Genomic DNA, 55,775 nt, shown 5'->3' with positions numbered 1-55,775 from the left:
ACCGCCCGATGGTCGGCCACTTCACCGACGCCGACGTCGTCCTCGAGTTCCTGGCGCACGCCGAGCACCCCCGTCTCGGCGAGCTGGGCACGTCGTGCCCCGACCACTTCCTGCGCACCAAGGTCAAGCCGCTGGTCCTCGACCTGCCCGCCTCCGCCTCGGTCGAGGAGAGCATCGCCCGGCTCCAGGAGCTCGCGGTCTCCTACCGCGAGGACTACCAGGGCTACTACGACCGCAACGCCACGCCCGACAGCCCCGCGATCCGCGGCAAGGACCCGCTGATCGTGCTCGTGCCCGGCGTCGGCATGTTCAGCTTCGGCAAGGACAAGCAGACCGCCCGCGTCGCCGGCGAGTTCTACGTCAACGCGATCAACGTGATGCGCGGCGCGGAGGGCCTGTCGTCGTACGCCCCCATCGACGAGTCGGAGAAGTTCCGCATCGAGTACTGGGCGCTCGAGGAGGCCAAGCTCCAGCGGATGCCGAAGCCCAAGCCGCTCGCGACCCGCGTCGCGCTCGTCACCGGCGCCGCGTCGGGCATCGGCCTGGCCACCGCCAAGAAGCTCGCGTCCGAGGGCGCCTGCGTCGTCATCGCCGACCTGTCGCTGGAGAAGGCGCAGTCCGCGGCGGCGGAGATCGGCTCGACCGACGTCGCCGTCGGCGTGCAGGTCGACGTCTCCGACGCCGCCGCCGTGCAGGCCGCGGTCGACGCGACCGTGCTGGCCTTCGGCGGTGTCGACCTCGTCGTCAACAACGCCGGCCTGTCGCTGTCGCGCTCCCTGCTCGAGACCACCGAGCAGGACTGGGACCTCCAGCACGACGTGATGGCCAAGGGCTCGTTCCTCGTCGCGAAGGCCGCGGCCAAGGCGATGATCGAGCAGGGGATGGGCGGCGACATCGTCTACATCTCCTCGAAGAACTCGATCTTCGCCGGCCCCAACAACGTCGCCTACGGCGCCGCCAAGGCCGACCAGGCCCACCAGGTGCGGCTCCTGGCCGCTGAGCTCGGCGAGCACGGCATCAAGGTCAACGGCGTCAACCCCGACGGCGTCGTGCAGGGCTCCGGCATCTTTGCCTCGGGCTGGGGCGCCAACCGCGCCGCGGTCTACGGCGTCGAGGAGCAGGACCTCGGCAAGTTCTACGCGCAGCGCACGATCCTCAAGCGCGAGGTGCTGCCCGACAACATCGCCAACGCGGTCTTCGTCCTGTGCACCGACCAGCTCAGCCACACCACCGGCCTGCACATCCCGGTGGACGCGGGCGTGGCGGCGGCCTTCCTGCGATGACCCAGCCTGCGCTGACCCTGCGCGTCGCGGCCGTCGACCTCGGGGCGACCAGCGGTCGCGTGATGGCCGCGCGCGTGGGGCCGGGGCACCTCTCCCTGAAGGAGGTGCACCGGTTCCCCAACGGCGGCGTCCCGGTCGGTGGCTCGCTCTTCTGGGACGTCCTCGGCATCCACCGCGAGGTGCTGGCGGGCGTCGCCGAGGTGGCGCGCACCGGCGAGCTGCACGGGATCGGCATCGACTCGTGGGCGGTCGACTACGGCCTGCTCGACCGCGACGGCGAGCTGCTCGGCAACCCGTACAGCCACCGCGACCCGCGCACCCGCGACGTCCCCGAGCTGGTCGCCAAGACGGTCAGCGTGCAGGAGCAGTACGCCGTCAACGGCCTGCAGCAGCTGCCGTTCACCACCGTGTTCCAGCTCGCCGCTGCACGTGGCACCGCGGCGCTCGAGTCGGCCCACTCGCTGCTCCTGCTCCCCGACCTGCTCGGCTACTGGCTGACCGGCGAGGTCGGCGCCGAGCGCACCAACGCCTCGACGACGGGCCTGCTCGACGTCGGGACGGGGGAGTGGTCCAGCGAGCTGGCCAGCCGTCTGCAGCTGCCCTGGTCGATCCTGCCGCCGCTGCGCGACGCCGGCTCGGTCGTCGGGCCGCTGCGCGCCGAGGTCGCCGCCGACCTCGGCCTGTCCCCGGACGTGCCCGTCGTGGCGGTCGGCTCCCACGACACCGCGTCCGCCGTCGTCGCCGTACCCGCCGAGGCGGGCACCTCCTTCGGCTACATCTCCTCGGGCACGTGGTCGCTCGTCGGCCTCGAGCTCGACGCGCCGGTCCTCACCGAGGAGGCCCGCGAGGCCGACTTCACCAACGAGGGCGGCGTCGACGGCACGGTCCGGTTCCTCAAGAACGTGATGGGCCTGTGGGTGCTCTCGGAGTGCCTCAAGGCGTGGCGCGACCGCGGCACCCCCGCCACCGACCTCGCCTCCCTGCTCGCCGACGCCAGCACGGCGGCGCCGCTGCGCACCGTCGTCGACATCAACCACCCCTCGCTGCTGGGCCCCGGCAGCGCCACCGACCCGATGCCGGAGCGCGTCGTACGACTGGCGCGCGACGCCGGCGAGCCGCTCCCGCAGACCCCCGGCGAGATCACCCGCTGCATCCTCGACAGCCTCGCGCTGGCCTACCGGCGCCACCTCCGAACCGCGGCCCGGCTGGCCGGCCGCGACCTCGAGGTCGTCCACGTCGTCGGCGGCGGGTCGCACAACCACCTGCTCTGCCAGCTGACCGCCGACGCCCTCGGCGTCCCGGTGCTGGCCGGCCCGGGCGAGGCGGCCGCGCTCGGCAACGCCCTCGTCCAGGCGCGCGCCCTCGGCGCCGACCTGCCCGACCTCGCCGCCATGCGTGCCCTCGTCCGCGAGACGCACGACGTACGACGTCACGACCCCCGCCCCGGCCTCGACTGGGACGCCGCCGACCGTCGCGTCGGACCCGCCACCACCTGATCGACCGCCTGATCGACCGCCTGACCCCACCGCCTGACCCCCCACAGGAGCTCTCGATGGACCAGCACGGCCCGACCCACCTGACCCGCCGCACCCTCCTGGGTGCGTCCGCCGCCGCAGCGGGCTTCGTGGCCGCCGCATCGGCGACGCCTGCGGCCGCCGCTCCGGGTGGCGCCTCGGCCGCCACCCAGTGGCTGCCCAAGGACCTCGTGCGCCGCTTCGCCTCGCCCGGCACCGCGACCGCGGCCGGCTTCCGCTGGTGGTGGCCGCACGGCCTCGTCGACCCCGTCGAGATCGCCCGGGAGGTCGACCAGGTCGCCGACGCCGGCTTCGGTGTCCTCGAGGTCGCCGACGTCACCCACAGCCTCCGCGCCCGCAACATCACCATCGACGTCGGCACGCACGGCTGGGGCACCGCACCCTGGGTGGCCGGCGTCAAGGCCGCCCTCTCCCGCGCTGCGGTGCGCGACGTGCGCATCGACATCACCGTCGGTCCCTCGTGGCCGGCCGCCGTCTCCACCATCACCCCGGACGACGACGCCGCCTGCACCGAGCTCGCGCACGGCCTGGCCGACGTGGCCGCCGGGGCGACGTACGACGGGGTGGTCCCCGAGGCGGTCCTGCACCCCGAGGGCGCGGTCACGAAGCAGACGCTGGTGGCGCTCCAGGCGCACCGCTACACCCCGTCGACCAACACCCGCGTGCTGCCGCAGGTGGACCCCGACTCCTACGTCGACCTGCTCGACCAGGTCGTCGACGGCCGCATCACCTGGACGGCGCCGTCCGCGCCGGCCGGCGGGTCGTGGGTGCTGCTGTCGTTCTGGCAGCGCGGGTCCGGCCAGGAGCCCGAGGCCGCGCCGCACACCTCCCCGCGGTCGTACGTCGTCGACCACTTCAGCGCGCTCGGCTCGCAGGCCGTGGTCGACCTGTGGGAGGACAAGGTCCTCGACCGCGAGCTGCGCAGCCTGCTCGGCCGCGCCGGCGGCTACCTCTTCGAGGACTCGCTGGAGATCGAGACCGAGGCGACCATCTGGACGCCGAGGATGTTCGAGGAGTTCGAGAAGCGCGCCGGCTACGACCTGCGCCCGTGGCTGCCCGTCGTGATGGAGCTGAAGGAGAAGTACCTCTACGACCTCGGCACCGGCGCCAACGCGGCGACGACCGACAGCCTCCGCACCAACCAGGTCCGCGACGACTACAACCAGGTGCTCTCCGACCTCTACCGCGACCACCACCTGCTCCCGCTCAAGGCGTTCGCCCGCACGCTCGGCATGGGCCTGCGGGTCCAGCCCTACGGCCTCGAGACCGACACCGTGGAGCACGCGGCGCTGCTCGACATCCCCGAGACCGAGTCGCTCGGCTTCAAGAACCTCGACGACTACCGGGTGATGGCGGGCGGTCGCGACATGGCCGGCCACACGATCCTGTCCTGCGAGGCGATCTGCTACAACGGCGCGGCCTACAACACGATGCTCGGCGGCAACAGCGCCAGCCCCACCCAGCAGAACCAGGCGCTCTTCACCCTCAACAGCATCTTCGCCGCGGGCGTGAACCAGGCGATCATCCACGGCTTCCCCTACGCCGACGCGCCCGACGTGACGTGGCCCGGCTTCGCCGCCTTCTCGCCCTACTACAACGGCGCGATCGGCTTCGGCGAGGCGTGGGGGCCGCGCACGCCGCAGTGGCAGCACATGCCCGACATCGCGGCGTACCTCTCCCGCACCCAGCTCGTCCTCCAGACCGGCACGCCGAAGTACGACATCGTCTTCCTGCGGCAGAAGGGCTGGACCTCGACCGGCATCGGCGCCTTCTGGGCCACGAACGACGGCATCCCGCTCGGGTGGACCCACTCCTTCGCGACCCCGGCGCTGCTCGACCTGCCGCTCGCCAAGGTCCGGGATGGCCGGCTGGCTCCCGACGGCCCGGCCTACAAGGTGATGATCGTCGGCACCGACCAGTTCCGCGGCCAGGTCGCCACGATGGCGGTCTCGACCGCGCGCAAGGTCCTCGAGCTCGGGCGCGCCGGGCTGCCGATCGTGTTCGTGCGCGACTGGTCCGACCCGCGCCCCGTCGGTCTCCCCGAGGGCGCGCCCGAGACCGTGGAGCTGCGTGACCTCGTCGCGCAGATCAAGGCGCTGCCGACGACCCGCACGGCCGCGGCCGACGCCGACATCCCCGGTGCGCTCGCCTCGCTCGGCATCACGCCCGACGTCGAGCACGAGCGGTCGACCGTGATGACCCTGCGGCGGGTGGTCGGCGACGTCGACCTCTACTACGTCGCCAACGCGCGGCACGCCGAGAACCGCCGGCTCAACCGCGTCACCCAGGACGTCTGGCTGACCACCACCTCACCGCGCGCGGTGCCGGTGGTGCTCGATTCCTGGACGGGTGAGACCCGCCCGGTCGGCCTCTGGGAGCGCCAGGCCGACCGGGTGCGGGTCCGCGTCGACCTCGCGCCCGGCCAGTCGACCGTGATCGCCTTCGCGACCCCGCAGTCGGCCGACCCGGCCCAGCTGCACGCGATCGCCACCACGGCCCTCGACGTGCTGCGCGAGCCCGGCAAGCTCGTGGCCCGCGCCGGCACCGCCGGCGACCACACCGTCACCCTCGGCGACGGCCGCACGGTCGCAGCGAAGGTGGACCGGGTCCGCGACCCGGTCGTGCCGGCGTCGTGGCGGCTCGAGGTCGAGGACTGGCAGCCCGGCGCGACGGCCACCGAGACGATCAAGCCGGTGCGCAGGGCCGAGCTCACGACGCTCGTGCCGTGGAGCCAGGTCCCGGGGCTGGAGGACGTCTCGGGCGTCGGCCGCTACACGACCGAGGTCGACCTGGGCTCCGACTGGACCGACCGCGACGGCGCCTGGCTCGAGCTCGGCGAGGTCACCGACACGTTCCGGGTGAAGGTCAACGGCACGGCGGTGGGCGGGTGCGACCCGCTCTTCCCGCGGGTCGACCTCGCTGGCCTGCTGCGTCGCGGGCGCAACGTGATCGAGGTCGAGGTGGCCTCCACCCTCCTCAACCGGCTGCGAACGGTGACGCCGGCCGTCTACGGCGTCGCCCAGCGGCAGGCGTACGGCCTCCTCGGGCCGGTCCGACTGGTGCCCTACGTCGACCAGCCGGTCCGCCGCTGACGATGGACGACAGTCCGGTGCCCCTCGGCCACGACGAGCTCGTCGTGCTGCGGCTCATGGCCGAGGGGCACACGGTCGAGGCGGTCGCCCGCCGCCTCGACGTCTCGGAGCGCACCGTGCGGCGCAAGTCCCGCGCGGCGTGCGAGGCCGTCGGTGTCGACACGACCATCGAGGCGATCGTGTGGGCCGTGCGGCGCCGGCTCATCTGACCACCCGCCCGCCCCAGCAACCACCGCCCAGCACCGTGGAAGGATGCCAACCGTGAGGGTCGCCCTCCAGATCACCTGCGTCAACGACGCCATGTTCCCCGACACGGGGAAGGCCGTCGTGCGGCTGCTGCGCCGTCTCGGGGTCGACGTCGACTTCCCGAGCGCGCAGACCTGCTGCGGGCAGCCGATGGTCAACACCGGCTACCTCGACGAGGCCGTCCCGGTGGTGCGCGCCTTCACCGACGCGTTCGCGGGGTACGACGCCATCGTCACGCCGTCCGGCTCGTGCGCCGGGTCGGCCCGGCACCAGCACTCGATCGTCGCCGAGCGCTCCGGCGACCCTGCCCTGGTGGCGGCCGTCGCGGAGACGGCGCCGCGGACCTACGAGCTCACCGAGTTCCTCGTCGACGTGCTGGGCGTGACCGACGTCGGCGCCTACTTCCCGCACCGGGTGACCTACCACCCGACCTGCCACAGCCTGCGGATGCTCGGCGTCGGCGACCGGCCCCGGCAGCTGCTCGAGCAGGTCCGCGGGATCCAGCTCGTCGAGCTGCCCAACGCCACCGAGTGCTGCGGCTTCGGTGGCACATTCGCGCTCAAGAACGCCGACACCTCCGTCGCGATGGGCGCCGACAAGGCGCGCCACGTCCGCGGCACCGGCGCCGAGGTGCTGGTCGCCGGCGACAACTCCTGCCTGATGCACATCGGCGGGATGCTCTCGCGCCAGCGCGCCGGCGTACGCGTCATGCACCTGGCCGAGATCCTGGCCGCGACGGAGAGCACCGAGAGCGACGCCGAGCCGAACAACCCGCTGGTCGAGGAGGTCGCGCAGCGACCGTCACGAGACCGAGGCATCCGATGAGCGGCACCTTCGTCGGCATGCCGGCCTTCCCGACCGCCGCGCGCGAGGCGCTCGGCGACACCCAGCTGCGCCGCAACCTCGCCCACGCCACCCGCACCATCCGCGACAAGCGTGCCGCGGTCGTGGCCGAGGTGGAGGACTGGGAGGAGCTGCGAGTCGCCGGCGCCGCGGTGAAGGAGGCCGCGCTGCGCGACCTCGCCACCCACCTCGAGACCCTCGAGGAGTCCCTGACCCGCGCCGGCGCGACCGTCCACTGGGCCCGCGACGCCGAGGAGGCGTGCGCGATCGTCGCGCAGGTGGCCCGCGACCACGACGCCGACGAGGTGGTCAAGGTCAAGTCGATGGCCACCGGCGAGATCGGCCTCAACGAGGCCCTCGAGGCCGAGGGCATCGCCGCGTGGGAGACCGACCTGGCCGAGCTGATCGTGCAGCTCGGCGAGGACCTGCCGTCCCACATCCTCGTGCCCGCGATCCACCGCAACCGCGCGGAGATCCGCGAGATCTTCCGCCGCCGCATGGGCGACGTCGGTCGTCCCGCGCCCGACGCGCTGACCGACGAGCCGGCCGTGCTGGCCGGGGCGGCGCGCGAGCACCTGCGGGAGAAGTTCCTCCGCGCCAAGGTCGCCGTCAGCGGCGCCAACTTCGCCGTCGCCGACACCGGCACGCTGGTCGTCGTCGAGTCCGAGGGCAACGGCCGGATGTGCCTCACGCTCCCGGAGGTGCTGGTCAGCGTCGTCGGCATCGAGAAGGTCGTCGCCACCTGGTCCGACCTGGACCCGATGCTCCGCCTGCTGCCGCGCTCGTCGACGGGGGAGCGGATGAACCCCTACACCTCGACCTGGTCGGGCGTGACCCCCGGCGACGGGCCGCAGGAGGTGCACGTCGTCCTGCTCGACAACGGCCGCAGCCGCGCGCTCGCCGACGACGTCGGCCGCCAGGCGCTGCGCTGCATCCGCTGCTCGGCCTGCCTCAACGTCTGCCCGGTCTACGAGCGGGTCGGCGGCCACGCCTACGGCTCGGTCTACCCGGGCCCGATCGGCGCGATCCTCAACCCGCTGCTCAACGGCGTCTCCGACGAGCAGACCGCGTCCCTGCCGTACGCCTCGTCGCTCTGCGGGGCCTGCTTCGAGGTCTGCCCGGTGCGGATCGACATCCCGTCCGTGCTGGTCGACCAGCGCGCAGCGGTCGTCGACTCCCACCGCGACGACCGCGTGCCCAAGCCCGAGGCCGTCGCGATGAAGGCCGCCGCCTGGACCTTCGCCGACTCCCGTCGCCTGCGGTGGGCCGAGCGCGCCTCCGGCCTGGCCGGCCGGGTGCTCAGCCGCTTCTCCCGTACGACGCTGCCCGGCGGCCGTGCCGCCGCCGGCCGCCTGCCGGGGCCGGCCGCCGGATGGACCGGTGCGCGCGACCTGCCCGCCCCGCCGACCGAGTCCTTCCGCGAGTGGTGGGACCGCACCGACGGGGGCCGATCATGAACGCGCGCGACGAGATCCTCGGGCGTGTCCGCTCGGCGCTGTCCGGCGTGTCGCCCGCCGTGGACCTTCCTGCGGCCCCCCGCGTCCCGGACCGCGGCGACCTCGTCGCCCTGTTCGACGAGCGGGTCGCGGACTACCGCGCGGTCGTCACCCGGTGCGCGACCGACGACCTCGCGTCGGTGGTCGCCGAGGCGCTCGGCGGCGCGCGCGCCGTCGTACCTCCCGGTCTCGGCCTCGACGTGCCCGGCTCCGTCGTCGACGACGGCCTGACCGCTGCCGAGCTCGATGCGATCGACGCCGTCGTCACCCGCGCCGCCGTCGGGATCGCCGAGACCGGCACGATCGTGCTCGACCACCAGCCCGACCAGGGCCGCCGCGCGATCAGCCTCGTCCCCGACCTCCACGTCTGCATCGTCGACGCGAGCCAGGTCGTCGCCGACGTACCCGACGCGATCGCCGTCCTCGACCCCGCCCGCCCGCTGACCTGGATCAGCGGCCCGTCCGCCACCAGCGACATCGAGCTCGATCGGGTCGAGGGCGTCCACGGCCCCCGCACCCTCCACGTGGTGCTCGTCGGCTGAGGTCGCCTGTCGAGCGGTGAGTGACGCAGCTTTTCGGCGCTCAGAACATGTCTCACTCACCGCTGGGGGCATCGAGCGGCGCGCCACCCACATTCCGCGAGCGGGAATTGTGGCTGAGCCACCGCTGCGGAGCGTCGCCCACGGCTCGCCGGCCCGGCGGTGAGCCACGCAGCTTTTCGGCGCTCGGAACATGTCTCATTCACCGCTGGCGCCCAGGTCGCCCGACGAGCGGTGAGTGACGCAGGTTTTCGGGCCGCAGAACATGTCTCACTCATTGCTGGGAGTCGCGCCGGAGCGGCGGTGACACGAGGCGGCCTGTCCGGCATACGCCGCTGAAACGTTGCACGGCTCGTGGCGGTCGATGGCGGCGCAGGCTTGGCCGCTTCCGGACAGTCGTCCCGGAGTGTGTTGACGGTCACACGTCAACGGGGGACGCTGTCCGCGTTGAAACGAATCATTCTCGGGCAGTCGAACCGCTGAGGCGCCTGCCGTACCCGATCGGAGACCGCATGAACCCGAAGTCACCACCCACCCGCCTCCGCGGGAGGAGGGCAGTGACGGCCGTCGCGGCGACCCTGTCCCTCGGGGTGTCGACCCTCGCGCTCGGACTCGGGGCGAGCCCCTCGTCGGCGGAGCCCTCCGGCGCCTCGTCACCGGCCTCTCCCGAGGCGAAGAGCTCGACGTTCGCCCAGCAGCTCGAGAGCAGGTACGTCGATCCCGACCGCGTCTACAGCACCGACGTGCGGTGGTGGCTGGGCTCGGCGTCGCACACCGACGAGACGCTGCTCGAGGAGATCCAGGCGCTCTACGACGGCGGCTTCCGGGGTGCGGAGCTCGCGATGCAGGACGACGGCGAGGCCAATGACGAGGACTACGCCTACGGCTCCCCGATGTGGGCGCACAAGTGGAACCTCATGATGAACAAGTTCCTCGACCTGGGGATGGGGGTCTACCTCACCTCGGGGACGAACTGGGCGACGTCGAACGTGCCCGGACTGGACCCGGCGAGCCAGGCCGCCATGCAGAACCTGACCATGGCGACCTCGGTCGCCGCGGCGGGGGAGCAGGTGACGGTCCTGCCGTCCCCCACGACCAAGAACCGGCGCAACGGAGCCTCGTTCGTGTCGGCGTACGCCTACCGGGTCACCGACGGCAACACCGTCGACCCGGACAGCTTCGTCGACCTCACGTCCCGGGTCACCCAGGGTGCGGACGTCTGGACGCAGCAGCTGGCGTGGGACGCGCCCGACGACGGGCAGTACCGCGTCTTCGCGCTGTGGACCCAGGGCACCTACCAGCGTGCCAACCCGTCGTCGCAGGACAGCTACACGACGAACTACTTCGACGAGCGCGGAGTCGACGCGCTGAAGGAGTTCTGGCAGGAGCACTACCTCGCCGACCCGGAGCTCGCCGCGAAGATCAAGGAGGGCGACGTGCAGCTCTTCATGGACTCGCTCGAGATGAGCAAGGGCAACGGCGGGATGACGTGGTGGGCCGAGGACATGGCCGCGCAGTTCCGGGAGCGCAAGGGCTACGACGTCACGCCGTACCTCTTCCTCGTCGACGGGATCGGCAACGACTGGAACAACCCGTACCACTCGGTCGTCAACGCCGGCAAGTACCGGCTCGACGGCGCCGAGGACCTCCGCCAGCGGGTCGTCAACGACTACCAGGACGTCCTGACCCAGCTCTACCGCGAGCGGATGCTCCAGCCGCTGAAGGAGTGGCTGAACTCCGTGGGGATCGAGACGCGCGCGCAGATCTCCTACGGGCAGCCGCTCGAGATCTCGGAGCCCGGGATGGACGTCGACTACCCCGAGGCGGAGAACCGCAACCAGTACAACCAGATCGACCTCTTCCGGTACTGGACCGGCGGGGCGAAGCTCGAGAACAAGGTGCTCTCCAGCGAGACGACCTCGCTCGAGTTCGGGGCGAACGCCACCCAGCAGATGCGCCTGGAGGACGCGTACTCGCAGTTCGCGTCCGGCATGCAGCGCACGATCTGGCACATCTGGAAGGCGGGCTACGGCTACGGCCGCTGGAACTGGCCGGGCTACGACCCGAGCTTCGGCTCGTCATTCGCGCTCATGGCCGACCGCTTCCCTGCGGCCGCGACGTACGACGAGCTGAACGCCCACCTCGGCCGCGTCCAGCAGCTCATGCAGACGGGCGTGGCGCGCAGCGACATCGGCTTCATCAACCAGAAGTTCGTGCACGGCATGCGGCTCGGTGGAGGCGTGGGCAGTGACAACGCCGGCATGAACTGGCAGAAGGCGCACCAGGGAATCCAGTACCGCTCGACCGAGCTGCAGGACAACGGGTACACCTATGACTACTTCAGCCCGCGGTTCCTCTTCGACGACGACGTCCGCTTCGACCAGCAGACCAAGACGATCGAGAAGGCCGGCTACAAGGCCGTCGTGCTCTACCAGGACTGGCTCGACATCAACGGCGCCCGTCGCCTGCTCAGCTGGGCCAAGCGTGGCCTGAAGGTCGTCGTCCTGGAGGACGCCGCCTCCCGTACGCCGTTCAATGACGGCAAGGACGGCGCGCTCAAGAAGGTGATGGACGAGATGAAGACCCTGCCGACCGTGCGGCAGGCCACTGTCTACGACAACATCGACTACCTCAGCGCCGAGCCCGGTGGCTACGACGACAACGTCATGGAGAAGCTCCAGGAGCTGGGCGTCGAGCCGTACGCAGGCTACGCCGAGCCCAACCAGCAGCTGCTGAGCCAGACGCGCGAGGACGGCGCCGGCAACCGCTACCTCTACACCTACAACTACGACGACGGCTCCTACCGCGACAAGAGCCTGCGTCCGGAGGTGCGCAACGCGCCCAACCCGGGCACCAACATCAAGACCGAGGTCGAGATGGACGGTCAGTACGTGCCGTACGCCATCGACGCGTGGACCGGTGCGGCCACCGAGCTCGCCGACTTCCGGTGGGAGGACGGGCGGACCGTCGTTCCGATCGACCTCGACTACAACGACATCTCGCTGATGGCCTTCGAGAAGGTCGACCAGGCGCCGCTCCACGTCACCGCGACGGACGCCGACAGCTCGTACGCCACCGACGCGGGTGTCGCCGTCCGGGTCGGCGAGAGCGGACAGGTCTCGACCACGCTGAGCAACGGCAAGCAGTTCACCGACGACGTCACGGTCCCCGAGCCGTACGACATCACCGACTGGGACCTGACGGTCGAGTCCTGGCGCCCGGGTGAGGCGGGTGACCTGGTGCGCACCGAGACCGTCGACGGGGTGACGACGACCAACCGCAAGACCTCGACCGCGGTCACGCCCATCGAGGTCGAGCTGGACCAGCTGACCACGTGGGACGAGATCCCCGAGGTCGGGAAGGCTGTCTCCGGCACCGGCCACTACGAGGCCACGTTCGTGTGGGACGCCGACAGCGCCTCCGGCGCCTACCTCGACTTCGGCGACGGGCTCGAGGAGAGCATGGAGGTGCGGATCAACGGCCGCAAGGTCGGCGGTGCGGTCTCCACCAACCCGACGAAGGTCAAGCGCGACGTCGGCGGTGTCGGCAAGCCCACCATCGACGACGGCACCGGCACGCAGGTCCCGCTTGTGGGTGAGGACCTCTACACCGGTGGGGTGAACTGGATGGTGCCGGTGGCCGACGTGAGCGACTACCTCGTCGACGGCGAGAACGAGATCGTCATCGACTACAAGTCGGCGCTGGCCAACGTCCAGCTCGACCGCGGGGTCTTCACTCCCAAGCAGAACGTCGCCGGCTGGTGGGGCTACGACATCGAGTACCTCCAGAACGGACCGCGCCAGGCGAAGCTGGTGCCGTTCGTCGACCTGGAGTACTCGACGACGCCTCCCACCACTCCGCCGACGACCCCGCCGACGACAGCACCTTCGACATCGCCCACGCCTTCGCCGACGACTCCACCGGGCGCGACGAGCTCGAAGGTGGTCGCGAAGAAGAAGGTGCGGGCCGGTGCGAAGCTCAGGATCGTGCTGCGTGACGTGCAGGAGCGCAGGGTCGAGCTCACCCTGGGTGGGCGCACGCTCGGCTCGGCCAAGGTCGATGGTGACCGGGTGAAGGTGTGGAAGAAGGTCCCCGGCCGCCTCGCGGGTAGGAAGGTCCTCCGGGTCCTCGACCGCGACGGTGACCTGCTCGCTCACACCACGGTGCGGGTGCTGAGGAAGAAGCGCTAGCTGCCGGCGCTTCATCTGCAGGGGGCCACGCCGTTGCGGCGTGGCCCCCCCATTCCTTGGAGGTCCGTCGACGAGCGGTGAGTGACGCAGGTTTCCGGCGCTCAGAACATGTCTCACTCACGGCTGCGGGCGACGAGCGGTGCGCCAGCCACATTCCGCGGCTGGGGAATGTGGCTGGGGCACCGCTCGTCGGCCCGGCTCGGAGACCACTCGCCCCTGGCGCGGGTGGTCCCCGAGAGTCCGTGGTCCTACGGGATGGGCCTGACGTGGTCCCAGTCCCGGGTCTGCCCGTTCCAGCGCTCCAGCACCCACGGCCACTGCTCCTGCAGCTCCGGGGGACGCTGCCGGTTGCGGCTCGCGGCCCACTCGCCGGCGGCCTTCTCCGCCTCCCGGCCGGTCACGGCGGTGAAGTCGCGCAGGGTCCGGTCGCGGTCGGGCGGGTCCTGCGGCCCGGGCGCATAGGCGACGCGGTACATCACGTACATGAGCCCCTCCTGAGTCTTTCCTCCACCTGTTCAGGAGGGCACGGGCGGGACTTTGATACGCGCCGCCTCGTCGGGGCGCTGGCGCAGGACGTCGGGCAGCAGGTGCTCGAGCATGCCGACCTCCTCGACGTTGTGCCTGACCCACGCCTCCGCCATGGCCTCGGGGAAGACCCGCGAGGTGAGGTAGCGGTTGACCGGCGCGAACGCGCGGAGGCGGGACCCGAGGTCCATCACGCTGACGTAGTGCGTCCCGTCGGGTCCCCACGACCAGGTGTGCTCGAGCTGGAAGATCCGCACCCCCGCGAGGCGGCGCACGAGGCGGATCCCGGTCTCGTCGAGCTTCTCGACCCTCTCGACGGAGTCGACCCGGAAGCGCTCGTCGCGGCCGAACGCCTCGACGATCCGGTAGCTCGCTCCCTCGTCGGCACCGCCGCTCGGCGCCGGCCGCGCCAGCTCCCACGTGATGTGGTCGAGCGGGTGCCACGCGAGGTAGCCCGACATCCGCTCGCCGGCGTACTCGATCTCGTCCCCGATGTGGCGGAACCACCACAGCAGCATCGGTGGCGTGATGCCGGCCAGCGGCTGGTGGTCGATGGTCACCCGCATCCGGTGGTGGGACAGCCGGCGGACCGAGCTCCGTGCCGAGTCGGTGGTGCGCAGCGGGTGGACCACCGGTCGCGGCTCGGGCAGGGGCATCGGTCGGGCCACGGTCGTCACCTCCGGTCGGCGGGCTCCCACGGTAGGCGTGGGGCGGCCGTGCGGGCCAGCCTCTCGCCCGTCGGTGGGAGGCGGCGGCTTGTCGGGGCTGTGAGACTCGGCCCCATGGAGCACCGCACCCTCGGAAGGACCGGCCGCGAGGTCTCGGTCGTCGGTCTCGGCACCTGGCAGCTCGGCGCCGACTGGGGCGACGTCAGCGAGGCCGACGCGATGGCCGTGCTGGAGGCGTCGGCCGAGGCCGGCGTGACGTTCTACGACACCGCGGACGTGTACGGCGACGGGCGGAGCGAGAAGCTCGTCGGCCGCTTCGTCGCAGCCCACCCCGGCGCCGGCTTCATCGTCGCGACCAAGATGGGCCGCCGCGCCGACCAGGTGCCGGCCAGCTACGTCGAGCAGAACTTCCGCGCGTGGCTCGACCGATCCCGCCGCAACCTCGGCGTCGACACGATCGACCTCGTGCAGCTGCACTGCCCGCCGAGCGAGGTCATCGACGCCGCCGCGACGTACGACGTCCTGGACCGACTCGTCGACGAGGGCGTGGTCGCGGCGTACGGGGTCAGCGTGGAGACCGCCGCGCAGGCGCTCAGCGCGATCGCCCGGCCGAACGTCGCCAGCGTCCAGATCATCCTCAACGCCTTCCGGATGAAGCCGCTCGACGAGGTGCTCCCGGCGGCGGCCGATGCGGGCGTCGGCATCATCGCCCGCGTGCCGCTCGCCTCGGGGCTGCTGTCGGGCAAGTACGACCTCGGCACCACGTTCGCGGAGGACGACCACCGCACCTACAACCGCGACGGCAGCGCCTTCGACGTCGGCGAGACCTTCTCGGGCGTCGACTACGCGACCGGGGTCGAGGCGGCGCAGGAGTTCTCCTCGCTCGTGTTCGACACGGGGCTCGACGTCACGCCGGCGCAGGCGGCGATCGCGTGGATCGTGCAGCAGCCGGGCGTCTCGACCGTCATTCCAGGCGCGCGCAACGTCGACCAGGCCGAGTCGAACGCCGCGGCCGGGCTCGTCGGCGACCTTCCGCCCGCGTTCCTCGAAGCCGTGACCGACCTCTACGACCGGCGGATCCGGGAACAGGTCCACGCTCGCTGGTAGGGCGGATCGCTGCCACAATCCGTTGCATGACGGGACGGGCGCATCCGGGGGTCGACGACTACATCGCGAGGCTGCCCAACTGGCAGCAGTCGATCTGCGAGCGCCTGCGCGAGATCATCTGGGCCACGGACCCCGAGATCGAGGAGACGATCAAGCGGACGGTCCAGCCCTACTTCGTCCTGAAGGGCAACGTCTGCGCGCTGCTGGCGACGAAGGACCACGTCAACCTGTTCCTGTACGACCCGACCGTCAGCGACCCGGCCGGCGTCATCAACCAGGGGCACGACAACCTCACCGCCCGGTCGATCCAGATCTACCGGGACGACGAGATCGACAGCGAGGCGATCACCGGCATCCTGGCCGAGATCGTCGAGCACAACTGGCAGGGCGGCTGGCGCCGGCTGGGCCGAGGCTGACCACGCGGCACGTCGCTGGTCTGATCCACGTCGACCGGAGGGGCCCACTGCGGTTCCATGGCTGGCATGGCCGACATCGTCCTGGGCGTCCTCGCCATCATCGCCGGGGGCGTCATGCTCGTCGCCGGCCAGTTCGTGCTGCGATTCGTGATCCCCGTCTGGGGCTTCTTCGCCGGCTTCGCCTTCGGCGCCGGCCTGGTCGCCGGGATCTCCGACGTGCGCTTCCTCAGCACCGCGCTCGGATGGGTGCTGGGCCTGCTCTTCGCATTGATCTTCGCCGTCCTGGCCTACCTCTACTACTACGTCGCCATCGTGCTCGCGATGGGCGCGGCCGGGTTCGCGATCGGCTCTGGCCTCATCGTCGCCCTGGGGATCACCTGGAACTGGCTGGCCGTCCTGGTCGGCCTGGCGGTCGGCCTCCTCCTCGGCCTGGTGTCGGTGTTCACCAACGTGCCGATGATGCTGCTCGTCGTCGTCGGCTCCGTCGCCGGTGCGGTCGGTGTGACGGGTGGCCTGATGCTGCTGGTGGGCTCGCTGAACTCCACCGACTTCAGCCGGAGTGACTTCACCGACCGCGTCTCGAGCAGCTTCGGGTGGACGCTGCTCTTCCTGGTGCTCGCCCTGGCCGGGATCGTCATCCAGGGCATGCAGCGGGCGCTGAGGACCCAGACCATCCACGAGGCCTGGTACGTCGAAGCCCGCTGACGGCTCGCTTTTCCCGAGGGGTTCGGGACTGCCGTCCCGTGTGTCCGGCGCGAGAGGCGCCCATCCTCGATGGCATCCGATGCCGTGGAGGGAGACGGGACATGGACACACACGCAGACACAGCTCGGCGGTCGAGGAACGGGTGGGTGCTCGCCGGCCTGGCGCTCGTCGCGCCGCTGCTACCGGCCGTGCCGGCGACTGCCGTCGCCGGCACGTGCGACGGCAGGCCGGCGACGATCCTCGGCACCGCGGGGGACGACGTGCTGAGAGGGACGAACGGCGACGACGTGATCGTCGGGCTGGGTGGCGACGACACGATCTACGCGTTCCTCGGCAACGACGTCGTCTGCGGCGACGAGGGGACGGACCGGTTGTGGGGCTACGCGGGCGACGACCGCATCTTCGGCGGGTTCGACAGCGACGCCGGCGGCGACGTCATCTGGCCGGGAGCGGGCAACGACTTCGTCGACGGCGGCCTCGACCCGCTGACGCGCGACGACTACTCCGTCCCCGCGGACACGTTGTCCTACGCGGACCTCCTCGGCGCCGGCTTCCCGGGCGGCATCAGGGCCGACCTCACCCCCGTCGGCGGACTCGGCTTCGTGGCCGAGCCGTCCGGCACCGACCAGGTCGTGGTGACCGAGGCCCTGGGCATCGCCGGCACGCGCTCCGCGGACGTGATGGTCGGATCGCCGTACCTCGACGTGCTGATCGGTGCCGGCGGCGCGGACCAGCTCGACGGCGCGGGCGGCAACGACACCCTTGCCTCCGACTTCAGCGACAGCGACCTCGACCCGGCCGCCGACGCCCCGGACGACATGGACGGAGGGCCGGGCACGGACTGGATCGTCCTGGGGAAGGCGGGAGGTACGGCGCGCGGCGGGGACGACATGGACCACCTCGAGGCCCACCCGGAGACCGCCCCGGCCGTCCTGCGCGGCCAGGACGGGGACGACCAGCTCCTGGCGCAGGCGGTGGAGGACCTCGACATCGACGGTGGCAAGGGTCACGACGACATCTACGTCAGGCTCACCCGCGCCTCGCGCGGCACGTCCGTGGACGGAGGCGACGCCAGGGACCTCGTCACCATCGACGTGCGCAAGGCGGGCTTCGGCAAGGGCTCGCCGATCACCGTCGACCTGGGTCGCCGCGTGCTCCGGACCACGGCACGGGTCGGTCGGGTGCGCAGCCTCGAGGTCCTGTGGATCCGGGGAGAGGACGCACGCTGGCGGGTGCGTGGCACTCCTCGCAACGACGACGTGATCATGCAGGGAGGGCGCAGCCTGGAGGCCGTGATGCGCGGCGGCCGTGACTCCGTCGTCGCCACCCGGGGGTCGGACCTCCTGGACCTGGGAGCCGGTCGCGGCGACTTCGCGAACGGTCGCATGGGGAGGGACACCTGCCTCGGCGCCGAGCGGGTCAGGAGCTGTGAGGAGCGGACCGCCGGCCGGTCGAGGGCCGCGCGGGATGCCGACGCCCGTGCCCGGGCCACCCTCGATCGAGTCCGAAGCGGCGCGCAGGTCGTGCCGCGTCGGCCGCTCGCGGACATCGGGCCCGGGTCCGGTTCGTGAGCTTGGCTCCGGACGCTGGATCGAACATGTGTTCTATTGTGTACGAGTGCCCCGACAACCTCCGTTCCACGTCTGGGTGGACCTGACCGGCACGTGGTCCGTGCCGGCGCCGGGCGTCCTGCTCGCGTGGCGCCGGTCGGACCGTCGCGGTTGGGAGGCATGGGTCGTCCGCGCGGAGTCGTACTCGACCGGTACGGGATCCGAGGTGCTGATCTCCCAGGCCTGGGTGTCGGCTGCACTGGTACGACCGGCGGACGGCAGGACGTGAGCCCACGCCACTACCGTTGAGGCCAGCAAGCCTGCCGACGCCGACCCCGGCCACAGCTCAGAGGAGACCCATGCGCAGCGAACTGTTCGGAGAGAACATCGAGTCGACCGGCACCGACCGGTTCGCGTTGCAGAACGCACGCCTCCTCCGGGTCGCCCTCGACGGAGAGGTGATGGCGCGACAGGGCGCGATGGTCGCCTACCAGGGCCAGGTCGACTTCGCCTACCAGGGCTCCGGCGGCATGGGGAAGTTCCTGAAGAAGGCCTTCACCGGCGAGGGCATGCCGTTGATGAAGGTCTCGGGGCGAGGGGACGTGTTCTTCGCCGACGACGCGATGGAGGTCCACCTCGTCAGGCTCGAGAACGACTCCCTGACGGTCAACGGCAGCAACGTGCTCGCCTTCGACTCGAGCCTCACCTGGGACATCAAGCGGGTGGAGGGGGCGTCCATGATGGCCGGCGGCGTCTTCAACACCACGTTCACCGGCACGGGCACGGTCGCCATCACCTCGCACGGCAGCCCGGTCGTCCTCGACGTCGACGCGCCGACCTACGCCGACATCCAGGCCGCGATCGCCTGGTCGACCTCGCTGACCACGACCGTACGACGGACTGCCGGCGCCGGTGCGCTCATCGGTCGCGGGTCGGGCGAGGCCTTCCAGCTCGGCTTCAGCGGCCAGGGGTTCGTCGTCGTCCAGGCCAGCGAGGGACGGGTCGTGGTCCCGCACAGCCACTGACGGCGGCGCGCTACCGGCGTACCTCGCACTGCCGCAGCTGCTCGCCGCCGATGCACCGGTCCCGTCCGCGACCACCGACGAGCTGGTCGCGACCGGGACCGCCGTCGAGGAGGTCGTTGCGCCGACCGCCGACGAGGATGTCGGCGCCGCGCTGCCCGTACGCCTTCACCTGGATGCTGTCGCTCACCGACAGGCGGTCGCGCCCGGCGCCGCCCAGGTAGGTCAGGTTGCCGGCAGGCCCGGAGAAGATGAGGCCCTCGACGCCCTCGTAGCGCGCGCGCTTCACGCCGCCGACCGTCACGCGCTTGCGCGGCACGTCGACGACGTACCTCGACCCGCGCGGGAAGTCCGACTTCGGTGCCCGCAGCAGTACGTCGTCGCGTCCGCCGCCGCCGTCCACCTCGACCCGGGTCCTGCGGGTGAGGTCCGCCTGGATCTCGTCGTTGCCCGCACCACCGTGGGCGCTGGCCCCGTCGCGGGCGAAGAGGAAGTCGTTGCCGTCGCCGCCGCCGATCGCGCTGCCGCGTCCGTGCGCCTCCACGCCGTCGTTGCCGCCGTCGCCGTAGAACCGGTCACGCCCCCTGTCCGGCGACTGGATGAAGTCGTCGCCGTCACCGCCGCGCACGACGTCGTCCCCCTTCCCGGGCTCTATTTCGTCGTCACCTCCGAGCCCGAGGATGCGGTCGTCGCCCGTGCCGCCGTCGAAGCGGTCCGGGCCGTTCGAGCCGGTCAGCACGTCGTCGTACGCCGAGCCGACGATCCCGCCGGAGTAGGCCGGCACCACGATCGTGTCGTTGCCCTCGCCCGTCGCCGTGCCGGCCGAGAGGTCGACGCTGACGGGACCGGGCGCGCCGTCGAACCACACCGTGTCGTACCTGGCTGGCCGGTCCACCTCGTCGACGCTCGCCGACGCCGGGTCGTCGCCCAGGTCGATGAAGTCGTTGCCCGGACCCGGCACGAGGATGTCGCCGGCGTAGCCGTCGTCGGGGACGTAGTAGTCGTCGAGGCCGCCGAACAGCCGGTCGTCGCCCGGCCCGCCGACCAGCGTGTCGGCGTTGCCGAGCCCGCAGATCGTGTCGTTGCCCGCACCCCCGTCGATCCGGTCCTGGGCGAACGAGCCGAGGATGACGTCGTCACCCGGCGTGCCGGTGGTCGGCGTACCGGGGACGACGACGATCGTGGGCGCCTTCCCGTCGCAGGTCGTCTCGGCCGCCGCGGGACCAACCGCCAGGCCCACGACGCCGAGCGGCGCCAGGGCGATCAGCGTGACAGTGATGGGCATGCGTCGCATGGCTCTCCTCCGATCGGTCGACCTCGTCTGCGGGCCGTGACATGTGTGACGCACGGACCCGGCCGGGAGTTGCGGAGCTGATTCCTCATGGTGGGGAGGTACGCCGGCCCGGGGAGGCCCCGGGCCGGCGTCTGGAGAGAGCTCAGCGGGAGGTCAGCCGTTCCCGCCCGCCCGGAAGTCCTGCCAGGCGTCGCTCATCCGGTCGGCCTGGCCCTGGGTGAACATGTCCATGCAGGAGTCCTGCGTGTAGTCCATGAAGTTGTGGATCGGGTCCACACCGGGGGCGTCGCAGGTGTCCGCTCCGACCGGGCAGTCGAATTGCGGGTACGCCTCGCGCGGCGTGTCCGCCACCCCGTCGTTCACGGCGCTGCAGCCGTGGGCGAAGGTGTGCTCGAGCATCAGCCAGTGTCCGACCTCATGGGTGAGGGTGTCCCCGAGGCCGTACTTCCACGGCAGGCCCGTGTCGGGGTCGACACCGCCCGGCATCGACTCGTCGAGGATCACCACGCCGTCGATGTAGTCGCGCCCGTTGTTGTAGCCCTTGGGGAAGTAGGCCCAGCCCAGCAGGCCGCCCCCGATGTCGGCGGCGTAGACGTTGAGGGTCTCGGAGTCGCCCACGTGGAGCGCTGCCTTCATGTCCCGCTCCGTCTTGCCCGGCGCGACGTTGGCCCACGCCTGGTTCGTGACGAAGTTGGTGGCCGTCAGGTCGAACCGGAACGGCGTGTCGGCGGCGTCGGGCGCCGTCGCACCCGAGTAGGAGTCGTTGAGGACCTGCACCTGCGCATTCACCATGTTCTGGAGCCGGGTGCGCTCGGCGGCTGTCGGTGCCGTTGACGTGATCACGTGGAAGACCGTCTCGATGTGCACCGAGCCGGCGGGCAGCGTCGGGAGGTCGGTGATCAGGCCGTACTGCTTGGCCTGGTTGTCGGGGTAGAGCTTCGGCTCCTTCGCCGCGGCGCCCTCACGAACGCGCGCCGCGGAGCCGGTGTCGTGACACTCCTGGGCGGCTGGCGAGGCCGTCGCCGTCGCGGGTACGGCGGCGGTCGCCGCCAAGGTGGTGGCCACCAGTGCCAGCGAGCCGGCCAGGGCGGCGGATCGGAGCAGTCGAGTGGGTCGCATCGGAGCACCTTTCCGGAATGGGTCCCGTGTGGGGCCTGGGGCAACGTACGACGCAACGACTCGTTGCACCAGACCCGTGAGGGGCCGAGAACAGATTGGGGATCTGCGCGCATCGGCAGGCCGCACCTGCGCGTCGACAAGTTCTGCGAAACTCGAGGGATGGCGCCGCCCGCTGATGACGAGGAGTGGCTCGTAGTCGACGGCCGGCGCTGGCGGCGCCCCGACCCGACAATCCCGGCCGCCGCGCACGACGACTCCGGACGCCGGGACCGGGAGTGGTAGATGGACCTCCAGGACTACCGAGATGCGCGCCACCGGCGACTCGTCGAGATGGCGATCGAACTCGGCGTGCCGGCGGATCGCGCCGAGGCGGTGGTCGATCGCGTCATCGAGGGCCAACGGCGCCGCATCGTGCGGTCTGCCGACCCTGACGAGGTCGTCGTTCCCGCGCTGCGCGAGGAGGTGCTCGGCGGGCGGTCTCATGGCCCCTCGCTCGCCGTGTTCGTGCTTGTCACCGTCGTCGCGGCGGCGTTCGCGGTCGCCATGGTGACGGGTCCACCCGACCGTGGGAAGGGCGAGCGGAGGGCCGCGACGGTTCCCGCCCTCGTGGGCCTGACCTCCACCGAGGCCGTCAGCGCGCTGGGCCGCGCCGGCATCGCGACACGGGTCGATGCGGTGCCCCAGTGCAATCCGGCCGGGCAGGTGCTGGGGTCCGTGCCGCCCTCCGGCGACACGGTCCGGCCCGGCGAGGTCGTGGTCGTCATCGCGACGGCGACCCCGTCGTGGAGCTGTCCTGCTGACGCCGCCGTCCACGTCCAGGCGTGGGCGTTCCTGCGCTTCCTCGTCTCCGGTTCGGCCCGCCCGCACCTGGCGCCCGAGGTGCGGTTGTACGTCGACGGCGAGGCGGCCGGGACGGCGGACGGGACCCACTCGGCCACTTCGCCCGACTGGCGGTGGCGCGTGCGCGACCCCGTCGTGGCCTACGCGGTGCGTCCTGTGGCCAACGACCTGGGTCAGCCGGTCGTCTCGATCACGCGTGGATCGCCACCGCCCAAGACCTGCGGCATCGCCACGCCGAACCCGTCCGGTGTCGCCGGGACTTCTACCCGCGTCGTGCTCACCGCAAGCGCCGCAGGAACCGGCGACGAACCGGGCGACGGGCCTGGGCTCGAGTGCCAGCTCACGATCGACCTGTTCGAGGACGACGACGGAGCCATCGCGGTTGTCGCCGTGACCGTTCCGGGCGGCCGGGGTCTCGGACCGCCGCCTTGGGTGCGTACCCGCGACGACCGGGACGCACTCGAAGACTGATTGCTGGGGCGGTGTCCGGTGATGGAGTCTGGTCCCGGATGGTCCGCGAGCTGCTCGAAGCAGCCCGCCACGTCGCGCGTGTGTTTGGAGACTGGTCCAGTGGCAATGGGCGCTCAGGGGAAGTCGAGGATCGCAATCGGCAGGCGCCGGCGCCCCGAAGGGTACGCGGCGGAATGACGCACCGATTGCGGTCGATCTGGTTGGACCCTGCACGCTCGGCGGCGTCTGAGCGGCGTTTCCCGTCGCGCTACTCACTGGTGGCGTGAACCTGTGCTCCCGCTCGCGTCGTGTTTGGCCATGCGTCCGAGTGTGGCGGGCACCTCCGACAGCAAAGCCGGGAGTACGTGGGAGCCTTGAGTTCTCGGCACGGTAACGGCATGCCTGGCCGGGAGCACGCTGTCCGGCGCACACTCGACGCATGCACACCAGCCGGCCTGCGAGCGGTCGTGGTCGTCGGGCCGCGGTGGCGCTCGCGACCGTTGCGACCCTTGTCTCGTGGGCTGGGTGTGACACGTCCGGCTCGGAGGCGGGTCGTTCCGCCGACGCACCGCACGAGGAGCATCGCTCGTCCGATGCTGCCCCGGACCCTGAGGCCGAGACCGCTACCGACGGCGAGATGCCTGCCGAGGTTGAAGCCACCACGTCCACGCCAGCCGGCTACCGGCCGTGCCCGTCACAACCCTGGAGTGCGTGGATCACCGTGGACCGCACGACCGAGGACTACTCATGGGCCGACCTCGGGGACCTGGTCGTCGACCAGGACGGCACCGCGACGCTGGCCATGAATGAGTGGGTCGGTGGACTGTTCAACGCCCGCACCCTCAGCGTGCCCGCTGCCGCAGGTGACCCGCAGAAGCTCCCCGGCCCGCCGCCGAACATGCAGCCAGTCCCGGACGGGTCCGGGGTGTCTGCAACCTTCCCTGACGGCAGCACCCACCTCGGCGTCGACGACGCGGGCACCCTGACCGCCATGTTCGTCCAGGACATCCGCCGGCGCCGCGGCATGGGATCCGAGACCTACGACCTCGTGCTCTCCGACAGACCGGTCGGACGGTCCTGGCCACCGGTTCCGCACGTCGCAGGTACCGCCTTCCTCCTGAGGGGCCACCTGGCTGTCAACGCCTCCGGCGCAGCGGTCGTGGCGTGGCAGGGCGTCGAGGCGCCCCTGCGCCTGAGCTACCGGCCTACCGCCGGCGCCGCTTGGGGACCCGCGCAGCCCGTCACACCAGACGCCGAGTTCGTGATCGACCTCGGCATCGACGACGCCGGAAGAGTCGTCATGCTCTACGACAACCGAGACCAAGGGATCGTCGCTGTCAGGGGCACCCCGGGCGCCGGCTGGAGCCGACCTACGCCACTCGCCGGCAACGACCACCAGCTCGAAGTGTCTACGGGCGGTGCCGCGCTCGTCACCGCTGGCCGCGGGTTCCCCAACACCCGCCACTACACGTACTCGATGTCCCCGACTGGAACTTGGGGTCCCGCCGTACGGCAGCCGGACACCCGCAGCCTCCAGCCCGTCATCGCCATCGACGGCGCTGGCCGCAACGCCTACATGTACTGGCAGAAGCGGCGCCTGATGGTCCGCAGCGGACGCAGCGGACGATGGCGCAGACCGTGCGTCCTCACCGACCGCGTGAGCGAGCCCCTGCGCTACAACGAGGACTCCGTCCACGTCGACGTGAACGGTCGCGGGGACGCCGTCGTCGCCTACCGCACCAGGGGGAAGAATCCGCAGCGACTGTGGGCCCGTTACAAGCCTGCCGGCCAGCCTTGGACCGAGCCGATCGAGGTGACCGCCGGAGCTCCCGGTCGGCAACGTGCCTTCCGCGCCGCCATCGGATCGAACGGCGACGTCGCCATCGCCTGGGTGACGCCGAACTTCAAGCAGATCGACCTCGTCCGCATGGCGCCCGCAAGCTGACCAACGCCCCCGGCCGTCGAACGGGTAGCCCGACCGCGGACGCATGCCAGTCGACGCGAGTGAGATTCCCGGTCTAGGCGGGACTGCAGCCCCGGGCACAGGCAGCGCGGGAAGCGCACACTCGACCCATGAGCACGAGGCCGCGCGACAACCGAGCGACTGGCTCGGGGCACGGGATGACCAGACGCACCCGTCTCGCAGCCTTCGAGGTGTCTCTGGCGGCTCTCCTTGCGGCGCTGGCGGCCTGCAGCACGGGCGAGTCGCCAGGTCCAACAGCTCCGACGGCGTCGGACAGTCCCAGCGCCGACACAGGTGCGGTCGAGCCGTTCGAGCCAGTCGACCTGCACGCCTCGACGTCCACCCAAGGCGTCGCACCGTCCAGCGCTCCGCGCGCGCCCGCTCCCTGCCTCACCGGTCGGCCCCGTGCGTGGACCCTCGAGAAGCCGACGACGGTCGCCGGTCGGATCAGCTCCGCGGACTACCTGACACAGACAGACATCATCGTCGCCCGCAACGGGACAGCGACGGTCGCCTATCAGGGCGCGGGCAACGTGGCGCGCACTGCGGACGACCCGCCAGTCGCCGGGGACCCCATGGCCCCCTCAGGCGGCCGCCAAGAAACATGGCTGGAGTCCGGCGACCACCTGGGCGTCGACGGCAACGGAACCCAGACGACGGTCGTCCAGGAACCGGTGCGGTTCAACTCGAACACGTTCAGGGAGTTCTATGACCTGGTCGTCGCCGACCGGCCGGCCGGGGGCAGCTGGTCGACTGCCCCGGTGACGGCGCAGGACGAGGAGATCAGCGGAGGAGTTGACGTGGCCGTCAACGCCGCGGGCGCAGCGGTCCTCGTGTGGTCTGGAGATACCCGCTACCGAGCCGTCTACCGCCGCCGGTGCGCCGTGGAGCGTGCCAGAGCGCATACCCGTCGCTCGCGCGTACGACTTCGATGTCGACATAGACGACGCCGGCCGCATCGTCCTCGCCTACGACCGCCCCTACGCCAACCCTCCGGGTGTCTACGCCATCCGACGATCTCGCGATGGCCGGTGACACGCAGCAAACAACTCGGCGGCCGGGACTCCGAGTTGTTTGCGATGGCGTTGAACTCCGACGGTGTGGCCGTGGTCAGCCACGGACCAACGGACGACGGCACGCCCTTGGGCCGCCTGTACACCTCACGGATGACCGCCGACGGCACATGGCAAGCACCCGTCGAGCAACCCCACTCCCTTGGACTGCACGGCGTGAGCGTCGACGATCGCGGGCGCGCGCTCGTCGGCGGCTGGGACCGCAGCCGCCTGTGGGGCCGGTCGAGTCGTCCTAACGGTACCTGGCGCGAGCCGTTCGCCCTCGCAGCGGACGTCGAGGAGACCGGCCGGTGGGGGCTCGACCCGCGCGTGATGGCGAACGGGCGCGGCGACGCGCTCGCCGCATGGGGCATCAAGACCGGTGCCGGCGACCTGCGCGTGTGGGCGCGGTTCGCCGCGGCCGGCCGCGACTGGACGAAGCCGCAGCGCGTCACACCGAAGAACCATCAACCAACCCGGTTCGACGCCGCCATCGGCGAATGCGGGCAGGCCGCCTTCGCCTGGACTCCCGCCGGCAAGCCCCGCCGGTTGCACATCCAACGAGCCACACCATCCGGCGACAACGGCAGGCCGGGGCATGTGACGCGACGATGAAGGGCAGGCGGACACAGGTTCACCAAGCCGTTCCCTGGGCCGCGTCAATCTGCCGCGAGTATCCTCGCTCGAGGCGGTCCAGTCCCTGGGTGCGGGATTCAATGCGGTGCACCCGTGGCAGGCGTGCGTAGACGGCCGGGTCCGACACGATGAGTCCGTCGGTGTGGGCTTACATGAAGTAGCCGCGCACGGCGTGCATCGAAGTGACGACCGAGGACGCAATCAGCCCGGCTTGTCCGAGGTGTCGGATGTAGAGCTCGACGTGGGCTCGCCGGATCCCGACAAGCGGATCGAGGGCGTTGCTTTCGCACCAGGCGAACCAGCGCCGCAGCTGGGAGGCGTACAACGTGTGGGTGTGCCCGGAGTAGCGGGCGAGGTACGAGACGACCGCGAGCTGGGCTGGCGTCATCGCATCGGGCTGGAACGGCAGGAGGGTGTTCATCGGTCTCACCTGGCGGAGTCGGGAAGCCCCGACCTGGTCCGCCGAACGAGGACGAGGCACTTTCCTGGGCTAAGGCCGCGGCGTTGCCCGAAAGACAGGTCTCGACAGGCATCGCGGCGGAGCGGGTCACTCATCGCAACAGGCCGCGAGCGCGGCACGCACGACATGGAACTGGCGCCCACTACGCGGCATCCATCCGACCGCTGCATGGCCGCTGTCTCCAAGCGCGATGGTGTAATCCGCTGGAGGACTGCCTCCGCCCGTCACGTTCAACGGCGGGGTCCACCCTTGTCCGGCTTGCTTGTACCTGGCCCGCAACTGCGCCTTCTCGCCTTTGGCCGCCCACACCACTAAGACGTCGCCGCGCCGGTTCACTGCGAGTTGCGCGTCGGGATTCACCGAACGGGGGCGCGTAACGCCGACGGCGAGGATGCAGGGGCGGCGCCATCCGCCATCCGGGCGACTCCACCTGACCAACAGGTCGCCACCGTCCCACCACCCCATCAGCGCTCGCCCATTCGCATCCGTGCCAACGGGATTCCAGAAGAACCCATCACTCGGGGCCGGGTGCCGGACTGGAGACTGCCAGCGGCCTGAAGGGGTCATCCGCACAGTGAACTGCGAGCCAGGCACTGGGTCCCCTTCGTAACCAGTGCGATCACGCAGCACCACCGCGGAACCGTTGGGGCTGACGGTCAAGTCGCGACCCAGGAACCCGCCGCCGGGGAGACGTTCCGGGGAACTCCACCCACCCTCGACAGTGCGGCGGACGGCGTACAAGCGTTCGCGCGCGTTGTTCCCGCGGCTAAACAGCAACACGACCCGTCCTGCGTCGTCGATCCCGGCCTCCTGCAACGACGCGTCCTTCGCTACCAGCTCCGCAGGCGCCCATCCTGCGCCGGCGGCCGGACGGTAGGCGGCGTACAGGCGCTGGCGACGCCCCTCGAACTGGTCCCAGGTCATGAGAGCGGCGCCGGACGGGTTCACCGCAAGCGCATGACTCGAGACGAAGCCGGCTCCCAGTACCGTCGGCGAACTCGACCACGCGCCGCCGGCCGGTCCCCGGTCCGCGACCGTGACCTCGAAGATCTCGTTGAACTGCGACGGTCCGCCGGTGTAGCCGAGTCCATCTGAGAACCACACCAGCGTCTGCACACCTGCTGCGTCCGCAGCCAGGACGTCGTGAAACCCAGAACCGTGGAACACCTGGCGGTGCTCAGGGTCCGGAGGCCCCGCGGGTGACTGAGGGTCACCGGGCCCGGCCGGGACATCCATGGTTCGAACCTCGCCGGCGTCCAATGAGACGGTCCACGCGACCGTCGCCGTTCCGGTGCGATTCACGAATACATCGTCGAGCGTTCCGTACACGGGTAGACGGTGAGTCACGGTCGCGCCCAATCTCTGCAAGCGCTCTGGCTCCGACGGACACGGCGCCGACCCCTCGTCGGCAGTTTCTTGAAGCCTGCCAACCTCACTTGCTGTCTCGGCGGTAGCCGCTGCCTTTGCGGATGGCTCGCCCGGGGACTCAGACGAATCCTCTGCCGCACAAGCAGTTGCGCTGACCAGCAGCAGCCACACCACCGCCAGGTTCTGAGCGGCGCTCAGTCCGTGGATGCCCATACGTCGAGTGTGCGCCGCCCATCGCGCTTCCGCCCAGGGCTACCGTCCCGATCAGGTCAGGAATCTCAGGCACGTGCTCAACGGTATGAGCGTCGCTCCGCGGGCGCATGCAGGCGGCGGGGTGCCGCGGGTCTCCAGTCAGTGGCGCAAGTGCGCAGGGCCGATGCCGGAGGATGTCCTCGTGACCCGAGACCCGAACCGCGACGTGAGCTTCGGCCAGATGCCAGACGGACGCGACGTCCGCCTGCTGACCATCGGCGCGGAGCCTGGCCCGTTGGTCGACGTCCTCACCCTCGGCGCAGCAGCGCACCGGCTGGAGATCGCGTGCGGGGATGGCGAGCGGCGCAACGTCGTACTGGGGCATCCGGACGTCGAGGAGCGGCTGGCGAGTGGGGACTACATCGGCGGCATCATCGGGCGGTACGCCAACCGGATCGCTGACGGCAGGTTCGCGCTCGACGGGCGGGACGTCGTGGTGCGCACCCACGACCGGGGCAACAGCCTGCACGGCGGGCCGGAGGGGTTCGACGTACGGCTCTGGGACGTCGAGTCGCACGAGGCCGACGAGCTGGTCCTGAGCCTCACCAGCCCGGACGGCGATCAGGGCTTTCCCGGCACCGTGACAGCCAAGGTCCGATACAAGGTCGAGGACGACACCGTCCGCGTCACACTAGAGGCGACCACCGACGCCACCACCGTGGTCAACCTGACCAACCACGCCTACTTCAACCTCGACGGCGAGGGCGCCGGCACGATCGACGGCCACGAGCTATTGGTCGAGGCCGACGAGTTCACGCCCATCGACGCGACCGGCATACCGACCGGCGGCCACGACCCCGTCGAGGACACTCCCTTCGACTTCCGCACCCCGACGCAGATCGGCCCAGCCATCAGGACCGAGCACCCGCAGGTCGCCGACGCCCGCGGCATCGACCACAACTTCGTCATCCGGGGCGGCGGCCTGAGGAGAGCCGCCGCCCTGCACAGCACGAAGACCCGCACCACCGTCGAGCTCTGGAGCGACCAGCCGGGCCTGCAGGTCTACACCGGCAACTTCCTCGACGGCACCCGTCGCTCGACCAGCGGCAGGCGCTACCGCCAGGGCGACGGCGTCGCGCTCGAGCCGCAGCTGTTCCCGGACTCGCCCAACCGGCCCGAGTGGCCGTCGGCGACGCTGCGGCCGGGAGAGACGTACGCCGCCCACCTCGAGTGGCACTTCGGCACGACGTCCTGACCGAGGAGGCATAGTCGGCGGGGTCCGTACGTTGGGGCCCACGAAGACGTCCCCGACGAAGGAGAAGCGCGATGCGTGCCGTGGTCTACACCGAGACAGGCGACAGCTCGGTCCTCGAGGTGGTCGAGCGCGAGGCGGCCGAGCCGGGGCCCGGGGAGGTCCGGGTGCGGATCGTCCGGGCCGGCGTCAACCCGACCGACTGGAAGTTCCGCGCCGGTGGCATGGGCGAGCTCGCCTTCCCCGAGGTGGTGCCCGGCCAGGACGGCGCGGGAGTCGTCGACGCCGTCGGGCCCGACGTCAATGGCCTCGCGGTCGGCGACCGGGTCTGGACGATGCTCGCGCAGCACAAGCGTCCCGGCGGCACCGCGCAGGAGCTCGTCGTCCTCCCCGTGGGTCACCTGACCGTGCTGCCCGAGGGGGCGTCGTACGACGTGGGCGCCTCGCTCGGCGTCCCGGCGATCACCGCGCACCGGGCGCTGACGACGTCCGAGGACGGGCCCGGCCGGCTCGCACCGGGCGCCCTCTCCGGTCGGACGGTGCTCGTCGCCGGTGGGGCGGGGGCGGTCGGCAACGCCGCGATCCAGCTCGCGCGCTGGGCGGGCGCGACCGTCATCGCCACGGTCAGCAGCGACGAGAAGGCGCGCCTCGCGACCGCCGCCGGCGCGCACCACACGGTCAACTACCGCGAGGGCGACACCGCCGCGGCGATCCGCGACCTGGCGCCCGACGGCGTCGACATCGTCGTCGAGGTGGCCCCGGCGCAGAACCTCGGGCTGGACGTGAGCGTCATCAAGCCGCGCGGCAGCATCGCGATCTATGCCAACAACGGCGGCGACGAGGTGAGCATCAGCGTGCGTGAGACCTTCTCGACCAACGCCCGCTTCCAGTGGGTGCTGCTCTACACGGTCGGCGAGGCCGCGCTGCGGGCAGCGGCCGACGACGTCGCGGCCGCGGTCGCCGACGGGGCCTTCGGCATCGGCGAGGACCACGGGCTGCCGGTGCACCACTACCCGCTCGAGCGGACCGCCGAGGCGCACGCGGCCGTCGAGGACGGTGCCGTCGGCAAGGTGCTGATCGACGTCAGCGACGCCTGACCAGGGCCGCGCCGGCGACGCAGAGCAGGGCGGCGGTGAGCGCCGCGCCTGCTCCGCCGGCGACGTCGAGCCACGCGTCGAAACCGACCGCGCCGGCCGCCTGGCCCACCGCCAGTGCGACGAAGAGGGCCGACGTCCCGCGGCCCGCCGCCTCGGGCCACACGTCCCGCGCCCACAGGATCAGCACGCCCGACAGGCACATGTAGCCGGCGCCGAAGCCCGCCATGGCGACGTACGCCGGCCAGGCGACGCCGAGGGCGACCGCGCCTGCCAGCGCGGCGGAGGCGGCGGCCACCGCGCCGACGGTCAGGGCCCACGCGCCCGCCAGGCCGCGGCGCTCGACGAGCCGGCCGGTCAGCGGGCCGAGGAGCCCGCCGAGCCCGAGCGCGATCCACAGGAACCCGACGGTGCCGTCGTCGACCGCCCCTGACCCGGTCGCGACGAGCGGGCCGTAGGACCACAGCAGCGCCGAACCCGCACCGACGACCGCGGCCGCGATGGCCGGGGTCACGAGGGGGCGCCAGTCGTACGACGCCCCGCCGGCTGCCGCGGTCGGCTCCCCGCCGCGTCCCCGGGCGAGGAGCAGCACGCCGCCGGCGGCGAGAGCGTTGAGCCCCGCCATCGCCCACCAGGCCCCGGCGGTGGACGGGACCGCGAGGGCGAGCGCGCCGGCGACGACGACGCCGACCGCCGTCCCGGTGTTGACGAGCGACTGCGCGGTTGCGGCCGCGCGGGACGGCGTGACGGCGTCGACGAGCCGCACGAGGGCGGGGGAGGCGAGGCCCGCGCCGGTGCCGCCGACGAAGACGAGGACGACGAACCACGCCGGGGACGCGGTCGTCGCGACGCCGATGCAGCCCAGCGCGGCCGTCGTACCCGCGACCAGGACGGTCGCGCGGGGCCGACGGTCCGAGACCCGGGCCGCCACCGCCGCCGCGACGGCGTACGACACGAACTGGGCCGCGGCCGCCCAGCCGACGACCGGCGCCAGCTCGGGGCGCTCGTCGACGAGGCGCGGCGCGAACAGGCCGACGCCGAAGCGCGCCATGCCGTACGTCGCGGCGATGAGCAGGGTGCCGGCCAGCGCGACGGCGATGCTCCGTGCGGGTGAGCGCTGCTCGACGCGCGTGTTCGGGGCCATAACGACCGTTCTACCATAACGAGCGTTATGCTGACGTTCGTGGCCAGGACCGAGACGCGCGCGCGCATCCTCGACACCGCTGAGCGGCTCTTCTTCGTCGACGGCATCGGCGTCACCGGCGTCGACCGGGTCGCGTCGGAGGCCGGCGTCGCCATCGCCACGCTCTATCAGCACGTCGGCAGCAAGGACCGGCTGCTGGCGGCCGTGCTCGAGCGCCGGCTGGCGGCCTGGTCCGCCCAGTGGGAGGCCTCGATCGAGGCAGCGAGCTCCCCGCGCGACCGGGTGCTGGCGCTCTTCGACGCGCTCGTGGAGTTCCGCCGCTCCTCGGGCACGACCCAGTGGTGCTGCTTCCTCGCGACGGCGTCCGAGCGCCCGCGCGGCGTCGACGACCCGGTGCTGGGCCTGGTCGAGGCGGACACCACCGCCCTCGTCACGCGGCTGCGTCAGCTCGTCGACGACCTGGGCGTGGCGGACCCGGCGACGACGGTCGCCCGGCTCCTCCTGGTCTACAACGGCGCGCTGGCCAGCCTGCTCCGCGGTGCCCCGGCCGACCCGCTGACCGAGGCCCGGGCGGTCGCCGACGCCCTCCTGCCGGTCTCGTGACGGGCGCAGAGCGCCCTCCTCGACCAGCGGCTCAGCCTCAGAACACCTGCGGCACGAAGGTCTGCTCGTGGGCGGGCGGGCGGACGTAGGGGATGTCGCGCACCTCGGGCAGCTCGACGCGCGGCGGCGCCACGTCCTCGTAGTCGAACTGCGAGAGCAGGTGGGTGATGCAGTTGAGCCGCGACGCCCGCTTGTCGTCGGAGGGGACGACGTACCAGGGCGCCTGCTTGATGTCGGTGTACTGGAAGGTGGTGTCCTTCGCCATCGAGTAGCGGACGTAGAGCTCGCGCTCGGCGAGGTCCATGTCGGACAGCTTCCAGTGCTTGAGCGGCTCGTCGTTGCGGGCCTCGAAGCGGCGCCGCTGCTCCTCGGCGCTGACGGAGAACCAGTACTTGAGGACGACGATGCCCGACCGCACCAGCATCCGCTCGAACTCCGGGCAGCTGCGCAGGAACTCCTGGTGCTCCTCCTCGGTGCAGAAGCCCATCACCCACTCGACGTTCGAGCGGTTGTACCAGCTGCGGTCGAACAGGACCATCTCCCCGGCGGCCGGCAGGTGCTCGACGTAGCGCTGGAAGTACCACTGCGAGCGCTCGCGGTCGGTCGGCCTCGGCAGCGCCGCGATCCGCACGGTGCGCGGGCTGGTGCGCTCGGTGATCCGCTTGATCACGCCGCCTTTGCCGGCCGAGCCGCGGCCCTCGAAGATCACCAGGACCTTGAGGCCCTGCGTCTGGATCCAGTACTGCAGCAGCACCAGCTGCTCCTGCAGCCGCTCCATCTCGGCGTCGTACACCGACCCGCGCAGACGCCCCTCGGAGTTGTAGCGCTCGTCGTCCCCCATGGCCCCTCCGCCCGTTCGTCCGCGTGGCTCCGAGACTACGGCTTGTCGGCGCTCGACGGGATCGGCCAGATTGGGGCCATGTCACCCGACCTGCCCGACCTCCCCGGAGGGGCCGACCACCTCGAGCTGTGCCTGCGACTGGCCGAGGAGGCGCTCGCGGACGGCGACGGCGCCTTCGGCTCGGTGCTGGTCGACGCCTCTGGATCCGTCCTGCGCACCGGCCGCAACCGCGAGGTCTCCGGCTCCGACCCGACCGCCCACCCGGAGCTCGAGCTGGCCCAGTGGGCCGCCGCCCACGTGCCCGAGGAGGAGCGCGCGGGCTGCGTCGTCTACACCTCGGGCGAGCACTGCCCGATGTGCGCCGCCGGCCACGCCTGGGTCGGGCTCGGGGCGATCGTGTACGCCGCCTCGTCCGCGCAGCTGTCGCAGTGGCGGGCCGGCTGGGGACTGCCGGCCTCGCCGGTCGCCGCCCTGCCGATCGAGGACGTCGCGCCCGGCGTGCGCGTCCACGGACCGGTGTCGCCGTACGACGACCGCGTCCGCGAGCTGCACCGGCGCGGGCTCGACGCCGGCTGAGGCTCAGCGCCCGGAGCCCAGGTCGCGCAGCGTCCGGCGCGCGTCGGCGTACGTCGCGAGCAGGTCGGCGTCGCGGCCGGCCTCGCGCGCGTCGGCCCAGCGGTCGAGCGCCACGCGCACCGTGAGCCCGCTGACCTCGATGGCGAGCCGCGGGGCGAGGTCGTCGTCGAGCCCCAGCGCGGCCGTCGTGCGGGCGACCAGCTCGTCGACCCGTTGCGCGTCGATCGTGGCGGCCGCCTGGCGAAGCGCGGGCTCGGCCAGCATCAGGCGCCGCACCCGCAGCATCAGCCGACCCGCGTCGCTCCGGCCGTCGTCGAACGCGGTGAGGACCTCGCGCCACACGTCCTCGAGCTGGTCCAGCAGCGGGCGGTCGGGGCCGATGGCGGCGAGCATCTCCTCGACGGTGGCGTCCAGCTCGACGTGAGGCGCGAGGGCGGCGACCTCCTTCGTGGCGAAGTAGCGGAAGAAGGTGCGCGACGACACCCCGGCGGCGCGGGCGATGTCGTCGACGGTCGTGCCGTCGACGCCGTGGCGCTCGAAGAGGTCGAGCGCCGCGTCGCCGATCTCGCGCGCGGTCTGGCGGCGGCGACGCTCGCGCAGGGCAGGTTCGGTCGACACGGGTCCCACTGTAGGGAATGTCGACGCGTTCCGCCTTGTTGGCAGTCACTGACACAATTCCACGACCGCCCACCGACCGCGAGGACCCCACCGCAGTGACCACCACCGTCGACCCGACCGCCGAGCGCACCACCTCCGGAACCGGAGGGCATGGCCGGCTGATCGCCCTGCTCGTCGCCTCCGCCTTCGTGGTGATCCTCAACGAGACGATCATGAGCGTCGCGCTGCCCGACCTGATGCGCGAGTTCTCGGTCGAGGCCACGACCGCCCAATGGCTCACCACGGCCTTCCTCCTCACGATGGCCGTCGTCATCCCCATCACCGGCTGGCTGCTCACGCGCTTCCCGCTCCGCGCGGTCTTCGTCGCCGCGATGGCGTCGTTCAGCGTCGGCACCCTCGTCGCCGCCACGGCCCCGGTGTTCCCGCTGCTGGTCACCGGCCGCGTCGTCCAGGCCGTCGGGACCGCGCTGATGATGCCGCTGCTGATCACGACCATCCTCAACGTCGTCGACGAGCACCGGCGCGGCCAGATGATGGGCACGATCTCGATCGTCATCTCCGTGGCGCCGGCCATCGGCCCGACCGTCTCCGGGCTGGTGCTCGACCAGCTGTCGTGGCGGTGGATGTTCTGGATCGTGCTGCCGATCGCGCTGCTCTCGCTCGCCCTGGGGTCGGCCTGGGTGCGCAACGTGACCGAGCCGCGCGCCGTACCCGTCGACGCGGTCTCGGTCGTCCTCTCGGCGCTGGCCTTCGGCGGTCTGATCTACGGACTCAGCAGCATCGGCGAGAGCGCGTCGGGCCACACGCCGGTCCCCGTCTGGGTGCCGCTCGTGGTTGGCGGCATCGCGCTCGTCGCGTTCGTCGCGCGCCAGCTCCGGCTCGGCGACCGGGCCCTGCTCGACCTCCGCGCGTTCCGTGTGCGGACCTTCACCATCGCGGTGCTGCTGGTGGCGGTGAGCATGATGGCGCTCTTCGGGACGCTCATCCTGCTGCCGCTCTACCTCCAGAACGTCCTGGGCCTCTCGGTCCTCAACACCGGGCTGCTGCTCCTGCCGGGCGGGCTGACCATGGGCCTCCTCGCGCCGGTCGTCGGCCGCCTGTTCGACCGGGTCGGCCCGCGGCCGCTGGTCGCCCCGGGAGCGGCGGTCGTCAGCGTCGCCCTGTGGGGCATGACGACCTACGACACCGCCACGAGCCAGGCCACCGTCGTGGGGCTCCACGTGCTGATGAGCGTCGGCCTCGCGTTCATGTTCACCCCGCTGATGACCTCGGCGCTTGGCTCCCTGCCGCCGCAGCTCTACTCCCACGGCAGCGCGATCGTCTCGACGCTGCAGCAGGTCGCGGGGGCCGCGGGCACGGCGCTGTTCGTGACGGTGATGACCCGGGTGACCGTGGCCCGCGCCGGGGAAGGCGTGTCCGTCGTCGACGCGACGGCGTCCGGGATCCACGCCGCGCTGATGTACGGCGGCGCGATCTCCGCGGTCGCGGTCCTGGTCGCCCTGCTGGTTCGTCGCCCGGCGCCGCGCCCCGAGGTCCCCGCGGCCGGCTGACCGCGTCGGCTCAGGGCAGGATCGCGTCGACGTACCCGCCGTCCACCCGCACCGCGCCGCCCGTGGTGGCGGAGGCGAGCGGGGAGCTGAGGTAGGTCACCATCGCGGCGATCTCGTGGGGCTCGATGAGCCGCTGCAGGAGCGACTGCGGACGGTGCTTCACCATGAACTCGCGCTGCGCCTCCTCCCACGGCAGGTCGTCGCCGACCAGGCTCCGCACGAAGTCCTCGACGCCGCCGGTGTGGGTCGGGCCGGCGATGACGGAGTTCACCGTCACGCCCGTCCCCGCCGCCTCCTTGGCGAAGCCGCGCGAGACCGCGAGCAGCGCGGTCTTGGACATCCCGTAGTGGATCATCTCGACCGGCGTCACGACGGCCGAGTCGCTGGCGATATAGAGCACCCGGCCCCAGCCGCGCCGCGTCATCTCCGGCAGGTGGTGGCGCGTCAGCCGCACGCCCGCGAGGACGTTGACCTCGAAGAACCGCCGCCACTCCTCGTCGGTGATCTCCAGTGCCGGCCGGCTCTCGAAGATGCCGAGGTTGTTGACCAGCACGTCCACCTCGGGCATCGCCTCCACCGCCGCGGCGAAGCCGTCGTCGGTGGCGACGTCGGCCACGACGCGCACGACGTCCGCGCCGGGCACGGCGGCCCCGAGCTCGTCGACCGCCCGGTCGACAGACTCCTCGGAGCGCCCGTTCACGCCGACCCGGGCGCCCGCGGACGCCAGCCCCTCGGCGATCGCCAGGCCGATGCCCTGGGTGGATCCGGTGACGAGCGCGCTCCTGCCGGCGAGGTCGATCTGCATGCGCTCGACCGTAGCGCGAGCCGGCGGCCTGCCACGATGGGCGCCATGCCGGACACCGTCCTCACTGGAGCACGCGTCTTCAACGGCTTCCGCCAGCTCGGCGACGTCGGCGACGTGCTCGTGCGCGACGGCCGCGTCGTCGCGGTCGGCGGCTCGCTGCGCACGCCCGGCGCGGAGGTCGTCGACTGCGGCGGGGCGCTGCTGCTGCCGGGCTTCACCGACGCGCACGTCCACCCCGTGCAGGGCGGGCTCGAGCGGCTGACCTGCGACCTCAGCGCCCTGCCGATCGACCGCACCGCCTACCTCGCGCACGTGGCGTCGTACGCCGCCTCGCGCCCCGACCTCGACTGGGTGCAGGGCGGCGGCTGGGCGATGGCCGCGTTCCCCGGCGGGCTGCCGACGGCCGCCGAGCTCGACACGGTCGTCGCCGACCGCCCGGCCGCGCTGGTCAACCGCGACCACCACGGCATGTGGGTCAACAGCCGCGCGCTCGAGGTCGCCGGCATCACCCGGGACACCCCCGATCCCGCCGACGGCCGCGTCGAGCGCGATGCCTCGGGCGAGCCGACCGGCGTGCTGCACGAGGGCGCGATGGACCTCGTGCTCGCGGTGCTGCCGACACCGACGGCCGACGAGCAGTACGCCGGCCTGCTCGAGGGCCAGCGCCACCTCCTGTCGCTGGGCATCACCGGCTGGCAGGACGCGATCGTCGGGGCGTACGCCGGCATGCAGGACACCGGTCCGACCTACCTGCGCGCGGCCCGCTCGGGCGACTTGCTGGCGACGGTGGTCGGGGCGCTGTGGTGGGAGCGCGAGCGAGGTCCGGAGCAGGTCGCCGAGCTCGTCTCGAAGCGAGAGGCCTACACCCACGGGCGGTTCGCGGCGACCTCGGTCAAGATCATGCAGGACGGTGTGGCCGAGAACGGGACCGCGGCCCTCGTCGAGCCCTACCTCGACCGGTGCGGTCACGCGACGACCAACGCGGGCCTGTCGTTCGTCGACCCGGTCGCGCTGCGCGGCATCGTCCGCGCCCTCGACGAGGCGGGTTTCCAGATCCACGTCCACGGCCTCGGCGACCGCGGCGTCCGCGAGGCGCTCGACGCGCTCGAGGGCACCGACCCGGTCCACCGGCACCAGGTCGCGCACCTGCAGCTGGTGCACCCAGACGACGTGCCTCGCTTCGCCGAGCTGCAGGTGGCGGCCAACATCCAGGCGCTCTGGGCCTGCTACGACGAGCAGATGGTCGACCTCACCATCCCGTTCCTCGGCGCGGAGCGCGCGGCGCGGCAGTACCCCTTCGGCGACCTCCACCGCGCCGGCGCCCGCCTCGTCGCCGGCAGCGACTGGCCGGTCAGCACCCCCAACCCCCTCGAGGCGATCCACGTCGCTGTGCACCGGATGGCGTACGACGACCCGGGGCGGGCGGGCACCGAACCGTTCCTCCCCGACCAGGCGCTGTCGCTCGAGGTGGCGCTCGCTGCGTACACCTCCGGGTCGGCGTGGGTGTGCCACCGCGACGACGCCGGGATGGTCAAGCCCGGCGCGGTCGCCGACCTCGTGCTCCTCGACCGCGACCCCTTCGACGCCCCCGACGAGATCGGCGCGGCCGAGGTCGAGCGGGTCTGGATCGGGGGAGAGGTGGTCGCCCCGTGACCTCCCGCCTCGCCGGAGTCCTCTGGGACATGGACGGCACCCTCATCGACAGCGAGCCGATCTGGATCGCCGAGCAGTTCGTGCTGGCCGAGGAGCACGGCGGGACCTGGTCGCAGGAGCAGGGACTCGCGCTCGTCGGCGCGGACATGCACGACACCGCGGTGGCGATGCAGGCCGCGGGGGTGGACATGGAGGCGGCCGCGCTCGTCGCGACGCTCGAGCGGGCAGTGATCGACTCGCTGCGCCGGAGCGTGCCGTGGCGACCCGGAGCGCGGGAGCTCCTCGAGGAGCTGAGGCTCGAAGGCGTCCCGTGCGCCATCGCCACCACCTCGTCCCACGAGATGGCGTCGCTCGTCGCCGCGGCCGCACCCGATGGCACGATCACCGTGGTCGTCGGGTCCGAGGACGTCACGCAGACCAAGCCGTCGCCCGAGCCGTACCTCCGCGCGGCCGAGCTGCTCGGCGTACGCACCTCCGACTGCGTCGCGATCGAGGACTCGGCCAACGGGCTCGCGTCGGCCATCGCGTCGGGGGCGAGGAGCATCGCGGTGCCGAACGACGCGGTGCTGCCGGAGCGCGGTGACTTCGTCGTCTGGCCGACGCTCGCGGGCAGGACCGTCGCCGACCTGCGGGCACTCGTGCGCTGAGTGCTCCCCGTCGGTGACCGGCGAGCACCATGCAGGCAGTTCGCGCTCCCACCGGCGGACGCCACGCTCAGACACGGCCACGGCGGCTCGAACTGCCTGCATGGTGCACCCGAGGTCGAGCAGGCACCGGTCGCTAACCTCGAACCCATGGCCCCGGAACATCGCGACGAACACCGAGGTCGGGCTCGACGAGCTGCTGGAGTTCGTACGCCCGCGCCACCGGATGCTGCTGATCACCGAGCGCGCGGACGGCAGCCCGCAGGCCTCGCCGGTCAGCGGCGGGGTCGACGACAGCGGCCGGATCGTCGTCGCCACCTACCCCCAGCGCGCGAAGACGAGGAACGCGCGGCAGCGGCCGGGCGTCTCGGTCGTCGTCCTCTCCGACGAGTGGGACGACGCGTGGGTGCAGGTCGATGGCACCTGCGAGGTGCTCGACGCCAGCGAGGGTGGGGAGGCGCTCGACGCGTTCGTCGAGTACTTCCGCAACATCGCCGGCGAGCACTCCGACTGGGACGAGTACCGCCGGGCGATGGTCGACCAGGGCAAGTCCCTCCTCCGGATCACCCCCACCCGCTGGGGCACCGTCTCCACCGGCGGCTTCCCGCCCGAGGTCGCTCCGCGCTAGATATCTGAGGACGTCATGAACGGATAGGTGGCCCCTATGCGTCCGCCACGTCCTCAGATATCCCGTTTCGCGCCGGATGTCACGATGAGTGGCATGCAGACCGTCACCGCCCGCGAGCCCGCCTGGAAGGGCGCCGCGCTCGTCACCGGCGGGTTCGTCGTGCTGCTGTGGGTGCTCGAGATCCTCGACGCCGCGACGGGCCACCCGCTCGACGCGTACGGCGTCCAGCCGCGCAGCGAGGACGGGCTGGTCAGGGTGGCGCTCGCGCCGACCCTGCACTTCGGCTTCGACCACCTGGTGAGCAACACCGTGCCGGTGCTCGTGCTCGGCTTCCTCACCCTCGCGACCGGCCTGGCGCGCGGGCTCGCCGCCACCGCGATCATCTGGGTCGTCGGCGGACTCGGCGTGTGGCTCTTCGCGCAGCCGGGCAGCAACCACGCCGGCGCCTCGGTGCTGATCTTCGGGTGGATCGTCTACCTGATCGTCCGCGGCTTCCTCAACCGTCGCACCGTCGAGATCTTCATCGGGGTCGCGGTCTTCCTGCTCTACAGCGGCGCGCTGCTCGGTGTGCTGCCCGGCCAGCCGGGCGTCTCGTGGCAGGGCCATCTCTTCGGCGCCGTCGGCGGCTTCCTCGCCGCGCGGCTCCTGACCACGCGTCGGCGCAGTGAGGCGAGCATCACGTACTGATCGGTAACAAACCGCGGACGCGTCCGCGGCGCGGCTCCTAGCCTGCCGGTCATGCGCGCTCCCACCTTCCGCCCCCTTGTCCCTGCCGCACTCCTCGCCGCCCTCCTCCTGCCGGGACTGGCCGCCTGCGGCGGCGGTGCGGACGCCACGACGAAGGCGTCGGGGAACGGTGCGGCGGACGACGCCCTCGCGGACTGGGAGGCGGCGCTGCAGGACGAGCTCGGCACCGGCACGTTCGACTTCGCCTCGATGCGGCAGGCCGCGGCCGCCGACTGCGTCCGCACCGACGCCGCCGACTGGACGATCGAGCTGGCGCTGAGCGGCGACCTGTCCACGTCCACGCTCACCCGTATCGGTCTCGAGCACGCCTGTGCCGAGGTGGTGCCGGCGTTCGACGAGGCCGTGAGGACCGTCGAGCAGGCGGCCGACCCGCTCGACCTGGTGTGCGGCCCCGACGTCGAGCTCTCCGCCGAGGCGGCCCTCTCCGCCGACCTGGTCTGCGCCAACCGCTAGGCGTCGCGCGAGCGCTTGACGAGCGGCCTGGTCGCAGGACCCTCGAGCACCTCCCCGTCACGGGCGAAGCGCGACCCGTGGAGCGGGCAGTCCCAGGTCTCCTCGGCGTCGTTCCACTTCAGCAGCCCGCCGAGGTGGGTGCAGACACCGATGACGCCGCACTCGTTGGCCTGGGCCGGCCCGGCGTTGCCGGGCAGCCGCTCGCGGGCGGTCCGCACGGCCCCAGCGACGACCGCGGCGCCGACCCCGAGGTTGATCCGGGCGATCTCGCCGGCGTTGGACGCCGACGGCGTCCGGCCGCTGAGGGTCTGCGCCCACGGCGGCATGTCGCCGAGGATGTCGGAGGAGATGGCGCGGGCGGCCACGACGGCGTTGGTCATGCCCCACTTCTCGTAGCCGGTGGCGACGTGGATCCGGTCGCCGCCGCGGCGCAGGGGTCCGACGTACGGCACCCCGTCGGGGCTGCTGTAGTCCTGGGCCGACCAGTGGTGGGTCTCGGTGGTGGCGGGGTACCACTTCGCCGTCCACGCGCGCAGCGCCTCGAGGTGGGCGAGGTGGGAGTCGGTACGCCCGACGACGTGGCCTGCGCCGCCGACGACGAGCGTCCCGCCGGGAGCGTCGCGCACCGAGCGGGCGTCGGAGCCGGCGGAGAGGTACATCCCGTCCATCGGCCCGGCGCCGTCGAGGGCGATCACGTAGGAGCGCTGCGGCTCGAGCCGGGCGAAGTGCAGCCCCCGGTCGAGGATCGGGGTGCCGGTGGCGAGCACGAGGTGGTCGGCCGTCAGCGTCTCGCCGCCGTCGAGGCGAACGGTCGGCCGGCCGCCCTTCGACACCGACCGCACCCGGTGGCCCTGGTGCAGGGTCCCGCCGTGCGAGCGGAGCTGCTCGGCGAGCGCGGCGAGCACGTCCATGGAGTCGAGCTGGGCCTGCTCGGCGAGCGTCGTCGCGGCCACGTGCGGGAACGGCACGTCGAGGGTGTCGCGCCACTCGACCGTCAGGCCGAGCGCGGAGCCCGCCTCGTGCTCCTCCTCGACCGACGAGCGCTCCTGCTCGTCGGCGGCGTACGTCACCGCGGTGCGGCGCTGGTAGGGGACGCCGTGGTCGTCGCAGAAGCGGAGCAGCCACTCCATGCCCTCGCGGTTGGCGTCGACGTAGGCCGCGGCGACGTCCTGGCTCTGGTGGCGTCGGATGCGCGACAGGTGCGTGCCCTGCAGCAGGGAGACCTTGCCGGTGGTGCGGCCCGTGGTCACGGCGCCGACCTGGCGGGCCTCCACGCACGCCACGCGCATCCCGGAGCGCGCGAGCAGGAGGGCGGTCGTCAGGCCGGTCAGCCCGGCCCCCACCACGATCGCGTCCAGCGCGACGCCGGACCCCGGCAGCGGGTCGTCCGCGACGGGTGCCGCCCGGTCGAGCCAGAGGGACGTCACGACTCGTCCTCCGAGCCCGGGGCGGGGGCGGGGTCGGCGCCGGCACTCGACTCGTCGGACGCAGGCTCGTCGGACGCAGGCTCGGCGTTCACCGGATCGGTGTCGAGGTGGGTCTGCGGGTCGGTCCAGGGGTCCTGCGACCGGTCGTCGGACTGACTCATCTCTCCTCCTGGGGCGGGATGGGGGATCGGGCGTGGGTGCGATCCCCGTACCCCGTCCACCGGCTCTCAGTCGCAACCCCGACAACAGACGGAAGGGGGGCGTATGGACTCCACCCCTGAGGGGTACATCCCAGTCACGCCGGGGTCGTCCCGCCACGACTTCGGCGGCCAGCGCGAGACCCGCCGGTCTTGACCTCCCGTACGCCGTGTGAGGTGACTCCGGCGGGTTTCGTATGTGTCCTGCCGCAGCGGGTACCGCGGCACATGTCCACCGACCAGAAGGACCTCACCTGCCTCGTGCTCACCTGCACCCTGAAGCCGTCGCCTGCCGACTCGAGCTCGGAGCTGCTGGGCTCACAGGTGCTCGACGCGTTCGCCGGGCTCGGGGTCCAGGGATCGATGGAGCGCGTCGTCGACCACGACATCCGCTTCGGCGTCACGACCGACGAGGGTGACGGCGACGAGTGGCCGACGCTGCGGGAGAAGGTGCTCGCGGCGGACGTCCTCGTGATGGTCACACCCATCTGGATGGGACAGCCGGCCTCGGTGTGCAAGATGGTGCTCGAGCGCCTCGACGCCGAGCTCGGCGAGACCGACGACGAGGGCCGGCCGATCATGTTCGGCAAGGTCGCAGCCGTCGGCGTCGTGGGCAACGAGGACGGCGCCCACCACGTGTGCGCCGAGCTGTTCCAGGCCCTCGGCGACGTCGGCTTCACGATCCCCGCGCAGGCCGCGACCTACTGGGTCGGCGAGGCCATGCAGGCCGTCGACTACCGCGACCTCGACACGACGCCGGAGAAGACCGCCGGTACGACGCAGCTGCTGGCCCGCAACGCCACGCACCTGGCCGGCCTGCTCAGGGCGTCGAACTACCCTGCCGGGTGAGCGGTCCGCCGTCGAGGTGGTCGAGCAGGTCGCGGGGGCCGTCGTAGACCCACGACGCACCCGACGAGCTCAGCCGCTCGGCGCTGATGCCGCCGCTGCGCAACCCGATGCAGGGCGCGCCCGCGGCCTCGGCGGACAGGGCGTCCCACACCGCGTCGCCGATGACGATCGCCTTCCCGCCGCCGGCGCGCTCGATCGCGAGCTCGACCATGTCGGGGGCCGGCTTCGTCGCGGCGTCCTCCGAGCCGGTCACGATCGCCGTCAGGTGGCGGCGTACGTCGACGAGCTCGAGGAGGTCGTCGACCAGCTCGGTCTCCGAGGAGCTGGCCAGGACGAGCCGGTGCCCGTGGCCCGCGAGCCGCTCCACGAGGTCGGCCGCCCCGTCGAGGGCGCACACCGTGCGGAGGGACGAGCGGAAGTAGTCGTCGTGCAGCTTGCGGACGTCGTCGCCGACGGCTGACTCGGCCGAGTCCCCGGCGACGTGGGCGACGAGCCGGTCGCCGCCCATCCCGATCGCCTCGTGGACGCGCATGGCGCTCACGTGGAGGCCGACGTCGTGGAACGCCGCGTGCCACGCCACGACGTGCTGGTAGACGGAGTCCACCAGCGTGCCGTCCAGGTCGAGGACGACGACAGGATGGTGCAGGGTCTCCGCGCTCACGGCAGCGTCGTACCCCGGGGGAGGGGGCCCCATGCGCCACCGCCCGCGCGGGTGTGGTGTGGCCCGTGGCGTCGGAGGAGCATCGATGGCTCAGGCAACACCGATGTGTCGAGGGGATCGATATGGAGCTGCTGCCGCAGAGTCGGGAGGCGTTGGACGAGTACGTCACTGCGTCCATCGACGACATGGAGGGCCTGCTGCGGGTGATCGAGGGCTGGGCCGTGCGCTCGGTGCCGGAGTGCGTCGCCCTCAGCGTGACCCTCCTCGACGAGGACCTGACCTTCACCCTCGTCGACCGCGAGGCGACGAGCACCTCCCAGCAGGACGCGGACGGCCACCGCGAGACCGTCGGGGCCGGCCCCGGTCCGCCCGACGCGTCCGGGGCCGACACCCACCCCCTCGACGAGCTGGACTGGGCCGACATGGCGCGCGAGCGGGCCTTCGGCTCGATCGCCAGCACCGTGTGCCTGCCGGTGGTGGAGAAGGGGCGCGCCGTGCTCAACATCGACCTCTACGCCTCCACGGCCCACGCCTTCCACGACCGCATCGACGGACTCGTCGAGGCCCTCGGCGCGTGGCAGGCGGGCGCGGTCACCAACGCCGACCTGGGGTTCGAGACCCTCCGCCGCGCGCGGCACGCGCCCGAGCGGATGCGCGAGCAGCGCCTCGTCGACGTGGCCGTCGGCCTGGTCGCGGCGCGGATGGCCGTGACCACGGACATGGCGGCGGCGATGCTGGGCGAGGCCGCCGAGCGCGCCGGTGTCTCCCCGTCCGAGGCGGCGTGCGTGGCCCGGGTGCTGCTGGCGTAGGACTTCACCTTCCGGGGCGCATGGCCCCCGCCCATCGGGGTACTGCGGGCCATGCAACAGCGACCCACTGCCCCCGTCACGCGCCACGTCAAGGTGGCGATCATGGAGGAGAGCGAGCTCGTCGTGCACGGCCTCCGCGCCATGCTCGAGCCCCACTCCGCGCTCATCACGCTCGTGGCGCACCGGGCAGACGGTCCGGCGCCGCTGTGCGACCTCACCCTCTACGAGCCCCACCGCCGCACCGCCGGCGTACGTCCTGCGCCGCAGCGCTTCCCGACCCGCATGGTCGCCTTCGGCTGGGACTGCAGCCCCGAGGCGGTCTCCACCGAGATGTCACGCGGCGCTGCCGGCTTCGTCAGCAAGTGGCTGCCCGCACGTCGGTTGGTGTGGAACCTGCTCCAGGTCGCCGACGGCCGCGTCGTCGTCGACGCGTGGACCGGTCAGGCCGAGGCGGAGAAGGCGGCAGCCGAGAAGTGGCCGCTCACCCAGCGTGAGACCGAGGTGCTGTCGATGATCGCGGCCGGCAAGGCCAACCGCGACATCGCCGAGGAGACCAACCTGAGCATCAACTCGGTGAAGTCCTACATCCGCGGCGCCTACTCGAAGATCGAGGTGACCTCGCGCTCGCAGGCGGTGCTCTGGGCCATCCAGCACGGGCTGCTCATGTCGCCTGAGCAGGAGCAGGTCCGTCCGCGTGCGAACGTCAGCGCGCACCCGCGCGCCCACGCCGTGCGCTGATGACCCGGTTCGGCTACTTCCTCTCCTGCGAGGAGTACGCCCCCGACCAGCTGCTCGAGCAGGCGCGGCTGGCCGAGCGGGCGGGGTTCGACAGCCTCTGGATCAGCGACCACTTCCACCCGTGGAACAACGCCCAGGGGCAGTCGCCGTTCGTGTGGTCGATGATCGGCGCGATCGCGCAGGTGTGCGACCTCCCGGTCACCACCGCCGTCACCTGCCCGATGGTGCGCACGCACCCGGCGATCGTCGCGCAGGCGGCGGCGACGTCGGCGGTGCTGCTCGGCGAGGGGCGGTTCCGGCTCGGCGTCGGCACGGGCGAGGCGCTCAACGAGCACGTCCTCGGCGACCGGTGGCCGCACACCGAGCTGCGCCTCGAGATGCTCGAGGAGGCGGTCGAGGTGATCCGCGAGCTCTGGACGGGCGAGGTGGTGTCCCGCGAGGGCCGGCACTACACCGTCGACACCGCCCGCATCTACACGCTGCCCGACGAGCCGCCGCCCATCTACATGAGCGCGTTCGGCCCGAAGGCGCTCGACGTGGCCTGCCGGATCGCCGACGGCTTCATCACCACCCAGCCCGACGCCGAGTCGGTGGAGGCCTTCCGCGCCGCCAAGGGCGCGGACGCCCCGACGCAGTCGGGCTTCAAGGTGGCGTGGGGCCCGACCCGCGACGAGGCGATCGACGCGGCCTACGAGCTGTGGCCCAACTCCGGGGTGCCGGGCGAGCTCAGCCAGGTGCTGCCGAGCCCCCAGCACTTCGAGCAGGCCAGCGAGTTGGTCACGCGCGAGGCGTTCGCCGAGCAGGGAGCCTTCGGACCCGACGTCGCAGAGCACGTGGAGGCGTTCGCGCCGTTCGTCGACGCGGGCTTCGACGAGGTGTACGTCGCCAACATGGGCCCGCACTACGCCGACATGATCGCGGCCTACGGGTCCGACGTGCTCCCCCAGCTGCGCGGCTGACGCCGGGCGGCGGCGCCTCAGTCGTCGTACTCGGGGTCGCCCTCGACGTCCGCCGGCTTCGCCTCGTGGCCCTCGCGCCCGCGGGTGCGCCGCAGCTCCTTCATCTCGGCCTCGAAGACGTGGCGCTGTCCGCTCATGAGCTCGTCGAGGGCGCGCTGGTGCAGGCCCTTCGCGCGGGCGTAGAAGCCGTCGTCGAACTCGTCGACCATCTGGAACGACCACATCCCGGGCAGCGGGTTCTGCCCGAGGACGTCGCGGTCCATCGCGTCGGCAATGTCGGTGTGGCCGGCCTTGCGCACCAGCTCCTCGGCCTCCTCGAGCGTCGACTCGGCGCTGCCCATCAGGCGGTGGAAGGCGTAGAGGTGGCCGCGCGCGTCCTCGACGTGGTCGAGGGCGGCGGACAGCTTGCCGACGGCCTCGACGGTCTCGTCGGTGACCCCGTCGGGTCGGCGGTGCTCGGGGGAGGGCTGGTCGTCCATGCCTCCGAGGCTCACAGACGCCGCGGGGCCACCACCACCTGCCAACGGGCGGTCAGTCGTGCGCGATGCGACCGGGCAGCGCGCGGGTGGCGACGACCTGGGTGGCGAGCTCGCGCAGCTTGATGTTCTGCTGCGACGACAGCCGCCGCAGCACGTCGAAGGCGCGGTCCTCGTCGAGGCCGTAGCGCTCCATGAGCATGCCGATCGCCTGACCGATCACGGTGCGCGACTCGAGGGCCGCGGCGAGCTGCTCGTCGTTGATCGAGCGGGCCAGCGCGACCGCTGCCATCGCCGCGATCGTCTGGCCCTGGTGGACGTCCTCGTCGCTGAAGGCGTTCGGCGTCGTGGAGTAGACATTGAGGGCGCCCCACGTGCGGTCGGGGCGGGTGAACAGCCGGAAGCTGAGGCTGGAGCGGATCCCCAGGGCGTCAACCATCGCGTGTCCCCACTCGGGCCACCGTGGGTCGGTGTCGAGGTCGTGGACGACGACGGTCTCGTGCTCGCGGATGGCCTCCCGGCACGGGCCCTGGCCGAGCTCGTACTGCGCCTCGTCGAGCTCGCGCAGCACCTCGTTGGTGGCGAAGGGCGTACGGATCCGGTCGCGCTCCACGACCGAGATGCCGACGTGGTCGCAGGAGGCGAAGAACTCGGGTGTCATGTTGACCAGGCACCGCAGGGTGTGGGGTGGGTCGGACTGCGCCTCCAGCTCGCGCACGGCGTCGGCGAGATGACGCTCGAAGACGTCGTTCAACACACACTTCCTTCCGCCGGCGCCGTCCCGTTCAACCGTCCCACCCGGGGTCCGGCCCCGCAAGGAACGGATCAGCCCTCGACCCCTGTCGAGGAGTACGGCTTGCCGGCGGGCTTGCTCTGGGGTGATCCGCGCTGGCGCGGGTAGATGGCGAGGACCGCCATCGTCCCGACCGCGAGGAAGCGGGTGAAGTCCCCAGAAGTCCCATAAGTCAGTTTGGGCGGTCGAGCTCACGAGCCAGCTCGTCGAGCGCGAGCCGCGTCGCCTCGACGACGACCTCGCCGGGGTCGCCGGGCAGGCGGGTCTGGATCGAGCGGGTTCCCGCCCGGGTGGACACGGCGAGGTGGACCGTGCCGGGCGGGCAGTCCTCCTGCGGGCCGGGTCCGCCCACGCCGGTGATGCCGAGGGCGACGTCGGCGCCCAGCAACGTGCGCACGCCGTCCGCCATCTGCTGCGCGCACGCGGCGGTGACGACCGGCCCCCGCGCGACGTCCAGGACCTCGAACTTCACCTCCTCGTCGTAGGCGACGACCGCGCCGCGGTACCACTCGCTCGCGGACTCGCCGCGGCCGAGGAAGGACGAGATCCGGCCCGCGGTCAGCGACTCCGCGACCGCCACCCGCAACCCTGCCGACCTCGCCAGGTCGGCCACGCGCTCCGCGCGCTCCTCGTCGGTCGGCTCGTCATCAGCGCTCACCGCTCACCTCCTGCGTCGGGGCCGGGTCCGCGTACGTCGTCGGCGCACCCTGCGTTCCCCGCCGACCCGGCCCCCATGCACGCGGGCCCTCTCGCGCGCGGGCGCATGGAAGAGGCCGTCCGGGGCACTGGCAGGCCACGACCGAGCACGACCAGACGCACCACCAGACGTACATCGCACGAGGGACCGAGGAGGTCTTCGCACCCATGAAGGCAGTCACGTGGCAGGGCAAGCAGGACATGCAGGTCAAGGAGGTCCCGGACCCGGTCATCGAGGAGCGCACGGACGTCGTCATCGAGGTGACGTCGACCGGGCTGTGCGGGTCCGACCTGCACCTCTACGACCCGCTGACGCCGTTCATGACGGCCGGCGACGTCGTCGGCCACGAGCCGATGGGCATCGTGCGCGAGGTCGGCTCCGCCGTCACCTCCCTGGTCCCCGGCGACCGTGTCGTGGTCCCCTTCAACATCAGCTGCGGCACCTGCTGGATGTGCACGCGCGGGCTCTACAGCCAGTGCGAGACCACCCAGAACCGCGACACCGGCACCGGCGCGAGCCTGCTCGGCTACAGCAAGCTCTACGGCCAGGTGCCCGGCGGGCAGGCCGAGCTGCTGCGCGTCCAGTTCGGCGACACGCTGCCGATCAAGGTGCCGCACGGCCCGACGGACGACCGCTTCCTGTTCCTCTCCGACGTCCTGCCCACCGCGTGGCAGGCCGTGGAGTACGCCGACGTCGAGGACGGCGGCACGCTGCTGGTCGTCGGCTCCGGGCCCATCGGCGACATGGCCGCCCGGATCGCGCTGCACCGCGGGCTGCGGGTGATCGTCGTCGACTCCGTCCGCGAGCGACTCGCCCGTGTGCACGGCCGCGGCGCCGAGACGATCGACTTCACCGAGGTCGACGGGGTCGGTGACGCCGTACGACAGCTCACCGACGGCCGCGGCGCCGACGGGGTGATCGACGCGGTCGGCATGGAGGCGCACGGCTCGCCGGTCGCCGAGACGGCCCAGAAGGCGCTCGGGCTGCTCCCCAAGAAGGTGCAGGAGAAGGTGATGCTCAACTTCGGCGTCGACCGCCTCGCCGCCCTGATGAGCTGCATCGACAGCGTGCGCCGCGGCGGCACGATCAGCATCTCCGGCGTGTACGGCGCGCCCACCGACCCGCTGCCGATGTTCCAGCTGTTCGACAAGCAGGTGCAGGTGCGGATGGGCCAGGCCAACGTCCGTCGCTGGAGCGACGACATCCTGGCGCTCCTCGAGCAGGAGGAGGACGTGCTCGGCGTCGAGTCGTTCGCCACGCACCACCTGCCGCTCGACGACGCTCCCGAGGCCTACCGCAAGTTCCGCGACAAGGAGGACGGCATGGTGAAGGTGGTGTTCAAGCCGTGAGACTGCCCAAGCCGCGGGGCGCGATGAGCGAGTGGCTCGTCGCCCGGCTCGCGGAGCCGGGGCTGACCGGCACCGCGCCCGAGGCGGACTCGTGGGACGACGAGTCGATCTCCCTCTGGACGCTGCACGAGCTGTCGTACCGCGGCTTCGAGGACGCCGACGACCGCGCCGAGTGGGACCCCGACCTGCTCGGCGTACGACGCGACCTCGAGACCGCGCTCGAGGCGAGGCTGCGTGCGCGGTGGTCGCATGCCGGCGTCGTGACGACGCCCGCGGCGGCTGACGTGCCCGACGCCCTGGAGGACCTCGTCGCCGCGGACGACGGCCCGTCGCTGGCCGACTTCGTCCGCCGGCGCGCCGACCGCGACCAGGTGCTCGAGCTGCTGCGGCAGCGCTCGGTCTACCACCTGAAGGAGTCCGACCCGTCGGCCTTCGTCGTCCCGCGCCTGCCGGTGCGGGCCAAGGCGGCGCTGATGGCGCTGCAGTTCGACGAGTACGGCGACGGCGACCCCAACCGGCTCCACTCCCACCTCTTCGCCCGCGGCCTCGAGGCCGTCGGGCTGCGCGCGGAGTACGGCGCCTACGTCGACGACGCGATCCCGGAGAACCTCGAGATGAACAACGCCGGCTCCCTCTTCGGCCTGCACCGCCGGCTGCGTGGCGCGGCGATGGGCCACCTCGCGGCGTTCGAGATGACCAGCTCGCTGCCCTCGCGCAAGATGGTGCAGGGCCTCGAGCGGCTCGGGCTCGAGGGGCCGATGGCCGCCTACTACGACGAGCACGTCGAGGCCGACGCCATCCACGAGCACCTCGCTGCCCGCGACATCTGCGGCACCCTCGCCGTTGACGAGCCCGACCAGGCGGCCGAGATCCTCTTCGGCGCCTTCACCTGCCTCGACGTCGAGGCCCGCTTCGCGACCGCGATGCTCGCGGCCTGGGAGGACGGGCAGTGAGCGAGCGCGACTTCGACCACCCCGATGTCGTTCTCGTGCCCCACGGCCCGATGCTGCTGCGCGGCGCCGAGTCGGTGCAGGACCTCGAGGGCACCGTCCACGCCGTCGACCGCCCCGTCGTCGCCCTCTGCCGCTGCGAGAAGTCGAGCCGCCTCCCCTGGTGCGACGGGACCCACAAGGTCATCCCGCGCTGACGTCTGGAGCGGTGCCTGAGCCACATTCCTGAGCCCGACAATGTGGCTGGGCCACCGCCAGCGGGAGTGTCGTACGACGGCGCGCCGGGAGCGGTGCCTGAGCCACATTCCTGAGCCCGACAATGTGGCTGGGCCACCGCTGACCACGACACCGGCAGGCGTACGACCTCAGGCGCGGTCGATCCGGGCGAGCACCCCGCGCACCTGCTGGCGCACCTCGACCATCGCGAGCCGGCCCTCGGTGAAGCAGGGCTCCTGGCGCAGGGCGTCGGTCTGGGCCCGGGTCCCGACCTGGAGGACGGCCGAGCCGCCGGGCGCGAGGTGGTCGTCGATGACCGCGAGGCAGGCGCGGGCGACGTCGAGGCCGTCGTCGCCGCCGTCGATCGCGGTGAGCGGGTCCTCGGGGTAGCGCGAGGTCTGCTCGCGCGGCACCCACGGAGGGTCGGCGATGATGATCGGGTAGGTCTCGTCGGGCGCGAGCACGTCCTGGAGGCGCCCCTCGCGGACCTCGACCCGATCGGCCATCCCGGCGGCGAGCGCGTTGGCGCGGGCGTAGTCGCACGCCACTGGGTTGGCGTCGACGCAGACCAGGCGACGGCCGGACGTCGCGACGGCGAGCAGTCCGATGTGGCCCGCGCCGGCGCAGAGCTCGAGCACCGTCCCGCCCGGCGCGGCGGTCATCAGGTCGGCCGCCCAGTCCGACTGCGCGGCCGTCCACTCCCGCGGCCGGAGCACGCGGTCGTCGAAGGCGATCGTGAGCGACCCGAAGGTCAGCTGGTCGGTCATCGGCGGATCTTTCGGTGCCAGAGGGCGGCGCGGGCGGCGTTGGCGCCGGCCGAGCCGTGGACGCCGCCGCCGGGGTGCGCGGAGGCGGAGGCGAGGTAGAGCCCGGGCAGGCCGGTCGTCGCCCGGCCGCGCATCGCCGGGACGGGACGGAAGACCAGCTCCTGGTGGAGCTGGGACGTGCCGCCGTTGACGGCGCCGCCGACCAGGTTGGCGTTCCGGGCCTCGAGCTCGCGGGGCCCGAGCACCCGGCGCTCGAGGACCAGGTCGCCGAAGCCCGGTGCCCGCTCCTCGATCCGCGCCTGCATCCGGTCGGCGAAGCGCTGTGCGTCGTCGTGGCCCCACTCGCCGGTGACCTCGTCGGCGGCGTCGCTGCGGGTCTTCCCGGGCTGCGGGACGTGCGTGTACGCCCAGAACGACTCGGTGCCCGCGGGCGACCGCGTCGGGTCGCTCGACGTCATCTGCCCGGTCAGCAGGAACGGCCGGTCCGGCACGACGCCCGACGACACCTGCGCCAGGGTCTGGGTCATCTCCTCGACCGAGTCCGCGACGTGCACGGTGCCCGGGGCGCGGTCGGGCCGGTTGGTCCACGGGATGGGCCCGGACAGCGCCCAGTCCACCTTGACGGTGCCGGGGTCGAGCTCGAAGTGGCGCATCCCGCGCACGACCCTCGCGGGCAGGTGCTCCTCGGCGACGAGCCCGCCGAAGAGGTGGGTGGCCGACACGTCGGCGAGCACCGCCCTGGCGGCGTACGACTGCCCGTCCCGGGTGCGTACGCCGGCCACGCGCCCGTCACGGACGTCGACGGTCGTGACCTCGGCGTCGGTCACCAGCTCCGCGCCGAGCGAGGTGCAGCGGGCGACGAGCGCGTCGGTGAGCTGCTGCGCGCCACCGCGAGGGACGGGGAAGCCGACCGTCTGCCCGAGCATCGTCATCAGGACGCCGAAGACCCCCGAGCCGGGGGAGGCGAGGGGGAAGTCGGCGTGGCCGGCGTTGCCGTTGAGCAGCAGCTGGGCGGCGGGGCCGGAGAAGAGCTCGCGGCCGAGCGAGGCGACCGGGGTGGCAAGCCGCCGGACGGTGTCGAGGCCACCGGAGCGGGCCAGCGCCGGCACGAGCCGCGCGCCCGCCCGCACCGGCGGGAAGGGCGAGGTGAGCCCGTCGACCAGCGCCGGGCCGATCCGGTCCCAGGTGGCGCAGAGCTCCAGCCAGGTGTCGCCGTCGCCCGCGTGGAGGGCGTCGAGCCCGGCCGCGGTGTCGTGGCGGTCGCGGTGCAGCACCGCCCACTGCCCGTCGCCGAACTGGTGGCCGAGCACGGCCGGCGCGTGCTCCCACGTCAGGCCGTGCTCCTCCAGGCGCAGCCCGGTCATCGCACGCGACGCCACGGCCAGCGGGTAGAACGCGCTGAACGTGTCGTGGACGAAGTCCGGGTGCACCTCCCGGTCGCTGCGGACCGCGCCGCCGGGCGTCGACTGCGCCTCCAGCACCAGGACCCGCCAGCCGGCGTCGACGAGCAGGTTGGCCGCGACCAGGCCGTTGGGACCGGCGCCGACCACGACGGCGTCGTACGTGCCTGACGCGCCGGCGCTCACTGCGTCCGGCCCTCCACCACGAAGGCCAGACGTCGCAGTGACTCGACGTTGCGCCAGTGGAGCTGGGGGTCGCGCAGGGGCTTGGGGACCAGGACGCCGGGGCCGGCGGTGGCGTCCTCCCTGATGGTGACGACCGTGCCGCCGTCGCTGGGCTGCAGCGAGATCTCGACGTGGGCCTCCCCGGCCGGCCAGCCGCGGGCCTTGAGGAGCAGGCGCCTGCCCTCCTCCACCTCGAGCACCTCGGTCGTGTCGTCGATCAGCAGCGGCCAGGTGCCGACGCTGTGGTGCAGCCGGGCGCCGACCGCGGGCCACGACTCGTCGACGTCGCGCATCCGGGACGCGCCGACGACGAAGAGGGGGTAGAGCCAGCCGTCGGCCAGGACCTCCCAGACCTGCTCGGGGGTGGCGGACACGGGTCGGGTCGTCGTGCTCATGGTGTCGTCTCCTTCGGCTCGCTCGTGCTGGTCCTGCCCGGCGCACCGGGCGTCTCCCGGGTCCAGTGCCCACCTTCCCGGCGGATGAGTCCCCGGCGCTCGAACTCCTCCAGCCAGCCTGTCATCGGCCACTCGCCCCAGCGCTCGTGGAAGAGCCGGCCGTTGCGGAGGATGTCGTCGAGGTGCTCGACCGGAGGACTGCTGACCGGGTGGTGCTGGTGGTAGGCGCGGGCGCCCCCGACCCACCCCAGCCCGATGCCGCGGGCGAGCGCCGTGCGCCCCAGGTCGGTGTCCTCGCCGCCGTAGCCGGTGTAGTCCTCGCAGAAGCCGCCGAGGCGCTCCCACGTGGCCGGGGCCACGGCGAACGACAGCGACCAGAAGAGGTCCGGGTCGTCGGACTCCAGCAGCTGACCGGGCGCCGGGCTCGGTCGCGCCGGGTGCGGGTCGTCCCAGCCCGCGAGGTCCGCGGGGTCGTCCGGGTAGCCGCCGCGCGGGGGAGCAGGCAGGTAGGTCACCGGTCCCGACCAGATGCGTTCGGGTCGCGCGGTGACCACGTCGGCGTACGACGCCACGAGGCCGGCGCCGGCCAGGCAGTCGACGTCCAGGAGCACGACCACGTCGGCGCCGGCGTCGATCGCGGTGCGGACGCCGAGGTTGCGCGCGGCGGCCAGCGGCAGCCGGCCCCCAGCGCCGCGGCGGACGGCGACGACCTCGCGGGTGAGCCCGCCGACGTGCTCCTCGGCGATGGCGGGGTCGTCCATCGCGACGGCGAGGTAGTGGTCGGGGCGGACCTCTCCGCCGGCGAGGGATCGGTGCTGGGCGGCGAGGTGCTCGTGCCGGCCGTGGGCGATCGTGACGACGGCGACGCGGGTCATCGCCCGGCCCCGTCGGCCACTCGTGCCCGGGTCTGCAGCACGACGTCGGCGAACCGGTCGGCGGCCCAGCCGTCGCACCACTGGATCCAGCCCCGCGGGTCGAGCGCGGCGGCGCGGTCCAGCACGTCGCCCCACTCGCCGGCCGCAGGCCACGTGGTGCGCACCACGGCCGGCCATCCGTGCGCGAGCACGTCACCGGTCGCCCGCTGCTCGTCGTGCGGGCGCTGCTGGGGCAGCACGACCGCCGGGCGGCGGGCCGCGGCCGTCTCGGCGAGCGCGTTCTGGCCTGCGTGCGTGACGACGACGTCGGCACCGGCCAGGACGGCCGACGGGTCGGCGACCCACGTGCTGCGGTCGGCTCCCAGGACGTGCCAGCGCCAGCCGGGGGTGGCCCCGCGGGCGAGGCGTACGTCGTCCGCGCTCACATCATGGCCGCCCGACCCGAGCATCAGGGCGACGGTGCGCTCGTGGGCGTGCGGGCGCGGGGGCAGCACGGCTCGCACCGGGTGGCGCGAGAGCGCCCCCACCGGCACCAGCCGCTCGCGCAGGTCGTCGGGCAGCCCCGGCGTCATGTCGTGGGCCGTGCGCGGCCAGAAGCCGACGAGCGCCTCGGCGACGCCGAGCCCCAGCAGGTGGGCGGGGTCGTCGCGACGTCCGGGGAGGACCACGCCGACAGCGGGGATGCCGTGGAGGCGGGCGAGCAGCAGCACCTCGACCGAGACGTCGACGACGAGCAGGTCGGGGCGGGCGTCCTCGATCCATGCGCTGATGGCGGCGGCCCGGGAGCGGGTGC

At 72.2% G+C, this 55,775-nt stretch carries 56 protein-coding genes (2 of these 56 running past the window's edge); 34 read left to right on the top strand and 22 right to left on the bottom strand.

All coding sequences use genetic code 11. The annotated features are described in order from the left end of the window. From AC3A3L_RS06025 to AC3A3L_RS05990, 8 genes are all read left to right on the top strand, one after another. Window positions 1–1,283, top strand: the 3' portion of a protein-coding gene (locus AC3A3L_RS06025) for a bifunctional aldolase/short-chain dehydrogenase (protein ID WP_487639106.1). Its footprint begins 760 nt before the window's first position; only the last 1,283 of its 2,043 coding nucleotides appear in the window; its start codon lies beyond the left edge, outside the window; its stop codon occupies window positions 1,281–1,283. Then, a complete protein-coding gene (locus AC3A3L_RS06020) occupies window positions 1,280–2,779 on the top strand; it encodes a rhamnulokinase (protein WP_487639105.1) in 1,500 nt (499 codons plus the stop codon). Before AC3A3L_RS06025 ends, AC3A3L_RS06020 begins: the two co-directional genes overlap by 4 nt. A gap of 56 nt (window positions 2,780–2,835) precedes the next feature. Next, on the top strand, window positions 2,836–5,910 hold the full coding sequence (locus AC3A3L_RS06015) for a glycosyl hydrolase (protein ID WP_487639104.1): 3,075 nt from the start codon (window positions 2,836–2,838) through the stop codon (window positions 5,908–5,910). Window positions 5,911–5,927: 17 nt separating this feature from the next. Then, complete coding sequence (locus AC3A3L_RS06010; protein WP_487639103.1) at window positions 5,928–6,119, top strand: helix-turn-helix domain-containing protein; 192 nt, start codon at window positions 5,928–5,930, stop codon at window positions 6,117–6,119. A 43-nt stretch (window positions 6,120–6,162) separates the two neighbouring features. After that, complete coding sequence (locus AC3A3L_RS06005; protein ID WP_487639102.1) at window positions 6,163–6,981, top strand: (Fe-S)-binding protein; 819 nt, start codon at window positions 6,163–6,165, stop codon at window positions 6,979–6,981. Continuing rightward, on the top strand, window positions 6,978–8,456 hold the full coding sequence (locus AC3A3L_RS06000; protein ID WP_487639101.1) for a lactate utilization protein B: 1,479 nt from the start codon (window positions 6,978–6,980) through the stop codon (window positions 8,454–8,456). The genes AC3A3L_RS06005 and AC3A3L_RS06000 overlap by 4 nt, the downstream gene beginning before the upstream one ends. After that, a complete protein-coding gene (locus tag AC3A3L_RS05995) occupies window positions 8,453–9,037 on the top strand; it encodes a LutC/YkgG family protein (protein WP_487639100.1) in 585 nt (194 codons plus the stop codon). The genes AC3A3L_RS06000 and AC3A3L_RS05995 overlap by 4 nt, the downstream gene beginning before the upstream one ends. A gap of 554 nt (window positions 9,038–9,591) precedes the next feature. Then, a complete protein-coding gene (locus tag AC3A3L_RS05990) occupies window positions 9,592–13,224 on the top strand; it encodes a glycosyl hydrolase (protein WP_487639099.1) in 3,633 nt (1,210 codons plus the stop codon). A gap of 248 nt (window positions 13,225–13,472) precedes the next feature. Here AC3A3L_RS05990 and AC3A3L_RS05985 read toward each other — a convergent pair whose 3' ends face one another. Together AC3A3L_RS05985 and AC3A3L_RS05980 are read right to left on the bottom strand one after the other, a co-directional pair. After that, on the bottom strand, window positions 13,473–13,709 hold the full coding sequence (locus AC3A3L_RS05985; protein WP_487639098.1) for a hypothetical protein: 237 nt from the start codon (window positions 13,707–13,709) through the stop codon (window positions 13,473–13,475). Between the two features lie 30 nt (window positions 13,710–13,739). After that, window positions 13,740–14,417, bottom strand: coding sequence for a hypothetical protein (locus AC3A3L_RS05980; protein ID WP_487639097.1), 678 nt, complete (start codon window positions 14,415–14,417; stop codon window positions 13,740–13,742). Between the two features lie 114 nt (window positions 14,418–14,531). Here AC3A3L_RS05980 and AC3A3L_RS05975 point away from each other — a divergent pair, with 114 nt between their 5' ends. From AC3A3L_RS05975 to AC3A3L_RS05950, 6 genes are all read left to right on the top strand, one after another. After that, window positions 14,532–15,524, top strand: a complete 993-nt coding sequence (locus AC3A3L_RS05975; protein WP_487639096.1) for an aldo/keto reductase — start codon at window positions 14,532–14,534, stop codon at window positions 15,522–15,524. Window positions 15,525–15,550: 26 nt separating this feature from the next. After that, window positions 15,551–15,940: a DUF1801 domain-containing protein gene (locus tag AC3A3L_RS05970; protein WP_487639095.1), complete on the top strand. Its 390-nt coding sequence runs from the start codon at window positions 15,551–15,553 to the stop codon at window positions 15,938–15,940. A 66-nt stretch (window positions 15,941–16,006) separates the two neighbouring features. Continuing rightward, window positions 16,007–16,645, top strand: a complete 639-nt coding sequence (locus AC3A3L_RS05965; protein WP_487639094.1) for a hypothetical protein — start codon at window positions 16,007–16,009, stop codon at window positions 16,643–16,645. Window positions 16,646–16,791: 146 nt separating this feature from the next. Then, window positions 16,792–18,216, top strand: a complete 1,425-nt coding sequence (locus AC3A3L_RS05960) for a calcium-binding protein (RefSeq protein ID WP_487639093.1) — start codon at window positions 16,792–16,794, stop codon at window positions 18,214–18,216. Window positions 18,217–18,262: 46 nt separating this feature from the next. Beyond that, window positions 18,263–18,484, top strand: coding sequence for a hypothetical protein (locus AC3A3L_RS05955; RefSeq protein ID WP_487639092.1), 222 nt, complete (start codon window positions 18,263–18,265; stop codon window positions 18,482–18,484). Between the two features lie 70 nt (window positions 18,485–18,554). Then, window positions 18,555–19,220: an AIM24 family protein gene (locus AC3A3L_RS05950; protein ID WP_487639091.1), complete on the top strand. Its 666-nt coding sequence runs from the start codon at window positions 18,555–18,557 to the stop codon at window positions 19,218–19,220. Window positions 19,221–19,230: 10 nt separating this feature from the next. On the opposite strand, the gene AC3A3L_RS05945 is transcribed toward AC3A3L_RS05950, so the two are convergent. Together AC3A3L_RS05945 and AC3A3L_RS05940 are read right to left on the bottom strand one after the other, a co-directional pair. Then, complete coding sequence (locus tag AC3A3L_RS05945) at window positions 19,231–20,502, bottom strand: calcium-binding protein (protein WP_487639090.1); 1,272 nt, start codon at window positions 20,500–20,502, stop codon at window positions 19,231–19,233. A 162-nt stretch (window positions 20,503–20,664) separates the two neighbouring features. Further along, window positions 20,665–21,630 carry a zinc metalloprotease gene (locus tag AC3A3L_RS05940; protein ID WP_487639089.1) on the bottom strand — a complete coding sequence of 322 codons (966 nt, stop codon included), beginning with the start codon at window positions 21,628–21,630 and terminating at the stop codon, window positions 20,665–20,667. 282 nt (window positions 21,631–21,912) lie between these two features. On the opposite strand from AC3A3L_RS05940, the gene AC3A3L_RS05935 reads away from it, so the two are divergent. The 3 genes from AC3A3L_RS05935 to AC3A3L_RS05925 all read left to right on the top strand — a co-directional run bounded on the left by AC3A3L_RS05935 (window position 21,913) and on the right by AC3A3L_RS05925 (window position 26,550). Next, entirely contained in the window at window positions 21,913–22,941 is a 1,029-nt protein-coding gene (locus tag AC3A3L_RS05935; RefSeq protein WP_487639088.1) for a PASTA domain-containing protein, read from the top strand. Window positions 22,942–23,641: 700 nt separating this feature from the next. Beyond that, a complete protein-coding gene (locus tag AC3A3L_RS05930) occupies window positions 23,642–24,865 on the top strand; it encodes a hypothetical protein (protein WP_487639087.1) in 1,224 nt (407 codons plus the stop codon). 176 nt (window positions 24,866–25,041) lie between these two features. Then, window positions 25,042–26,550: a hypothetical protein gene (locus tag AC3A3L_RS05925; protein WP_487639086.1), complete on the top strand. Its 1,509-nt coding sequence runs from the start codon at window positions 25,042–25,044 to the stop codon at window positions 26,548–26,550. 169 nt (window positions 26,551–26,719) lie between these two features. Here AC3A3L_RS05925 and AC3A3L_RS05920 read toward each other — a convergent pair whose 3' ends face one another. Together AC3A3L_RS05920 and AC3A3L_RS05915 are read right to left on the bottom strand one after the other, a co-directional pair. Further along, a complete protein-coding gene (locus AC3A3L_RS05920; RefSeq protein ID WP_487639085.1) occupies window positions 26,720–26,992 on the bottom strand; it encodes a site-specific integrase in 273 nt (90 codons plus the stop codon). 126 nt (window positions 26,993–27,118) lie between these two features. After that, complete coding sequence (locus AC3A3L_RS05915) at window positions 27,119–28,360, bottom strand: hypothetical protein (RefSeq protein ID WP_487639084.1); 1,242 nt, start codon at window positions 28,358–28,360, stop codon at window positions 27,119–27,121. A 433-nt stretch (window positions 28,361–28,793) separates the two neighbouring features. Between AC3A3L_RS05915 and AC3A3L_RS05910 the strand changes: the two genes are divergently transcribed. Both AC3A3L_RS05910 and AC3A3L_RS05905 read left to right on the top strand, forming a co-directional pair. Continuing rightward, complete coding sequence (locus AC3A3L_RS05910; protein WP_487639083.1) at window positions 28,794–29,846, top strand: aldose epimerase family protein; 1,053 nt, start codon at window positions 28,794–28,796, stop codon at window positions 29,844–29,846. Between the two features lie 71 nt (window positions 29,847–29,917). Then, a complete protein-coding gene (locus tag AC3A3L_RS05905) occupies window positions 29,918–30,940 on the top strand; it encodes an NADPH:quinone reductase (protein ID WP_487639082.1) in 1,023 nt (340 codons plus the stop codon). Here AC3A3L_RS05905 and AC3A3L_RS05900 read toward each other — a convergent pair. After that, window positions 30,927–32,081, bottom strand: a complete 1,155-nt coding sequence (locus tag AC3A3L_RS05900) for an MFS transporter (protein WP_487639081.1) — start codon at window positions 32,079–32,081, stop codon at window positions 30,927–30,929. The genes AC3A3L_RS05905 and AC3A3L_RS05900 overlap by 14 nt on opposite strands. 39 nt (window positions 32,082–32,120) lie before the next feature. Between AC3A3L_RS05900 and AC3A3L_RS05895 the strand changes: the two genes are divergently transcribed. Then, the gene (locus AC3A3L_RS05895) at window positions 32,121–32,684 is read left to right on the top strand and encodes a TetR/AcrR family transcriptional regulator (RefSeq protein ID WP_487639080.1); all 564 of its coding nucleotides are present in this window, start codon (window positions 32,121–32,123) and stop codon (window positions 32,682–32,684) included. Between the two features lie 37 nt (window positions 32,685–32,721). On the opposite strand, the gene ppk2 is transcribed toward AC3A3L_RS05895, so the two are convergent. Continuing rightward, on the bottom strand, window positions 32,722–33,525 hold the full coding sequence (gene ppk2, locus AC3A3L_RS05890; protein ID WP_487639079.1) for a polyphosphate kinase 2: 804 nt from the start codon (window positions 33,523–33,525) through the stop codon (window positions 32,722–32,724). 78 nt (window positions 33,526–33,603) lie between these two features. Here ppk2 and AC3A3L_RS05885 point away from each other — a divergent pair, with 78 nt between their 5' ends. Further along, window positions 33,604–34,101 (top strand): nucleoside deaminase, encoded by a 498-nt coding sequence (locus AC3A3L_RS05885; protein WP_487639078.1) that lies wholly within the window; start codon window positions 33,604–33,606, stop codon window positions 34,099–34,101. Window positions 34,102–34,104: 3 nt separating this feature from the next. Here AC3A3L_RS05885 and AC3A3L_RS05880 read toward each other — a convergent pair whose 3' ends face one another. Further along, window positions 34,105–34,719, bottom strand: coding sequence for a TetR family transcriptional regulator (locus AC3A3L_RS05880; protein ID WP_487639077.1), 615 nt, complete (start codon window positions 34,717–34,719; stop codon window positions 34,105–34,107). Between the two features lie 95 nt (window positions 34,720–34,814). On the opposite strand from AC3A3L_RS05880, the gene AC3A3L_RS05875 reads away from it, so the two are divergent. Further along, window positions 34,815–36,269 (top strand): DHA2 family efflux MFS transporter permease subunit, encoded by a 1,455-nt coding sequence (locus AC3A3L_RS05875; RefSeq protein WP_487639076.1) that lies wholly within the window; start codon window positions 34,815–34,817, stop codon window positions 36,267–36,269. Window positions 36,270–36,279: 10 nt separating this feature from the next. On the opposite strand, the gene AC3A3L_RS05870 is transcribed toward AC3A3L_RS05875, so the two are convergent. Beyond that, window positions 36,280–37,074, bottom strand: a complete 795-nt coding sequence (locus AC3A3L_RS05870) for an SDR family NAD(P)-dependent oxidoreductase (RefSeq protein WP_487639075.1) — start codon at window positions 37,072–37,074, stop codon at window positions 36,280–36,282. Window positions 37,075–37,119: 45 nt separating this feature from the next. Between AC3A3L_RS05870 and AC3A3L_RS05865 the strand changes: the two genes are divergently transcribed. The 5 genes from AC3A3L_RS05865 (at window position 37,120) to AC3A3L_RS05845 (ending at window position 41,199) form a co-directional block, all read left to right on the top strand. After that, on the top strand, window positions 37,120–38,727 hold the full coding sequence (locus tag AC3A3L_RS05865) for an amidohydrolase (protein ID WP_487639074.1): 1,608 nt from the start codon (window positions 37,120–37,122) through the stop codon (window positions 38,725–38,727). After that, entirely contained in the window at window positions 38,724–39,374 is a 651-nt protein-coding gene (locus AC3A3L_RS05860) for an HAD family hydrolase (protein WP_487639073.1), read from the top strand. Before AC3A3L_RS05865 ends, AC3A3L_RS05860 begins: the two co-directional genes overlap by 4 nt. Window positions 39,375–39,474: 100 nt before the next feature. Continuing rightward, window positions 39,475–39,999: a PPOX class F420-dependent oxidoreductase gene (locus AC3A3L_RS05855; RefSeq protein ID WP_487639072.1), complete on the top strand. Its 525-nt coding sequence runs from the start codon at window positions 39,475–39,477 to the stop codon at window positions 39,997–39,999. A 93-nt stretch (window positions 40,000–40,092) separates the two neighbouring features. Further along, entirely contained in the window at window positions 40,093–40,686 is a 594-nt protein-coding gene (locus AC3A3L_RS05850; protein WP_487639071.1) for a rhomboid family intramembrane serine protease, read from the top strand. A 51-nt stretch (window positions 40,687–40,737) separates the two neighbouring features. After that, entirely contained in the window at window positions 40,738–41,199 is a 462-nt protein-coding gene (locus AC3A3L_RS05845) for a hypothetical protein (protein ID WP_487639070.1), read from the top strand. Here AC3A3L_RS05845 and AC3A3L_RS05840 read toward each other — a convergent pair. Both AC3A3L_RS05840 and AC3A3L_RS05835 read right to left on the bottom strand, forming a co-directional pair. Next, on the bottom strand, window positions 41,196–42,626 hold the full coding sequence (locus tag AC3A3L_RS05840; RefSeq protein WP_487639069.1) for an FAD-dependent oxidoreductase: 1,431 nt from the start codon (window positions 42,624–42,626) through the stop codon (window positions 41,196–41,198). The genes AC3A3L_RS05845 and AC3A3L_RS05840 overlap by 4 nt on opposite strands. Next, window positions 42,623–42,787, bottom strand: a complete 165-nt coding sequence (locus tag AC3A3L_RS05835; RefSeq protein ID WP_487639068.1) for a hypothetical protein — start codon at window positions 42,785–42,787, stop codon at window positions 42,623–42,625. The genes AC3A3L_RS05840 and AC3A3L_RS05835 overlap by 4 nt, the downstream gene beginning before the upstream one ends. 264 nt (window positions 42,788–43,051) lie before the next feature. On the opposite strand from AC3A3L_RS05835, the gene AC3A3L_RS05830 reads away from it, so the two are divergent. Further along, window positions 43,052–43,672 (top strand): flavodoxin family protein, encoded by a 621-nt coding sequence (locus AC3A3L_RS05830; protein WP_487639067.1) that lies wholly within the window; start codon window positions 43,052–43,054, stop codon window positions 43,670–43,672. On the opposite strand, the gene AC3A3L_RS05825 is transcribed toward AC3A3L_RS05830, so the two are convergent. Beyond that, entirely contained in the window at window positions 43,644–44,333 is a 690-nt protein-coding gene (locus AC3A3L_RS05825) for an HAD family hydrolase (protein ID WP_487639066.1), read from the bottom strand. The two genes, AC3A3L_RS05830 and AC3A3L_RS05825, sit on opposite strands and share 29 nt — an antisense overlap. 122 nt (window positions 44,334–44,455) lie before the next feature. Between AC3A3L_RS05825 and AC3A3L_RS05820 the strand changes: the two genes are divergently transcribed. Genes AC3A3L_RS05820 through AC3A3L_RS05810 form a run of 3 tightly spaced genes read left to right on the top strand, consistent with a single transcriptional unit; the run spans window position 44,456 to window position 46,839 of the window. Then, entirely contained in the window at window positions 44,456–45,142 is a 687-nt protein-coding gene (locus tag AC3A3L_RS05820) for a hypothetical protein (protein WP_487639065.1), read from the top strand. A 51-nt stretch (window positions 45,143–45,193) separates the two neighbouring features. Next, window positions 45,194–45,880, top strand: a complete 687-nt coding sequence (locus AC3A3L_RS05815; RefSeq protein WP_487639064.1) for a helix-turn-helix transcriptional regulator — start codon at window positions 45,194–45,196, stop codon at window positions 45,878–45,880. Further along, entirely contained in the window at window positions 45,880–46,839 is a 960-nt protein-coding gene (locus AC3A3L_RS05810; protein WP_487639063.1) for a TIGR03557 family F420-dependent LLM class oxidoreductase, read from the top strand. The genes AC3A3L_RS05815 and AC3A3L_RS05810 overlap by 1 nt, the downstream gene beginning before the upstream one ends. A 17-nt stretch (window positions 46,840–46,856) precedes the next feature. Here AC3A3L_RS05810 and AC3A3L_RS05805 read toward each other — a convergent pair whose 3' ends face one another. The 4 genes from AC3A3L_RS05805 to AC3A3L_RS05790 form a co-directional block, all read right to left on the bottom strand. Beyond that, complete coding sequence (locus tag AC3A3L_RS05805) at window positions 46,857–47,318, bottom strand: hypothetical protein (RefSeq protein WP_487639062.1); 462 nt, start codon at window positions 47,316–47,318, stop codon at window positions 46,857–46,859. A 52-nt stretch (window positions 47,319–47,370) separates the two neighbouring features. After that, entirely contained in the window at window positions 47,371–48,069 is a 699-nt protein-coding gene (locus AC3A3L_RS05800) for a GAF and ANTAR domain-containing protein (protein ID WP_487639061.1), read from the bottom strand. Between the two features lie 71 nt (window positions 48,070–48,140). Further along, window positions 48,141–48,284, bottom strand: coding sequence for a DUF6766 family protein (locus tag AC3A3L_RS05795; protein WP_487639831.1), 144 nt, complete (start codon window positions 48,282–48,284; stop codon window positions 48,141–48,143). Continuing rightward, window positions 48,281–48,766: a CinA family protein gene (locus tag AC3A3L_RS05790; protein WP_487639060.1), complete on the bottom strand. Its 486-nt coding sequence runs from the start codon at window positions 48,764–48,766 to the stop codon at window positions 48,281–48,283. The genes AC3A3L_RS05795 and AC3A3L_RS05790 overlap by 4 nt, the downstream gene beginning before the upstream one ends. A 206-nt stretch (window positions 48,767–48,972) precedes the next feature. Here AC3A3L_RS05790 and AC3A3L_RS05785 point away from each other — a divergent pair, with 206 nt between their 5' ends. Genes AC3A3L_RS05785 through AC3A3L_RS05775 form a run of 3 tightly spaced genes read left to right on the top strand, consistent with a single transcriptional unit; the run spans window position 48,973 to window position 51,301 of the window. Further along, on the top strand, window positions 48,973–50,154 hold the full coding sequence (locus tag AC3A3L_RS05785; RefSeq protein ID WP_487639059.1) for a zinc-dependent alcohol dehydrogenase: 1,182 nt from the start codon (window positions 48,973–48,975) through the stop codon (window positions 50,152–50,154). Then, window positions 50,151–51,107, top strand: a complete 957-nt coding sequence (locus AC3A3L_RS05780; protein ID WP_487639058.1) for an iron-containing redox enzyme family protein — start codon at window positions 50,151–50,153, stop codon at window positions 51,105–51,107. The genes AC3A3L_RS05785 and AC3A3L_RS05780 overlap by 4 nt, the downstream gene beginning before the upstream one ends. Then, entirely contained in the window at window positions 51,104–51,301 is a 198-nt protein-coding gene (locus AC3A3L_RS05775; RefSeq protein WP_268109523.1) for a CDGSH iron-sulfur domain-containing protein, read from the top strand. Before AC3A3L_RS05780 ends, AC3A3L_RS05775 begins: the two co-directional genes overlap by 4 nt. Window positions 51,302–51,469: 168 nt before the next feature. Here AC3A3L_RS05775 and AC3A3L_RS05770 read toward each other — a convergent pair whose 3' ends face one another. The 5 genes in view from AC3A3L_RS05770 to AC3A3L_RS05750 are tightly spaced (each overlapping or abutting the next) and all read right to left on the bottom strand, a layout consistent with a single transcriptional unit that may run on beyond the window. Next, complete coding sequence (locus AC3A3L_RS05770; RefSeq protein WP_487639057.1) at window positions 51,470–52,087, bottom strand: methyltransferase; 618 nt, start codon at window positions 52,085–52,087, stop codon at window positions 51,470–51,472. Further along, window positions 52,084–53,673, bottom strand: a complete 1,590-nt coding sequence (locus AC3A3L_RS05765; RefSeq protein ID WP_487639056.1) for a phytoene desaturase family protein — start codon at window positions 53,671–53,673, stop codon at window positions 52,084–52,086. Before AC3A3L_RS05765 ends, AC3A3L_RS05770 begins: the two co-directional genes overlap by 4 nt. Further along, window positions 53,670–54,107, bottom strand: a complete 438-nt coding sequence (locus AC3A3L_RS05760) for an SRPBCC family protein (RefSeq protein ID WP_487639055.1) — start codon at window positions 54,105–54,107, stop codon at window positions 53,670–53,672. Before AC3A3L_RS05760 ends, AC3A3L_RS05765 begins: the two co-directional genes overlap by 4 nt. After that, a complete protein-coding gene (locus AC3A3L_RS05755) occupies window positions 54,104–54,982 on the bottom strand; it encodes a glycosyltransferase family 2 protein (RefSeq protein WP_487639054.1) in 879 nt (292 codons plus the stop codon). The genes AC3A3L_RS05760 and AC3A3L_RS05755 overlap by 4 nt, the downstream gene beginning before the upstream one ends. Then, window positions 54,979–55,775: the 3' portion of a glycosyltransferase gene (locus AC3A3L_RS05750; RefSeq protein WP_487639053.1), read on the bottom strand. Its footprint extends 250 nt past the window's final position; the window shows 797 of its 1,047 coding nt (coding positions 251–1,047); its start codon lies beyond the right edge, outside the window; the stop codon is at window positions 54,979–54,981. Before AC3A3L_RS05750 ends, AC3A3L_RS05755 begins: the two co-directional genes overlap by 4 nt.

Source organism: Nocardioides sp. Soil_C_8 (genome assembly GCF_057656315.1).
This window is presented reverse-complemented; position numbering and strand designations above follow the sequence as displayed.

Bases quoted from the DNA above. Each gene is read 5' to 3' on its own strand.
- AC3A3L_RS05770 (WP_487639057.1), bottom strand. From the start codon at position 52,087: ATGACCGACCAGCTGACCTTCGGGTCGCTCACGATCGCCTTCGACGAC.
- AC3A3L_RS05945 (WP_487639090.1), bottom strand. From the start codon at position 20,502: ATGCCCATCACTGTCACGCTGATCGCCCTGGCGCCGCTCGGCGTCGTG.
- AC3A3L_RS05855 (WP_487639072.1), top strand. From the start codon at position 39,475: ATGGTGCACCCGAGGTCGAGCAGGCACCGGTCGCTAACCTCGAACCCA.
- AC3A3L_RS05850 (WP_487639071.1), top strand. From the start codon at position 40,093: ATGCAGACCGTCACCGCCCGCGAGCCCGCCTGGAAGGGCGCCGCGCTC.
- AC3A3L_RS05995 (WP_487639100.1), top strand. From the start codon at position 8,453: ATGAACGCGCGCGACGAGATCCTCGGGCGTGTCCGCTCGGCGCTGTCC.
- AC3A3L_RS05975 (WP_487639096.1), top strand. From the start codon at position 14,532: ATGGAGCACCGCACCCTCGGAAGGACCGGCCGCGAGGTCTCGGTCGTC.
- AC3A3L_RS05755 (WP_487639054.1), bottom strand. From the start codon at position 54,982: ATGACCCGCGTCGCCGTCGTCACGATCGCCCACGGCCGGCACGAGCAC.
- AC3A3L_RS05920 (WP_487639085.1), bottom strand. From the start codon at position 26,992: ATGAACACCCTCCTGCCGTTCCAGCCCGATGCGATGACGCCAGCCCAG.
- ppk2 (WP_487639079.1), bottom strand. From the start codon at position 33,525: ATGGGGGACGACGAGCGCTACAACTCCGAGGGGCGTCTGCGCGGGTCG.
- AC3A3L_RS05940 (WP_487639089.1), bottom strand. From the start codon at position 21,630: ATGCGACCCACTCGACTGCTCCGATCCGCCGCCCTGGCCGGCTCGCTG.
- AC3A3L_RS05950 (WP_487639091.1), top strand. From the start codon at position 18,555: ATGCGCAGCGAACTGTTCGGAGAGAACATCGAGTCGACCGGCACCGAC.
- AC3A3L_RS05830 (WP_487639067.1), top strand. From the start codon at position 43,052: ATGTCCACCGACCAGAAGGACCTCACCTGCCTCGTGCTCACCTGCACC.
- AC3A3L_RS06005 (WP_487639102.1), top strand. From the start codon at position 6,163: ATGCCAACCGTGAGGGTCGCCCTCCAGATCACCTGCGTCAACGACGCC.
- AC3A3L_RS05815 (WP_487639064.1), top strand. From the start codon at position 45,194: ATGCAACAGCGACCCACTGCCCCCGTCACGCGCCACGTCAAGGTGGCG.
- AC3A3L_RS05970 (WP_487639095.1), top strand. From the start codon at position 15,551: ATGACGGGACGGGCGCATCCGGGGGTCGACGACTACATCGCGAGGCTG.
- AC3A3L_RS05935 (WP_487639088.1), top strand. From the start codon at position 21,913: ATGGACCTCCAGGACTACCGAGATGCGCGCCACCGGCGACTCGTCGAG.
- AC3A3L_RS05905 (WP_487639082.1), top strand. From the start codon at position 29,918: ATGCGTGCCGTGGTCTACACCGAGACAGGCGACAGCTCGGTCCTCGAG.
- AC3A3L_RS05845 (WP_487639070.1), top strand. From the start codon at position 40,738: ATGCGCGCTCCCACCTTCCGCCCCCTTGTCCCTGCCGCACTCCTCGCC.
- AC3A3L_RS05820 (WP_487639065.1), top strand. From the start codon at position 44,456: ATGGAGCTGCTGCCGCAGAGTCGGGAGGCGTTGGACGAGTACGTCACT.
- AC3A3L_RS05900 (WP_487639081.1), bottom strand. From the start codon at position 32,081: ATGGCCCCGAACACGCGCGTCGAGCAGCGCTCACCCGCACGGAGCATC.
- AC3A3L_RS05835 (WP_487639068.1), bottom strand. From the start codon at position 42,787: ATGAGTCAGTCCGACGACCGGTCGCAGGACCCCTGGACCGACCCGCAG.
- AC3A3L_RS06000 (WP_487639101.1), top strand. From the start codon at position 6,978: ATGAGCGGCACCTTCGTCGGCATGCCGGCCTTCCCGACCGCCGCGCGC.
- AC3A3L_RS05785 (WP_487639059.1), top strand. From the start codon at position 48,973: ATGAAGGCAGTCACGTGGCAGGGCAAGCAGGACATGCAGGTCAAGGAG.
- AC3A3L_RS05805 (WP_487639062.1), bottom strand. From the start codon at position 47,318: ATGGACGACCAGCCCTCCCCCGAGCACCGCCGACCCGACGGGGTCACC.
- AC3A3L_RS05760 (WP_487639055.1), bottom strand. From the start codon at position 54,107: ATGAGCACGACGACCCGACCCGTGTCCGCCACCCCCGAGCAGGTCTGG.
- AC3A3L_RS06020 (WP_487639105.1), top strand. From the start codon at position 1,280: ATGACCCAGCCTGCGCTGACCCTGCGCGTCGCGGCCGTCGACCTCGGG.
- AC3A3L_RS05925 (WP_487639086.1), top strand. From the start codon at position 25,042: ATGACCAGACGCACCCGTCTCGCAGCCTTCGAGGTGTCTCTGGCGGCT.
- AC3A3L_RS05865 (WP_487639074.1), top strand. From the start codon at position 37,120: ATGCCGGACACCGTCCTCACTGGAGCACGCGTCTTCAACGGCTTCCGC.
- AC3A3L_RS05810 (WP_487639063.1), top strand. From the start codon at position 45,880: ATGACCCGGTTCGGCTACTTCCTCTCCTGCGAGGAGTACGCCCCCGAC.
- AC3A3L_RS05885 (WP_487639078.1), top strand. From the start codon at position 33,604: ATGTCACCCGACCTGCCCGACCTCCCCGGAGGGGCCGACCACCTCGAG.
- AC3A3L_RS05870 (WP_487639075.1), bottom strand. From the start codon at position 37,074: ATGCAGATCGACCTCGCCGGCAGGAGCGCGCTCGTCACCGGATCCACC.
- AC3A3L_RS05985 (WP_487639098.1), bottom strand. From the start codon at position 13,709: ATGTACGTGATGTACCGCGTCGCCTATGCGCCCGGGCCGCAGGACCCG.
- AC3A3L_RS06015 (WP_487639104.1), top strand. From the start codon at position 2,836: ATGGACCAGCACGGCCCGACCCACCTGACCCGCCGCACCCTCCTGGGT.
- AC3A3L_RS05965 (WP_487639094.1), top strand. From the start codon at position 16,007: ATGGCCGACATCGTCCTGGGCGTCCTCGCCATCATCGCCGGGGGCGTC.